At 72.4% G+C, this 56554-nt stretch carries 53 protein-coding genes (2 of these 53 only partly in view); 30 read left to right on the top strand and 23 right to left on the bottom strand.

Annotated elements, in window-relative coordinates:
- Positions 1–585 carry the 3' end of a glycine--tRNA ligase gene (locus tag IF188_RS10980; RefSeq protein WP_191171846.1) on the top strand. The gene continues 801 nt to the left of window position 1, outside the view, so 585 of the gene's 1386 nt are visible here — the last part of the coding sequence; its start codon lies off the left edge, out of view; its stop codon occupies positions 583–585.
- Between the two features lie 17 nt (positions 586–602).
- Positions 603–1232 carry a DUF4870 domain-containing protein gene (locus tag IF188_RS20390; RefSeq protein ID WP_191171845.1) on the top strand — a complete coding sequence of 210 codons (630 nt, stop codon included), beginning with the start codon at positions 603–605 and terminating at the stop codon, positions 1230–1232.
- A 96-nt stretch (positions 1233–1328) separates the two neighbouring features.
- On the opposite strand, the gene IF188_RS10970 is transcribed toward IF188_RS20390, so the two are convergent.
- The 9 genes from IF188_RS10970 to IF188_RS10930 form a co-directional block, all read right to left on the bottom strand.
- A complete protein-coding gene (locus IF188_RS10970; RefSeq protein ID WP_191171844.1) occupies positions 1329–2843 on the bottom strand; it encodes a flotillin family protein in 1515 nt (504 codons plus the stop codon).
- 36 nt (positions 2844–2879) lie between these two features.
- Entirely contained in the window at positions 2880–3347 is a 468-nt protein-coding gene (locus IF188_RS10965; RefSeq protein ID WP_191171843.1) for an NfeD family protein, read from the bottom strand.
- 89 nt (positions 3348–3436) lie between these two features.
- Positions 3437–3844: a hypothetical protein gene (locus IF188_RS10960; protein WP_191171842.1), complete on the bottom strand. Its 408-nt coding sequence runs from the start codon at positions 3842–3844 to the stop codon at positions 3437–3439.
- Positions 3813–7859, bottom strand: coding sequence for a type VII secretion protein EccCa (gene eccCa / locus IF188_RS10955; protein WP_191171841.1), 4047 nt, complete (start codon positions 7857–7859; stop codon positions 3813–3815). Before eccCa ends, IF188_RS10960 begins: the two co-directional genes overlap by 32 nt.
- Positions 7856–8659 carry a hypothetical protein gene (locus IF188_RS20550; protein ID WP_191171840.1) on the bottom strand — a complete coding sequence of 268 codons (804 nt, stop codon included), beginning with the start codon at positions 8657–8659 and terminating at the stop codon, positions 7856–7858. Before IF188_RS20550 ends, eccCa begins: the two co-directional genes overlap by 4 nt.
- Positions 8656–10029, bottom strand: a complete 1374-nt coding sequence (locus IF188_RS10945) for an EsaB/YukD family protein (protein ID WP_191171839.1) — start codon at positions 10027–10029, stop codon at positions 8656–8658. The genes IF188_RS20550 and IF188_RS10945 overlap by 4 nt, the downstream gene beginning before the upstream one ends.
- On the bottom strand, positions 10026–10292 hold the full coding sequence (locus tag IF188_RS10940) for a hypothetical protein (RefSeq protein WP_191171838.1): 267 nt from the start codon (positions 10290–10292) through the stop codon (positions 10026–10028). Before IF188_RS10940 ends, IF188_RS10945 begins: the two co-directional genes overlap by 4 nt.
- Complete coding sequence (locus IF188_RS10935) at positions 10285–11421, bottom strand: DUF6177 family protein (protein ID WP_191171837.1); 1137 nt, start codon at positions 11419–11421, stop codon at positions 10285–10287. Before IF188_RS10935 ends, IF188_RS10940 begins: the two co-directional genes overlap by 8 nt.
- A complete protein-coding gene (locus IF188_RS10930; protein ID WP_191171836.1) occupies positions 11418–12200 on the bottom strand; it encodes an FHA domain-containing protein in 783 nt (260 codons plus the stop codon). The genes IF188_RS10935 and IF188_RS10930 overlap by 4 nt, the downstream gene beginning before the upstream one ends.
- Positions 12201–12482: 282 nt before the next feature.
- Between IF188_RS10930 and IF188_RS10925 the strand changes: the two genes are divergently transcribed.
- The 9 genes from IF188_RS10925 to IF188_RS10885 all read left to right on the top strand — a co-directional run bounded on the left by IF188_RS10925 (position 12483) and on the right by IF188_RS10885 (position 20409).
- Positions 12483–12809, top strand: coding sequence for a hypothetical protein (locus IF188_RS10925; RefSeq protein WP_224751732.1), 327 nt, complete (start codon positions 12483–12485; stop codon positions 12807–12809).
- Between the two features lie 16 nt (positions 12810–12825).
- On the top strand, positions 12826–13137 hold the full coding sequence (locus IF188_RS10920) for a pore-forming ESAT-6 family protein (RefSeq protein ID WP_191171834.1): 312 nt from the start codon (positions 12826–12828) through the stop codon (positions 13135–13137).
- A gap of 5 nt (positions 13138–13142) precedes the next feature.
- Complete coding sequence (locus IF188_RS10915) at positions 13143–13490, top strand: DUF6507 family protein (RefSeq protein ID WP_191171833.1); 348 nt, start codon at positions 13143–13145, stop codon at positions 13488–13490.
- The gene (locus tag IF188_RS10910) at positions 13490–16153 is read left to right on the top strand and encodes a hypothetical protein (protein WP_191171832.1); all 2664 of its coding nucleotides are present in this window, start codon (positions 13490–13492) and stop codon (positions 16151–16153) included. Before IF188_RS10915 ends, IF188_RS10910 begins: the two co-directional genes overlap by 1 nt.
- Positions 16154–16170: 17 nt before the next feature.
- Positions 16171–16626 carry a hypothetical protein gene (locus tag IF188_RS10905; RefSeq protein ID WP_191171831.1) on the top strand — a complete coding sequence of 152 codons (456 nt, stop codon included), beginning with the start codon at positions 16171–16173 and terminating at the stop codon, positions 16624–16626.
- Positions 16596–17486, top strand: coding sequence for a hypothetical protein (locus IF188_RS10900; protein ID WP_191171830.1), 891 nt, complete (start codon positions 16596–16598; stop codon positions 17484–17486). The genes IF188_RS10905 and IF188_RS10900 overlap by 31 nt, the downstream gene beginning before the upstream one ends.
- A gap of 239 nt (positions 17487–17725) precedes the next feature.
- Positions 17726–18160: a hypothetical protein gene (locus IF188_RS10895; RefSeq protein WP_191171829.1), complete on the top strand. Its 435-nt coding sequence runs from the start codon at positions 17726–17728 to the stop codon at positions 18158–18160.
- Between the two features lie 414 nt (positions 18161–18574).
- Positions 18575–19591: an ATP-binding cassette domain-containing protein gene (locus tag IF188_RS10890; RefSeq protein ID WP_191171828.1), complete on the top strand. Its 1017-nt coding sequence runs from the start codon at positions 18575–18577 to the stop codon at positions 19589–19591.
- Positions 19588–20409 carry an ABC transporter permease gene (locus IF188_RS10885; protein WP_191171827.1) on the top strand — a complete coding sequence of 274 codons (822 nt, stop codon included), beginning with the start codon at positions 19588–19590 and terminating at the stop codon, positions 20407–20409. The genes IF188_RS10890 and IF188_RS10885 overlap by 4 nt, the downstream gene beginning before the upstream one ends.
- Positions 20410–20613: 204 nt before the next feature.
- Here IF188_RS10885 and IF188_RS10880 read toward each other — a convergent pair whose 3' ends face one another.
- On the bottom strand, positions 20614–21336 hold the full coding sequence (locus IF188_RS10880; RefSeq protein WP_191171826.1) for a hypothetical protein: 723 nt from the start codon (positions 21334–21336) through the stop codon (positions 20614–20616).
- Positions 21337–21493: 157 nt separating this feature from the next.
- Between IF188_RS10880 and IF188_RS10875 the strand changes: the two genes are divergently transcribed.
- Together IF188_RS10875 and IF188_RS10870 are read left to right on the top strand one after the other, a co-directional pair.
- On the top strand, positions 21494–23035 hold the full coding sequence (locus tag IF188_RS10875) for an HNH endonuclease signature motif containing protein (protein WP_318152860.1): 1542 nt from the start codon (positions 21494–21496) through the stop codon (positions 23033–23035).
- A gap of 201 nt (positions 23036–23236) precedes the next feature.
- A complete protein-coding gene (locus IF188_RS10870; protein ID WP_224751731.1) occupies positions 23237–23692 on the top strand; it encodes a DUF6176 family protein in 456 nt (151 codons plus the stop codon).
- Here the strand turns inward: IF188_RS10870 and IF188_RS10865 are convergent.
- From IF188_RS10865 to IF188_RS10855, 3 genes are read right to left on the bottom strand one after another with little or no spacing between them, the layout of a single operon-like run.
- On the bottom strand, positions 23675–26695 hold the full coding sequence (locus IF188_RS10865; RefSeq protein ID WP_318152859.1) for an ATP-binding protein: 3021 nt from the start codon (positions 26693–26695) through the stop codon (positions 23675–23677). The two genes, IF188_RS10870 and IF188_RS10865, sit on opposite strands and share 18 nt — an antisense overlap.
- A 57-nt stretch (positions 26696–26752) precedes the next feature.
- Positions 26753–27172, bottom strand: coding sequence for a DUF1801 domain-containing protein (locus IF188_RS10860; RefSeq protein ID WP_191171824.1), 420 nt, complete (start codon positions 27170–27172; stop codon positions 26753–26755).
- Entirely contained in the window at positions 27169–27846 is a 678-nt protein-coding gene (locus tag IF188_RS10855; protein WP_224751730.1) for an HhH-GPD-type base excision DNA repair protein, read from the bottom strand. Before IF188_RS10855 ends, IF188_RS10860 begins: the two co-directional genes overlap by 4 nt.
- Positions 27847–27914: 68 nt before the next feature.
- Here IF188_RS10855 and IF188_RS10850 point away from each other — a divergent pair, with 68 nt between their 5' ends.
- The 11 genes from IF188_RS10850 (at position 27915) to IF188_RS10800 (ending at position 40735) form a co-directional block, all read left to right on the top strand.
- Complete coding sequence (locus IF188_RS10850; protein WP_191171823.1) at positions 27915–30389, top strand: FtsX-like permease family protein; 2475 nt, start codon at positions 27915–27917, stop codon at positions 30387–30389.
- Positions 30386–33133 (top strand): ABC transporter permease, encoded by a 2748-nt coding sequence (locus IF188_RS10845; RefSeq protein WP_191171822.1) that lies wholly within the window; start codon positions 30386–30388, stop codon positions 33131–33133. The genes IF188_RS10850 and IF188_RS10845 overlap by 4 nt, the downstream gene beginning before the upstream one ends.
- Positions 33134–33137: 4 nt before the next feature.
- Positions 33138–34160: an ABC transporter ATP-binding protein gene (locus IF188_RS10840; RefSeq protein ID WP_224751729.1), complete on the top strand. Its 1023-nt coding sequence runs from the start codon at positions 33138–33140 to the stop codon at positions 34158–34160.
- Positions 34157–34957 carry an ABC transporter ATP-binding protein gene (locus IF188_RS10835; protein ID WP_224751728.1) on the top strand — a complete coding sequence of 267 codons (801 nt, stop codon included), beginning with the start codon at positions 34157–34159 and terminating at the stop codon, positions 34955–34957. The genes IF188_RS10840 and IF188_RS10835 overlap by 4 nt, the downstream gene beginning before the upstream one ends.
- A gap of 330 nt (positions 34958–35287) precedes the next feature.
- The gene (locus tag IF188_RS10830) at positions 35288–36829 is read left to right on the top strand and encodes a protoporphyrinogen/coproporphyrinogen oxidase (RefSeq protein ID WP_191171821.1); all 1542 of its coding nucleotides are present in this window, start codon (positions 35288–35290) and stop codon (positions 36827–36829) included.
- 87 nt (positions 36830–36916) lie between these two features.
- On the top strand, positions 36917–37300 hold the full coding sequence (locus IF188_RS10825) for a hypothetical protein (RefSeq protein WP_191171820.1): 384 nt from the start codon (positions 36917–36919) through the stop codon (positions 37298–37300).
- 1 nt (position 37301) lies between these two features.
- The gene (locus tag IF188_RS10820; RefSeq protein WP_191171819.1) at positions 37302–37706 is read left to right on the top strand and encodes a phage holin family protein; all 405 of its coding nucleotides are present in this window, start codon (positions 37302–37304) and stop codon (positions 37704–37706) included.
- Positions 37696–37974 carry a hypothetical protein gene (locus IF188_RS10815; protein ID WP_191171818.1) on the top strand — a complete coding sequence of 93 codons (279 nt, stop codon included), beginning with the start codon at positions 37696–37698 and terminating at the stop codon, positions 37972–37974. The genes IF188_RS10820 and IF188_RS10815 overlap by 11 nt, the downstream gene beginning before the upstream one ends.
- 182 nt (positions 37975–38156) lie before the next feature.
- Entirely contained in the window at positions 38157–39002 is an 846-nt protein-coding gene (locus IF188_RS10810) for a uroporphyrinogen-III synthase (protein ID WP_191171817.1), read from the top strand.
- A gap of 6 nt (positions 39003–39008) precedes the next feature.
- Positions 39009–39992 carry a 2-phospho-L-lactate transferase gene (gene cofD / locus IF188_RS10805; protein ID WP_191171816.1) on the top strand — a complete coding sequence of 328 codons (984 nt, stop codon included), beginning with the start codon at positions 39009–39011 and terminating at the stop codon, positions 39990–39992.
- A complete protein-coding gene (locus IF188_RS10800) occupies positions 39992–40735 on the top strand; it encodes a sulfite exporter TauE/SafE family protein (RefSeq protein ID WP_191171815.1) in 744 nt (247 codons plus the stop codon). Before cofD ends, IF188_RS10800 begins: the two co-directional genes overlap by 1 nt.
- Before the next feature lie 379 nt (positions 40736–41114).
- Here the strand turns inward: IF188_RS10800 and IF188_RS10795 are convergent, their stop codons facing one another.
- From IF188_RS10795 to IF188_RS10785, 3 genes are read right to left on the bottom strand one after another with little or no spacing between them, the layout of a single operon-like run.
- Positions 41115–41378: a hypothetical protein gene (locus IF188_RS10795; RefSeq protein WP_191171814.1), complete on the bottom strand. Its 264-nt coding sequence runs from the start codon at positions 41376–41378 to the stop codon at positions 41115–41117.
- Positions 41375–42019, bottom strand: coding sequence for a class I SAM-dependent methyltransferase (locus tag IF188_RS10790; protein ID WP_191171813.1), 645 nt, complete (start codon positions 42017–42019; stop codon positions 41375–41377). The genes IF188_RS10795 and IF188_RS10790 overlap by 4 nt, the downstream gene beginning before the upstream one ends.
- Positions 42010–42441, bottom strand: a complete 432-nt coding sequence (locus tag IF188_RS10785) for a cupin domain-containing protein (protein ID WP_191171812.1) — start codon at positions 42439–42441, stop codon at positions 42010–42012. The genes IF188_RS10790 and IF188_RS10785 overlap by 10 nt, the downstream gene beginning before the upstream one ends.
- Positions 42442–42533: 92 nt before the next feature.
- Between IF188_RS10785 and IF188_RS10780 the strand changes: the two genes are divergently transcribed.
- The gene (locus IF188_RS10780; protein ID WP_191171811.1) at positions 42534–43001 is read left to right on the top strand and encodes a hypothetical protein; all 468 of its coding nucleotides are present in this window, start codon (positions 42534–42536) and stop codon (positions 42999–43001) included.
- A gap of 170 nt (positions 43002–43171) precedes the next feature.
- Here the strand turns inward: IF188_RS10780 and cofC are convergent, their stop codons facing one another.
- The 4 genes from cofC to cofG are packed head-to-tail and all read right to left on the bottom strand — an operon-like array spanning position 43172 to position 48937.
- Entirely contained in the window at positions 43172–43909 is a 738-nt protein-coding gene (gene cofC, locus IF188_RS10775) for a 2-phospho-L-lactate guanylyltransferase (RefSeq protein WP_191171810.1), read from the bottom strand.
- Positions 43906–44916: a glucose-6-phosphate dehydrogenase (coenzyme-F420) gene (gene fgd, locus IF188_RS10770; protein WP_191171809.1), complete on the bottom strand. Its 1011-nt coding sequence runs from the start codon at positions 44914–44916 to the stop codon at positions 43906–43908. Before fgd ends, cofC begins: the two co-directional genes overlap by 4 nt.
- Positions 44913–46421 carry a flavin-containing monooxygenase gene (locus tag IF188_RS10765; RefSeq protein ID WP_191171808.1) on the bottom strand — a complete coding sequence of 503 codons (1509 nt, stop codon included), beginning with the start codon at positions 46419–46421 and terminating at the stop codon, positions 44913–44915. Before IF188_RS10765 ends, fgd begins: the two co-directional genes overlap by 4 nt.
- On the bottom strand, positions 46418–48937 hold the full coding sequence (gene cofG, locus IF188_RS10760; RefSeq protein WP_191171807.1) for a 7,8-didemethyl-8-hydroxy-5-deazariboflavin synthase CofG: 2520 nt from the start codon (positions 48935–48937) through the stop codon (positions 46418–46420). Before cofG ends, IF188_RS10765 begins: the two co-directional genes overlap by 4 nt.
- A gap of 104 nt (positions 48938–49041) precedes the next feature.
- Between cofG and IF188_RS10755 the strand changes: the two genes are divergently transcribed.
- Entirely contained in the window at positions 49042–49503 is a 462-nt protein-coding gene (locus IF188_RS10755; protein ID WP_191171806.1) for a hypothetical protein, read from the top strand.
- A 49-nt stretch (positions 49504–49552) separates the two neighbouring features.
- Here the strand turns inward: IF188_RS10755 and IF188_RS10750 are convergent, their stop codons facing one another.
- Positions 49553–50383, bottom strand: a complete 831-nt coding sequence (locus IF188_RS10750) for an ABC-2 transporter permease (RefSeq protein WP_191171805.1) — start codon at positions 50381–50383, stop codon at positions 49553–49555.
- Entirely contained in the window at positions 50380–52284 is a 1905-nt protein-coding gene (locus tag IF188_RS10745; RefSeq protein ID WP_191171804.1) for an ATP-binding cassette domain-containing protein, read from the bottom strand. Before IF188_RS10745 ends, IF188_RS10750 begins: the two co-directional genes overlap by 4 nt.
- A 116-nt stretch (positions 52285–52400) precedes the next feature.
- Here IF188_RS10745 and IF188_RS10740 point away from each other — a divergent pair, with 116 nt between their 5' ends.
- From IF188_RS10740 to IF188_RS10725, 4 genes are all read left to right on the top strand, one after another.
- Positions 52401–53468, top strand: a complete 1068-nt coding sequence (locus IF188_RS10740) for an enoyl-CoA hydratase/isomerase family protein (protein WP_191171803.1) — start codon at positions 52401–52403, stop codon at positions 53466–53468.
- Between the two features lie 12 nt (positions 53469–53480).
- Positions 53481–54335, top strand: a complete 855-nt coding sequence (locus tag IF188_RS10735; protein ID WP_191171802.1) for an LssY C-terminal domain-containing protein — start codon at positions 53481–53483, stop codon at positions 54333–54335.
- Positions 54328–54876, top strand: coding sequence for a hypothetical protein (locus IF188_RS10730; RefSeq protein WP_191171801.1), 549 nt, complete (start codon positions 54328–54330; stop codon positions 54874–54876). Before IF188_RS10735 ends, IF188_RS10730 begins: the two co-directional genes overlap by 8 nt.
- Positions 54877–55028: 152 nt before the next feature.
- Positions 55029–55967: a J domain-containing protein gene (locus IF188_RS10725; RefSeq protein WP_191171800.1), complete on the top strand. Its 939-nt coding sequence runs from the start codon at positions 55029–55031 to the stop codon at positions 55965–55967.
- Positions 55968–55972: 5 nt separating this feature from the next.
- On the opposite strand, the gene IF188_RS10720 is transcribed toward IF188_RS10725, so the two are convergent.
- Positions 55973–56554 carry the 3' portion of a FadR/GntR family transcriptional regulator gene (locus IF188_RS10720; RefSeq protein WP_191171799.1) on the bottom strand. Its footprint extends 99 nt past the window's final position, so 582 of the gene's 681 nt are visible here — the last part of the coding sequence; its start codon lies beyond the right edge, outside the window — the gene reads right to left on this strand; its stop codon occupies positions 55973–55975.

Raw genomic sequence — 56554 nt, 5'->3', positions numbered from 1 at the left:
GACGTCGAGTACCGCTTCGGCTTCGCCGGCAAGGAGTGGGGCGAGCTGATGGGCGTCGCCAACCGCACCGACTACGACCTCGGCTCGCACACCGAGGCCTCGGGGGCGAAGCTGCAGTACTTCGACCAGGCATCGGGCTCGACGTACACGCCGTACGTCATCGAGCCGTCGTTCGGTCTCACGCGCGCCATGATGGCGTTCCTCGTCGACGCGTACCACGAAGAAGAGGCGCCGAACGCGAAGGGCGGCACCGACACCCGCACCGTGCTGAAGCTCGACCCGCGCCTGGCGCCCGTCAAGGCGGCCGTGCTGCCGCTCAGCCGCAACGAGCAGCTGTCGCCGATCGCCCGCGAGGTGGCCGAGAGCCTGCGCGGCGACTGGAACATCGACTTCGACGACGCCGGCGCCATCGGCCGCCGCTACCGCCGTCAGGACGAGATCGGCACGCCGTTCTGCATCACGGTCGACTTCGACTCGCTCGACGACCGCGCGGTGACCGTGCGCGACCGCGACACCATGGGGCAGGAGCGCGTGCCGCTCGAGGGCCTGCACGCGTATCTGGCCGAGCGCCTGCGCGGAGCCTGACACAGAGGACGCGAACGATGACGGACCCCACCCGCCCGAACGCCCAGCCTCCGGTGCCTCCGGCGCAGCCTCCGGTTCCTCCGGCGCAGCCTCCGGAGTACGCCGCGCCGCCGCCCGCCTACCCGGCGCCCCAGCCGGGCCCGTACGCCCAGCCGGGCCCGTACGCCCAGCCGGGTCCGTACGCCCAGCCGGGCCCGTACGCCCAGCCGGGTCCGTACGCCCAGCCCGCGCCGTATCCGTACGCCCCCGCGAAGCCGAAGACGGGCGTGCTGCCGTGGGCGCTCGGGTTCCTGGTGTTCATCCCCATCCCGTTCGTCGGCGCGATCGCGGCCGCGATCGCGATGCCCGCGGCGTACTCGTCGACCGCCCGCCACGGCGGAGTCGCGGCCGAGAACGCCCGCTCGGCCGCGAACTGGGGCATCACGTACGGCATCGTCAGCACGGTGCTGATCGTGATGCACTTCCTGCTGCTGGGCGTGCTCTTCGGCGGCGGTGGGAGTGCGGGCTTCTACCCGTTCGGCACCATCATCACGCTGTACTTCGCGGTGGGTCTGCTGCACGTCGTGCTGGTGATCGTCGGCACCGTCCGTGCCGCGCAGGGCAAGATCATGCGGGTGCCGTTCGCGATCCCCTTCATCCGCGCCTGATCCCACCGCTCCCTGACCCCACCGGTCCCTGGGCCTGACGAGAGGATGCCGCCACCCGGCCGGGTGGCGGCATCCTCTGTCTTCAGCGTGTCGGCCTCAGCGTACGGCGTCGGCCACGGAGGCCGCGGCCTTGGCGCCCGCACCTGCGGCGGTGTTCAGCGCCGCCGCCGCGTCGGAACCCGCGCTCTTGATCGCGTACGCCTGCAGGATCGTGTTGAGGTCGAGGCCGGTGAGACCCTTCACCACCTCGGTGCCCTCGCTGAGGACCTTCCCGACCGTCTTCGTGACCTCGGACGCGCCGTCGGTCGAGACGACCGTGAGCTTGTCGATCGACGCGATCGGCTCGGCGGCAGCGCGCACGATGTCGGGCAGGCGCGAGATGATCTCCTGCGCGAGCGCCGCCTCGCCGTACTTCTGCAGCGCGAGCGCCTTGGCGTCGGTCGCGGCAGCTTCGGCCAGACCCTCTGCCTGAATCGCGGACGCTCGGGCCTCACCCTCGGCCTTGATGCCGGCGGCCAGTGCGACCTGCTTGTCGCGCTCGGCCTCACCGGCGACGCGCACCGCCGTGGCCGAGGCCTCGGCGTCCTGCACGGCGGCGACCTTGTTGGCCTCGGCGATCTTGGTGCGCTTGAAGGCGTCCGCCTCGGTGGCGGCGTTCGCCGCGTCGCGCTGCGCGGTCGCGCGCTGCACCTCGGCGTAGGCCTGCGCCTCGGCGGGCTTGCGGATCTCGATGTCGAGACGCTCCTGCGTCACGAGCGCCTGCTCGGTGAGCGCCTCGCGCTCCTGCACGGCGACCAGCTTGTCCTGCTCGGCGGTCGCGAGCTGACCGGCGGCCTGCGCCTCGGCATTGGCGCGGTCGGTCTCGGCCTTGATGCCGGCCTGCTTGAGGGCGAGTGCCTTCTGGCGCTCGGCGATCTGCTCGGCCGCCTCGATGCGGGCGAACTCGCTGGCTCGGGATGCCTCGGCCTCGCTGATCTCGGCGACCTGACGTGCGCGCGCGGCCTCGGCGCGACCGAGGTTCGCGAGGTAGTCGCTGCCCGGCGTCGAGATGTCGCTGATGTTCAGCAGGTCGACCTGCAGGCCCTGCTCGACGAGGTCGGTCTTGGTCTCGGCGACGACGCGGTCGGACAGGCTCTTGCGGTCGGAGATGATCTGCTCGATCGTCATGTCGCCGACGATGGAGCGCAGCGACCCCTCCAGAGACTCCTTGATGATGTCGGTCAGCGCCTCCTGCTGCGACAGGAACCGCTGCGCGGCACGGCGCACGCCCTCTTCGGTGCCCGACACCTTGAAGTTGATCGACGCCTTGATGGCGATCTTGATGCGGTTCTTGTCGACGCCTTCGACCGTGATCCCGATCTGGCGCTGCTCGAGCGAGATCGCGAAGCCCTGCTGCAGGATCGGCCACACGAAGGTGCGGCCGCCGATGACGACGCGCTGACCGGTGCCGGACTCGCCGGGCGCAGGCTTGCCGGCGCCGCGGCCGACGATCACGAGCGCCTCGTTCGGGGGCACTCGGCGGATGCGCCGCGCGATGAACGTGATGAGGCCGAGCACCGCGACGACGAGCGCGATGACGGCGATGACCTGGATGAGGGTCGAGTCGAGCATGGGTTCCTTCGGTGCGGGGTGGATGGGACGGGGCGCCTATTCGGCGATGACCTTGACGCGTGTGCCGGAGTGCTCGATCACGCGGACGCGCACGCCCTCGGGGATCGGCGCGTCCGAGTAGGCGAGGCGGCGCTCGACCTCGGCGGGCCCGTCCAGGCTGACCTCGCCGCCGGCGGGCGTGATGTCGGAGCGCGAGACGCCCGACAGGCCCACGGCCGACGTGGGCACGCCGTCCGAGCTCTTGGTCAGGCGCTTCACGAGCACCACGGCGACGAGGTAGGCGAGCACGGCCAGCACGGCGGCGAGCACATAGGCCCACACCGTGTCGAGGCCCGAGGTGTACGTGATCGCCCCCGACGCGCCGAACACGACGGCGGCGATGCCGAGCGCGGTGCCCGAGATCGCGCCGTCGCCGATGTCGAAGTGGTCGAAGATGTCGCCGATCAGCAGCGAGATCAGCAGGACGGCGAGGCCGACGCCTCCGACGATCAGGAAGGGCAGCATGGAGTCTCCGTGGCAGGGGAGGCGGGCGGGTCCCCCCACCATATCGGCCCTGCCGCAACCGCTCGCGGCGGGTGTGGAGAACCCGGCCGCTACCGGCTGCCCGCGGCCCCCGCGTGCGGACCTGCCGCCGGCGGGATCCCCTGGTGCACGACGAGAGCAGAGGATGCCGCAGCCGCCGCGTCGAGGATCGCCATGCCGATGGCGCCCTCGGGTCGCCACGGCGTGTAGGCCTCGGCCCACCAGCGCGTCGCCGTCGGCGCGTCGACGCCCGGGAGCAGCCGCGCGACCTCGTCGAGACCCGGCAGCAGGCGGGGGCGGAGCAGCGAGAGCACCACGACGTGCTGCACCAGCACCTGCAGCACGGCGTCGTCGTCCATCGTCCGCAGCTCGAACTCCCCGGCGTCGTGCGCGGGCGCGAAGACGGGGGTGCGCAGCGCCGCGGCGACGGCGTCGCGGTCGATCGGCTCAGGACTCAGGACGATGCTGCTGCGCGGCATCCACTCTCCTCTCGGCGCGGGTGTGCGTGGATTCGTCCGGCTTCTCGGCAGTGCCGGTCGCCGGCACCGCCGCCGCAGGCGACGGAGCGAAATGCGCGATCTGCACGAGTGCGGGGCGCGTGGCGCGCCGCACCAAGCGTCCGCGCCCGGCGATCATGGGCTCGGCGTAGACCTTCGGCAGAAGCTGGCCCTCGGACCGGTCGCCGGACATGATCAGCGCGGTGCCGCCGGTGTCGCGCAGTGCCTGCAGCGTCACGTCGAACATCGCGCGCGAGGCGCCGCCCACGGGCCGCGCCGCGACCACGTTGAGCCGAAGATCGCGCGCCGAGGCCAGGTACGGCAGCAGCGGCCGCAGCGGTTCGGCGCCACCGGCCGCGAGCACGTCCAGATCGTCCGCGACGACGAGGATGCGCGGGCCGGAGTCGCGGTCGGCCTGCCGCTTCTCGAGCTCGATCGCGATCGACTCGGCGAGCGCGCGAGCCTGGCGTCCGGACGTGGCGTGCCCGCCGAGGTAGGCGTCGGGGATGTCGGAGGCCAGTCCGCCGCGCGTGTCCATCAGCCCGATGACGAGCTCTTCGGGCGAATGACGGTCGAGAGCGCCCTGAACGATGCCGCGCAGCAGCGTCGTCTTGCCGCAGCCGCTGTCGCCGAAGACGATGAGGTGCGAGTCGCGGCCCACGAGGTCGAGCATCTCGGGCTGCATCGAGTCCTGCCGCAGGCCGATCGGGACGGCGTCAGGCTCGTCGAGCGCGTCGGGTAGAGCGGCCGGCGACAGCTCTTCGGGCAGCAGCCGGATCGGCGCCGCCTCGGGACCGCTCCACCGCTGGGCGGTGGCGCGCGCCAGCTCTTCGAGCGCGTCGCCGATGTCGGCGCCGTCGACCTCTTCGAGCAGCGGCAGCGCGATCTGGGCGAACAGCTTCTCATCGGTGAGCACCCGGCCCGGCTCGTCGGCACGCAGCGTGGCCGAGAGCTTGCGGGCGATCTGCGAGTCGCCGGCGTCGTTCAGCTTCAGCTCGAGCCGCGTGCCGATGAGGCTCTGCAGATTCATCCGCAGCTCGTTCCAGCGCGTGACGGTGGCGACGACGTGGATGCCGAACCCGCCGCCGCGCTCCAGCAGCTGGGCGAGCGGTTCGTCGAGCTCTTCGAAGTCGCCGCGGACGGCGCCGTAGCCGTCGACGAGCAGCACCACGTCCGCCGAGGGGAGCGTGGGAAGACGCCCCTCGGCGTGCTGGCGGCGCATGTCGGCGAGCGAATCCAGGCCGTGGCTGCGGAACGCGGCCTCGCGGGCGGCGAGCATTCCGCTCAGCTCTTCGAGCAGCCGTCGCAGGCGCTCGCGGTGGCCTCGCGTGGCGACGCCGCCGACGTGCGGGAACGGCTCGATGCGCGCCAGGCCCCCGCCGGTGAGGTCCATGCCGTAGATGCTGACCTCGCGGGGCGTGTGGGTGAACGCCAGCGATGCCGCGAGCGTCCGCAGGAATGTCGACCGGCCCGACTGCGGCGCTCCCATGACCGTGATGTGGCCGCCCGAGCGCGTGAGGTCGAGCAGCCACGGCTCCTGCCGCTGGCGCGCGGGATCGTCCAGCAGGCCGATCGGCGGACGCAGCGCGGTGCGCCGGTCGGTGTGCTCCGAGCTCGGCAGCACGCCGCCGAGCGTGATGGCGGTCGGCAGCGGCGGAAGCCAGACCGGACGCGTGCGCCCGGCCCCCTGGGTCAGCCGGTCGACGGCGGTCTGCACGAGCGTGCGCCCGGTCGCCGGGCGCGGCGGCTCCGCGAGTGCGAGGACGGGCTCCTCGTCGTCGGCGCCGACCGACGCCGGCAGGTCGTAGGGCTGCAGTTCGACCACGGTCGGTGCGTCCACGATGCGGATCTCGTCCGAGGTCTCGGGCAGCGGGCCCGACACGTAGCCCGCGCGGAAGCGCGTGTAGACCGACGTGTCCACCTTGAGGTACCCGTACCCGGGGATCGCCGGAAGGTGGAAGGCGTCGGGCGAGTCGAGCACGACCGCCGATTCCGCCTCCGAGAACGTGCGCAGGCCGATGCGGTACGAGAGGTAGGTGTCGAGGCCGCGCAGCCGGCCCCCCTCGATGCGCTGGCTCGACAGCAGCAGGTGCACGCCGATCGAGCGGCCGATGCGCCCGATCGTGAGCAGCAGCTCGACGAAGTCCGGTTCCGCGGTCAGCAGCTCGCCGAACTCGTCGATCACGAGGAACAGGTGCGGCATCGGCGGCAGCTCCGGCCGCTCCTGGCGCAGCTGGCGATAGTGCCCGATCGAGGCCGAGTTGTCGGCATCCTTCAGCATCCGCTGCCTGCGCACGACCTCGCCGTTGATGCTCGCGCGTGCGCGCTCGGTCAGCTGGGGGTCGTCGGCGAGGTTGTCGATGATGCCGGCGACGTGCGGCAGCCTCGCGAACGGCGCGAAGGCGGCGCCGCCCTTGTAGTCGACGAGGATCATGCTCAGGTCTTCGGGCGAGTGGGTCATCGCGAGGCCGAGGATGAGCGTGCGCAGCAGCTCGGACTTGCCTGATCCGGTGGCGCCGATGCAGATCCCGTGCGGGCCCATGCCGAGCTGCGCGGACTCCTTGAGGTCGAGCAGCACGGCCGAGCCCTGGTCGTCGATGCCGATCGGCACGCGCAGGAAGTCGCCCGGCGTCCGCGGACGCCACGCGTCGCGCGGATCGAGCAGGTCGACGGCGCCCATCCCGAGCAGCTCGGTGACGTCGGGGGCCGGCGCCGTCTGCGCGTCGACCGCGCTGGTGCGGGTGAGCCGCAGCGGAGCGAGCGGACGGGCGACGGTCTCGAAGAGGGCAGGGTCGACGTCGTCGAGATGGATGCCGCCGACCGCGGCCTCTCCGCTGCCCGGGTTCTCGACCACGGCGTCGAACCGCGGCGCGGCGCCGGCTTCGGCGTGCCGCGTCACGGTGACGCGGGCGGAGACGGCGGACGGCTCCTTCAGCCGGTCGTCGACGACGTGGACGACCGTGATGCCGAGGTCCGCGAGGTCCAGCGACGAGTCCAGCCGGGGCAGCGAGGTCGCCGTGCCGTCGCCCTCGTCGATGAAGATCACCAGGCGTCCCGGTGTCGTCTTGCGCCCGGCCCGGCGTGCGGCCGACGTCGACGCCACGCGGTCGCGCAGCTCCGGGCCGATCACGGTCATGAGCTCGGGCAGCGACGGCGCGATGCGGCGCGCGGTGGCGGCGCCCGGTGCGAGCGTCGTCGACGACGCATGCGGCAGCAGATCGAATCCGCGCCAGTCGCGGAGCGCTGCGGCGGGCACGACGGCCGCCAGCTGCACGTCGTCGGGGGAGTGCAGCGCGGCCAGCTGGGCGGCGATCGCCCGCGCCGCGGTGAGCGCGCCCTCGCGGTCCCCGACGATCGACACGTGGCCGCCGCGCGAGAGGTCCACGGTCGCGGGGATGTCGGCCGCGACGCCCGACAGGCGCACGAGCCGTTCCGCGGCGGTGCGCATGATGGGGTCGAACGGCTGCACCGGATTCTGCTCGGGAGGCAGCGTCACGGGCAGCGCGCGCACGGCCGCCGTGCCGACCCGCACCCGCAGGAAGTCGGCGTCGCCCTGCCGACGCTCCCAGCGCCGTGCGGGGCTCTGTCCCACTTCGAGCAGCGTCGACGGGTCGGGATGCTGCGCACGCACGGCGTCGCGGTACGCGTCGGTGCGTGCGCGCAGCTCGCCGCGGGTCTTCTCGAGGTAGTCGAGGTAGCGCTCGCGCTGCGAACGCCGCTGCCGCGCCGCGTTGCCTCGCTGGGTGAACGCCATGCCGATCCCGCCGACCAGAGCCACCACGAGGATCACGGCGCCCACGACCACCATGACCGGGTTGCTGCGCAGCAGCACGATCATCGTGATCGACGAGAGGCTTCCCACGATCGGCAGCAGCGACTGCAGCGGGAATCCGCTGCTGTGCTCGCCGATCGCGGGAGGCGGCGCGAGGACGTGCTCCTCGAGTGCGCCCGTCGGCTCGGTCACGCGGGCGGGACGATGGACGATGCGCTGGGTCACGGCAGCACTCCGTCCGCGGACGGGTCGACGAGGACGGCAGTCAGCTGGAGCAGTGCGGTGCGCGCGGCCAGTGACAGCGCCCCGCCCGACTGCGTCTCCCAGCGCCGCTCGAACGGGACGCGCACCACGGGCACGCCGGCGTGCCCGCTGACGGCGTCGGCGGCCGCCGGCCCCTGGCGGGTGAGATCGACGAGCGCGAGCACCACGTCCGGAGCTTCGGGGAGCGCCCGGATCGCCGCGGCCAGAGACACCGACTGCTCGGCGGCGCCGCGATCGGCGAGCGAGACCAGGCACACGGCGTCGCACAGTGCGGCGGCGGGGGCGAGGTCGGCGGCGGGATGCCGCACGCCGAGGTCGGTGACGGTGACGTCGAAGAACCGCGTGATCGGTGCCGCGTCGCTCAGCCACGAGGCGATGCCGTCGCCGGGCGCCGGACGCAGGACGCGCAGCCCGCCCGCCGCCGTGGCGAGGCCGGTCATCGCCTCGGCGCTCGTGCGGGCCCCTGCGCGGGTCGCGTTCGCGGCCGTCGCCGGCACGCCGAGTCGTGCTCCGAGGCCCGTGCCTCCGGACGAGACGTCGACCGCGAGCACCGGAAGGGCGCGCCGGGCCGCGAGCACGCGCGCTGTCGCCACGGCGAGGGCCGTCGCGCCAACGCCGTGCGCGACATGCGCGAACCCGATCCGGCGCCCGGTGGCCGGACGCGCGCGGATCGCGGCATCCCATCCCGCATATCGCTCCCGCAGTCCCGCGCCCGCGCCGAACAGCGCACGGGGCACGCCGGCCAGATCGATGACGGTCACGAGAACATCCCGAGCAGCTCGTCATAGACGCCCAGCGCGCCGAGCAGCAGCGGCAGCAGCGAGACCGCGGCGAGCGTCTCCAGGACGTTGCCGATGCCGCGCAGCCGCGCGCGTGCCGCCGGGCGCGGGTCGACGAGTGCGGCGACGCCGAGCAGGACGGCCGCTCCCGCGCAGATCCAGACGCCGGTCGCCTGACCGGCGAACCAGACGACCATCGCGACCGCGGCAGGCGCCGCCACCGCCGCCCACAGCAGGCGGACCTGGACGCGCAGCGGGAACGACCGGGTGCGCAGCGCCGCCGTCAGCGCGAAGGCGAGGGCCAGCAGCGACGGCCAGGGCTGCCGGGTCGCCACGAGCACGATCCCGGCGGCGGCGAGCAGGGTCGCGACCGCGGCGACGCTCCAGGTGAGAGCACGGTATGCCTCGTCGATCGAACCGGCCGCGGTCGCGCGGTCCACGCGGTCACCGTCCGACACCCGCTGGTCGAGCACGGTGAGCTGCGCCGACGACAGCGCCGCCCAGGGCAGCAGTCCGGTCGCGAACGCGGCGACGGTGCCGGCGATCGCGGCCGCCGCGACGGAGCCGACGCCCGTCCACAGCAGCACGAGCAGCAGCCCCCACAGGACGACGCCGATGACGCCGCCGGCGACGGCCCCCGCTCGGCGCAGCGCCCAGCCGGCCGCGAGGACGACGAGTGCCGCCCCGAGCGCGGCGGCGCTCACCCCGAGCAGGACGGCAGTGCCAGGCAGCGGCTCGGCGGCCAGCGCGGCCGCGTCGACGCCGATCGGAACGACCAGCCCCGCCGCGGCGGCTGTGGCGCACAGTGCGAGGCGCCGCGGGACTCCGACGGCCTCGGGGGCGGTGCCGGCGCGCGAGAGCGGCCGTGCGGACCGCCGGCCGATCGGGACGGCGAGCGCCAGCAGCAGCACGAGCGCGCCGACCAGCCACCAGAGCGCCCCGCCGGGTGCGGTGCGCGGCAGCAGCAGCCCGCCGAGCGCGGTCGCGAGGCCGAGACCGACGGCACCGGTCGCCAGTCGGGCGTCCGCGGACCAGCGGTCGGCGCGCGCGGCGTAGGCTTCTGCGGCCGCGTCCGTCACGTCGATCACGACCGGCGGCGGCGGCGCCGCGTCCAGGCGCACCAGCCGCAGGGACGTGCCGTCGAGCAGGTCCGAGCCGCGTGCCGACCTCGCCAGGTCGACCGGCTCGCCGTCGGCGTGGACCAGCGCGAGGGGGCGGTCGACCGTGCCGGTGGGCTCGCCCAGCAGCCGCAGCAGGCTGGGCAGGATCGTGCCGACGGGTTCGTCGCTGGGGACCACGATGTCGGTGCGACGCGACGTGCCCGTCACGCTCAGGCGGGTGAAGTCGGTCACGATGCCTCCTGCCGGCCCGTCGCGGGCGCGGATCCGACGGACGATGACTGCGCTGCCTGGTCGGCGAGCACCTTCGAGACGTACGACACCCCGACGCAGCCGGCGCAGACGATCGCGGCGACGATGAGCGACCCCATCAGCCGGCGCATGTTGTCGTTGACGGTCCTGCGTTCATCGATGCGTCCGAACAGCAGCGCTGCGGCCAGCCGCATGCGCTGGATCCGAGCGCCTTCGACGAGGACGCGATCCTGCTCTTCAGCCATTCGATCCTCCTTCGTCGAGGTGGCCGCCTGCCGCCGGATCCCGCCGCAGCTGCGCGCCGACGGGCCGCGACAGCGCGAGCAGCTCGCGCATCCGGTCGACGCCGAGCCGGGTGATCAGGGTCTGCAGGCGCTCCCATCCGCCGCCGGCCGGCGATCCGAGGGCCACCAGCGCGCTGGGGAGCCGAGGGCTGCCCACGAGCGCGGCGCCGAACTCGTCCGCCCATGCGGCGGGAGCCATCCCGCTCGCCCGCACGGCCGGCGGGCCGACGAGCAGAGCGAGCGGCTCGGGCGGCACCGGCATCAGCGGGCCACGGGTCAGGTCGGGGGTGCCGATGTGCGCCATCGCGAGTGCGAGCAGCGGCATCCCGCTCCCCGCGATCGACGACAGGATGCCGCGCGCCCGGGTCGCGATGCCGGCGCTGGATCCGCTCGCCGGGCCCCCGACGTCGGCCCACATCCGCGTGGTCTCTTCGAGGCCCTCGCTGGTGCGCGCCACGTCGATGGTGCCGATCAGCGAGGCCGGAGCGGAGGCGCCGACGCGTGCGCCGACGAAGCTCCACATGCTGTCGGCGGGCATCCGGCGCTGCGACCGTGCCGTGAGGTCGGCGCGATCCCACCCCGCGGTGAGGGGCTCGGTCGCACCCCAGGCCGCCGGCGGGGCGTCGGTCATCGCGAGCGCGACCGCCTCGGCCGATCCTCCGAGCAGCACCGGGCGCGACACCCGATGACGCGACGACGCGGTGACGACGAGCTGCAGCCGGGTCGTGAGCGGCCGTCGCAGGAACGCCGGGTGCGGGCCGTCGTCGCCGATCCGGGGCGCCTGCAGTGCGTCGGCAGCGCCGGCGAGACGTGCTCCGCCGGCTGCGTCGTAGAAGCCGTCGTCGGTGCGGACGACCCACCCGCCGCGGACGGCCTGCAGCGCGTGCCACATCGGCTGCGTCATCCGGCTGTGCGGGCCGGTGACCACGACCGTGCGGATGCCGGCGGTCGCGGTGCGGTGCAGCAGATCCGCCATCCCTGTCGTCAGCGCCACGACGGGCGCGCGGGTCTCGGTGGCGACCCAACCCGGGCCCGCGCCGTCGATGAGCGGGTGGTCCGCGGTGCGGGGTGCGCTGGCGTCGCCGGTCACGACGTCGTCCTCACGGTCAGGTGGCGGTCGCCGAGGCGCAGGCGCGTGCCGTCGGGGAGCGGGGTGCGCTGGAACGGGATCAGCGGGTGCTCCGCACCGGCGCGCACGACGGCGGTGCCGTTCGTCGAGCCGAGGTCGACCACCCATGCCTGCTGTCCATCCCACTCCAGGCGGGCGTGCGACTTCGACAGAGTGCGCGAGAGGTCCGACCAGCGATGCACGGCGGCGGGCGCGTCGGCGGGCGCGACGGGGTCGCGTCCGAGGATGAGGGATGCCGCAAGCTGAAGCCGTTCGCCCGTGTCGAGCTCCACGACGGCGGGCCTTGTGAAGCCGTAATGCGGCACGGTCGTCTTGGCCGGCGCGAGCGCCTCCGGCGGGAACGAATAGGGAGCGAGCGCGGCCGAGATCGGATCGCGGCCGCGTACGAGGTCGAAGGTGCGAAGGCGTCCGGTCAGGGCATCGGCGAGCAGGCGGCGTCCCGCCGGCGCGGCGGACTCCAGCGCGACCGTGCGGGTCCCCGCGGCGAGGCGTCCCGGGGTGCGTCCGGTGCGCGCCAGCGCGACCGTGAGCGCGATGGCGGCCACTGCGGCGCCGGCCGCCAGCATCCAGCCGAACGCCGTCGCGCCCGCGACGAAGGCGACGACGGCCGCGAGCCCCGGGATCAGGACGATGGCGGCGTCGATGGCCAGCGCGGCGACGTGCTGGCCCGGACGAGCCGAAGCGGTGAGGACGAGGACGTCGACCGTCACCGTCCGCCCGGCTTGCGCGTGCGATGTCATGTCGTCTCCGGAACCGTGTCGGGCATGGCAAGTGTATCCGGGTGCGATCGCCGGCTCCGTGTCCCCCTTTCGGGGGACACGCTCGCGCGACAGGCTGGGAACCCGCTCCGGAATCACCTCCCGATGTGGTGTTTCCGCGTTCGGCGGATAGCGTGGTCACGGCTCGACCGACACGGTCGGCCGTCGCGAGGATGGGTCATTGTCCCCATTGCGTCGGCCCGCCTTTTCGGGTGTTGTAGTCGACAGTCCTGTTCATTCCGGAGGTGCCGTATGAAGTTTGCGATGGGTGCAGACACGCTGGGCGTGCTGACCAAGTCGACGTCGGGTTCGAACGAAGACATGTCCGTTCTCGTCCGACGACTGTTCGAGGCGGCCGAACCGCTCGAGGGGCGCTTCCAGGGCGCCGCGCGCGCGCAGTTCGACCGGTTCAAGGGTCGCACCGACGAGATCTCGGCCGAGCTCAACGCTTCGCTCGCGGCCGTGCTCGGCGGCATCACGGGGATGAACCGTGCGTTCCTCGAGGGTGAGAGCGAGATGTCCGATTCGACCACGTCGCTGGAGTCGGGATCGGCGTTCGACGCCGCCCGTTTCGGCGGACGTCAGGCCTGAGAGAGGAAGACCGACCATGGCGAACCAGAGTGACCGTCGCGATTACGACGTCGCGGCCTCGCAGTCCGCGCAGGACAACTTCAACCAGGTGGCCGCGCAGCTCGAAGCGCTCATCGACCAGCACGACCGCGACGTGAACCAGGCGATGTCCGACTACGCCGCCGACGGCGTGTCGGAGGAGTACCGGGCCAAAGAGACCCGCTGGAAGAACGCCGCGGGCGAGGTGCGCACGATCATCACGACGCTGCGCTCGTCGCTGGCCGCCAACGACGAGACCGCGCACGCCACGCTGCGCAAGGCGAAGTCCGCGGTCGACGCCGTCGGCTGACGCCGATGACGTCGTGGAGCATCGACCCCACGGGGGTCGCGCGCGTGCTCACGGACGTGAGCCCGTACTCCGAGGCGCTGGGCGCGTCGTTGAACAGCCTGTCGGGTGTGATCTCTGCCGCGGTGAACGCGACGCAGTCGCCCGCCATCTCTGAGGCGGTCTCGGGCTACTTCGAAGTGCTCGAGGGGCCGCGCATCCAGTCGATGAGCACGCGCATCCAATCCGCCGTCGGCGGTGTGCTGTCGGCGACCGAGGCGTATATCCAGGGGGATCTCGAAATGGCCGCGACGCAGCAGCAGGCGAACATCGCCGCGGTGTATCCGTCGATGCCGGGCGTCGAGGGCGGGTACTGATGACTTCGGCGATTGATCCGGGTGCCATTCCCGGCAAGGGGATCGATCCGGACGAGATCGAGCGGCAGGCGAAGTCGATCTCGTCGATCGGCGGGTCGGTCGCCGACAACGGGCTGCAGGTGCAGTCGCGCTGGCAGGGGATGGCCGGCGTGTACTCCGCACCGGAGTCGGGGACGCTGCTGGGGCTGATGCAGCCGGTGAGCGAGGCGGCGTCGTCGACCGGCGAGAACCTCGGCGTGGTGGCATCCGCTCTGTCCGCCTTCGCCGAGGACGTGCGGCCGATCAAGCAGCGCCTGGACGCGCTGCGCGTCGAGGCGCAGACGTTCGTCGACACGACGGTCGCGAACGGCGTCTATGTCGAGGAGCTCAATCCCGCGTGGGTGTCGATGTACGGCTATGGCTACGGCTACGGCGGCTACGGTTCTTACGGCTACAGCTCCTACGGCTACGGATCCTCGTCCGGTGCGTCGGACTCCGAGCCGGACAAGTACCGGACGGTGCATCGGGAGTGGCATGAGGATCAGGATGCTGTCGATCGCAACAACGATCTGATCTCGCAGGTGAACGCGCAGCAGGTGCTGCTGTGGGAGGCGGAGCGCACCTGCGCGAACAAGATCCGGGCGATCGCGTGCATGGCGCCGCTGCACTCCGGGTATGAGTCCGAGACGGATGCCCTCGGGTACGGCGTCGACGAGATCCCCGACGGCACCGACATGCCCTGGGGTGCCGAGGTGGAGCGCACGGAGGGCTGCGGCGAGGCCGCCGTGAACTTCGTGTTCAAGGACTTCCTGTGGGAGGGCATCGCCGTCGGCGGTGTCTGGGGGACGATCCAGGGTCTGGGCACGCTGGTCCTGGGCTATGACCAGACCACGGGCGAATGGTTCCAGGGCGATGCGTACGGGGCCGCCTGGGGCGGTCTGGGGATGCTGGTGGCAGGTCTTGCCACTCTCGGGCCCGTGACGATCGCCGACAACATCGTCGAGGGGGTGACCGGGGGTGAAGGGTTCATCACCGGTCCGGTCGGCGACTTCGTCGATTCCGCCGAAGAGGCGCTGCTGAACACGGGCAAGTCGCTCATCGCCTGGGATCAGTGGCAGGACGATCCGGGTACGGCGGCGGGGTCGGCGCTGTTCAACATCGGCACGATCTTCATCCCCGCAGGTGCGGCGGTGTCGGGCGTCAAGGGTGCGTCGCTGGCGGCCCGAGTGGCGTCGAAGGCCGCGACGGTGGTGGACCTGGTCGATCCGGCGTCGCTGGCGTTCCGCGGTGTGGCCGGTGCGGGCCGCTTGGGACTGAGCAGCATCGACAACCTGCTGGGCCGGTTGGACGATCTGTCGCGGTTCGAGACGCCGCGCATCGAGACGCACGCGGCGACGGATGCGGCATCCGCTCTGAACAAGCTCGACGAGTGGGGCGTGGACCTGAACGACGTCACCACGCGGGTGAACGCGGACGGGTCGGGGGTGTTCTCGTTCCCGGGTGGTGAGATCGAGGTTCCCGGCGGCACGTTCGACGTGCCCGGCGGTTCGGCCGACGTTCCGGCGCCGGTGCGAGAGCCGGAGCTGGTGCTCGCCGGCGGGGGTCGTGCAGAGACCGCGACGCCGGGTGTGGTGGACTCGATCGTCCACGACAGCCCGGTCCGCACCGACACGGCCGGGACGGGCGAGTCCACGGTCGTGCGCGAGCCGGAAACGGGGACCACGACGGGCTCGGGCGGTGCGGGCCACGGCGGCGGAGACGCCGGCACCGGCGGCGGTGCTTACGCAGGTGGTGACGCAGACACGGCCGGGGGGAGCGGCACAAGCCGTGACGCCGGCGCGGGCGACGGTGCGGGCACGGGTTCTGGTGATACGGGCGGGACCGGCTCGGCCGGCTCCGCTGCCGCAGGTTCCGGGGCGCAGCCTCCGGCTTCGGTCACCCTGCCGGATGGCTCGTCCTACTCGCCGTGGACCTCGCGGTATCACCTCGCGCAGGTTGCGGATTCCGAGCCGATCATCACGCAGGTCGCTGCCGAACACGGCCTGACGGTGTCGGACGTGCACGGGATGATCCGTAGGCACGAGACGGGCGCCCCGCTGGACATGCACGAGACGCAGGTCCTCCTCGACATCCGCGAGAGCATTCCGATGCCGCAGCAGGGCGAGATCATGCAGAAGGTGGTGAGCGCAGACACCTGGCAGCGGTACCTGCAGCAGCGCTGGGACACGGTGCAGGGCTTCGTCGGCCGTGGCGCTGACAGTCAGAAGCTGATCACATCGGACGACTACTATCACGGGTTCGGGTTGGACTACGGGCCGAACCGGTCGACCCCTGAGTTCCTCGACGCGCACGGGGACGTCGGCGAGCTGTACGCGATCCGGTTCGCGAACGACGGCACGATGGACCTCCACGTCCCCGCGGCCGATGCCGGCGCCGATGCCGGGTACCTGTTCGACGCGAACGGCGAACCGTACTACCATCCTCACGGGATGGGCTCGCTCGGGTCGGACAATCCGTACCATGGCAACGGGTTCGTGGGGACAGGAGACAAGGAACTCATCCCTGAGTACCATCTCGCTTCTCCGGCGAAGATCGGTGATAACGCCGAAGTGTGGAAGATCACACCGACCGGTGAAGAAGTGCTGGTTGCGGTCCGTCTGCGGGGGAGGTGGGTCGGACTGTGACGCTGTCGCCTGCGGTGATGGTGCGCAACGAGGGCTGGTGGGTGCTTAGCCGGTTCGGGTGGCATTCCTCGCCTCACCGCCCTGACGATCCGGAATCGTATCTGGGGTGGCCGTCTTTCGCTGTGGACGACAGCCGCGGTGGCGAGATCACGTTGACGCCGGCGGATGTGGTGGCGAGTGAGTACGTCGCGACGCGGGTGGTGGTGGAGGACGTGGTGTTCTCGGGCGGGTTGATCGTGACGGAGGACGGCACGCCGGTGCGGGAGGCGGTGTCGTCGTCGCGGTGTGATCGCTGGTTGGAGTTGTGGTACTGGGGCCGGGGTGAGCGTGAGGTGGCGGCGCGGTTCCCGGATGCGGTCCGTTTCGATGATCGCGCGAGCAACGGTGGCGTGTTGCTGCGTCGGCGTTTGTGTGATCTGCCGAGTTATGAAGAAGTCGTGCAGTGGCGGACGGGGACGGCGTCGTGGTCGTGATCATGCAGAAGATCGTGCTGCCGGCGCGAGAGCGCAGCTGGGCGCAGTTCGATGATGACCTGCTTGTCGGCTTCGTGGTGCGGGCGGCGGATGTGGCGTGGGCGCGTACTGCGGGAGAACTGTTCGATGCGATGGGTGTCGGGTTCCCGGGCTCGCCGTTGCGACGAGACGCGCCGTTCATCGACGTGTTGCGGTTCCCGGCGACCCCGTATCTGCGTCTGGTGCCTGCCGTGGGCCGTGAGTTGGACCCGGTGAACGGGTTCGTCGATCGCCCGCCGTTCACGGGCACGGGGTTCGCGGCGACTCCCGCGACGACCGATCCGGTCCCGTTGTGGTGGCTGGATCCGTGTCGGGTGCCGGCCGGGTCGGAGTTGTGGCGGGTGCATGCGGATGGGCGCGAGGAAGTTCTGGCGCACTATGACCACGTCGCGTCCGGATGGTTGCCTCGGCCTGCGGGCCGGATCGGTTCCTCCGACGTCGTCGGGGTGTTCGCGACGTGGAATGGACAGCAGGTATTGGCCGATGCTCTCCCGAATGGACGGGTCGTGGTCGCGTCTGAGAGCCCATGGGATGCGTTGCGGCAGACCGAGCGGGGAGTGTGGGCCGGCGTCGTCGAGCCGAGCGACGTGGCTGATCTCCATGCGCTCGTGGTCACCGGGACGTGGCGGGGTCTGGCCTTCCAGATCGTCCGGCGGTATCTCGAGGGCGACACGATGACCGCGCGTGCGGTGTATCTCGGTCGCGATGCCGACGAGGCAGAGCGTGCTGGGCTGGAGAAGACCGATGCGGGCGTGTACGAGCTGTCCGCACCGTTCGCGGACTTCGAAGACGTCGTCGCACGCCAGCTCCTCGCAGTCTGAACTGAGGCAGACAGACGACGCCTGCCCGTTGGGGGACGTGCACGGATCGGATCGATGGTGACCAATCTTGGCTGAGGTGATGGATGCGCAGACTGCGCAGCAGACGACATCCTCCCCGAGTACCGTGCGTCCAGAGTCGCGATGCGCGAGGGCGCCGAGGTATGGGAAGTGCTCGATGACGGCACCCAGCGGCTCTATGCAGTGCTTCGCAATAACGAGTGGTTTCCACAGGGCAATTGATGACCGAGATTCAGACCTTCGCGACGTTCCTGGAGTATCGGGGAGGCAGGCTTCGCTACCGTTCCGGGGGCGACACCTGGGTGCGCGTGGACGTCGACGGGGAACCCACGCTCGAGCGGTTCCCCGACGCACTGGAGATGGGTTCCGATCCGGGCGATCCGTGGGTGATGCTGCCGAAGTCCGTGTTCGATGCGGTGTATCGGCGGGAGGTGTTCGGACGATGGAATGGAGTTCGTGTGGCTGTGGAATCGATCGTGCGGCGCGGCTTGCGGCGGGGGTCGGCCGTCATCCGCTATGAGGGCATTCTGCCGGCTGAGGCGATCGCTGCGGGGCTGACCGGCAGCCAGAACGACGGGTGGACTGCGCTCGTGGATCCATCTGAAGTCGAGGACGTCACGGTGACCGAGACGATGTTCCCGATGGCGCGATCGTGACTCGAGTCGTTCTGCAGAAGCTGCTTCATGCCGGGATGTCTCAGGTCGTGCGGGAGCGCGGCTACGACCAAGTCGGCGGGTATGTGACGGAGGCGGCCGCCGCGGCGGAGTTGCGGATTCCGCAAGCTCTGCGTGCTGCGTATGGGTTCGCAGATGACGGCGTGCCTGCCGCCACGATGGCGGAAGCGGGCGACACCGCGTAGCCGTCCCACGCGTAGCTCGCATCGGCGAAGTCCCGTCGAGCGTCGACGCGTCCTCGCCCGTGAGCGGCGGCCTCGGGTGGGGCGGCCTCGAATCGGTGCACGTCGTGGGTTTCGGGTCCGCGGCATGCTGACAGGGCCGTGACAGTGCGTCGACAGCGACCGTGACGCCGCGACAGCGGTGCGACAGCGACCCCGGAGCACTGTGGATGCCATGACCAACACCAGTTCCGCATCCCGCACCCCCGCGGTCCGCGCCGAGGGGCTCGTGAAGACCTTCGGCAGCAATCGCGCGGTCGACGGCGTCGATCTGACCGTCGAGGCCGGCACCGTCTACGGCGTGCTCGGGCCCAACGGCGCGGGCAAGACCACCACCATCAGCATGCTGTCGACGCTGCTGCGTCCCGACGCCGGCCGGGCCGAGATCTTCGGCTACGACGTCGCGCGCGAACCGCAGATCGTGCGCCAGCTGATCGGCCTCACCGGACAGTTCGCGTCCGTCGATGAGACGCTGTCCGCTACCGAGAACCTCGTCATCTTCGCCCGTCTGCTGGGCCTCTCGCGCACCGACGCGAAGCGCAAGGCGGCTGAGCTGCTCGAGGAGTTCTCGCTCACCGAGGCCGCCACTCGGCCGCTCGCGAAGTTCTCGGGCGGCATGCGCCGTCGCCTCGACCTCGCGGCATCCCTCATCGCCCAGCCTCCGCTCATCTTCCTCGACGAGCCGACGACGGGCCTCGACCCCCGCACGCGAGGGCAGATGTGGAACACCATCCGCAGACTCGTCGCGACCGGCTCGACGGTCGTGCTGACGACCCAGTACCTCGACGAGGCCGACCAGCTCGCCGACCGCATCGCCGTCATCGACCGCGGCACCGTCGTCGCCGAGGGCACCGCCCTCGAGCTCAAGGCGTCGGTCGGCCAGGCGTCGCTGCTGCTGCGGCTGCGCGCGGGCTCCGACATCGTCGAGGCGCAGCGCGAGATCGCCCGAGTGCTGGGCGTCACCGCGATCGTCTCGCCCGAGGCTGCGCGCCTCACCGTCCCGATGAGCGATCCCGACCGGGTGGCCGACCTGCTGGTCGCGTTCCGTGCGGCCGACCTGCACCTCGAAGAGCTGAGCGTCCAGCAGCCGACTCTCGACGAGGTGTTCCTCGCCCTGACCGGCAAGGGCGTTCCCGAAGACGACGAGGCCGCCCACGCGACGGCCGACGAACTGGAAGGAGTCCGCGCATGACCGCTGTCGCGACCCCCATCACGCCGGTCGCCGACCGGCAGCTGTCCAACCGCACGAGCTTGTCGCTCACGGTGCAGAACACCCTCACCATGGCCTGGCGCGGCATCCTCAAGATCCGTCGCACGCCCGAGCAGCTCGTCGACGTGACCGTCCAGCCGATCATCTTCACGCTGATGTTCACGTACATCTTCGGCGGTGCGATCGCGGGCGATGTCGCGAGCTACCTGCCGATCATCATCCCCGGCATCCTCGTGCAGACCGTCATCACGACCTCGGTGGTCACCGGCACGCAGCTGCGCGAAGACATGGACAAGGGCGTGTTCGACCGCTTCCGCTCGCTGCCGATCGCGCGCATCGCACCGCTGTCGGGAGCGCTCCTGGCCGACACGCTGCGCTACACGATCGCCACGACCATCACGTTCGCGATGGGCTTCCTCATGGGCTACCGTCCGGGCGGCGGGTTCGGCGGCGTGGTCGTGGCCGGCCTGCTGGTGATCGCGTGCTCGTGGGCGATGAGCTGGATCTTCGCGTTCTTCGGCGTCATCGCACGCACGGCGTCGAGCGTGCAGGGCATCTCGATGCTGATCCTGTTCCCGCTGACGTTCCTCTCGAACGCCTTCGTGCCCGCCGACACCATGCCCGACTGGCTGCAGTGGTTCGTGAACATCAACCCGGTCTCGCATCTGGTGACGGCGGTGCGCTCCATCGTGAACGACGGCGTGGTGACCGGCGACGCGTTCGTCGCCCTGCTGGGCGCGGCCGTCATCGTCGCGGTGTTCGCGCCGCTCACGGTGCGCGCGTACATGCGCAAGGCGTGAGTGGATGCCGCCACGCGCGGCACGTGCGAAGGGCCGAGGTCGATTCCGATCGAGCTCGGCCCTTCGGCGTGCGCATGAGGTCGCGCGCGGGGCGGTTGAGCGGCCGGCACGTCGGCGAGAAGGTCTGACGCCTTGCCCGAGAACGCGGGGCCCCGCGATGGCAGGGGCCGCCGGCATCCGTCCTCCCGCTGGACGAACGGCGACTCAGCCCGACGCGGGCGGCGCGACGACGGTGGCCAGCGCGAGGCGGACGTACGGCAGATCGTGGCGCGGGATGACCACGGTCGCGATGCGGTCGGGCGCGAGGCGGGCGCCGATCGCGTAGACGAAGGGGTCGGTGTCGATCTCGGATGCTGTCAGCTCGGCGCCGTCGACGACGAGCGTGACCGTCGGGTTGACAGCGGAGGGGGTGGCCCGCCAGTCGCCTCCGAACGGGTCGTAGCCTGGGGGCGGCGGTCCGCTGGGCAGGCCGAGCTCTTCGCGGAAGCAGTTCATCAGGATGTGGTTGACGTGGTCCACGAGGTGATGGGCGAGCGTCGTGTACTCGGAGGCGTCGCGGTCCCACGTGGTCCGCACCACCTCGATGAGGTGCGGGTACCGCAGTCGCTGAGCGGACTCGATCAGCCAGGCCGGGCGGGGCCAGGGCGGAATCATGTCGAGTGCGGCCCGCGTGGCGTCGTCGAGCTCGGCGAGGTTGACCGGGTCGTCGCGGTCGTCGGGGTTGCGCCACAGCATGTAGGTCACGCTGACGGTGATGCTCGAGGTTCCGCCCGGGCCGCCACCCTCGGCGAGGCCGAACCCGCCGAAGTCCTCGATCGAGGGCTGCGCGACCAGACCCATCACCGGGAACGGCAGCGCGTGGACGCGGTCGCGCAGCCCGTCCATCGGGTTCGGGGCATCGGGCGGCAGGACTCCGGCGATCCTCATATCGTGAGCCTGGCGGCTCGGGGGATCAACGGCAAGACCAGCCGAGATCTTCCTTGCCAGTGTCGTAGTTGTGTTCTATGCTGGGGTGAGATCGAACTCGTGCCCACGTTTCGTTTGATCCTTCGTCGCGTTGACGCGCGTTTCGATGGGAGACAGGGTGGGGCACCAGATCGGCACCGGCGGGAGCACCTGGGGTGCGCTGGAGCGTGTGGTCTCGGGGGTGCAGGCGACGCGCGAGCGGATCGCACGGTTGCAGGCGGAAGAGGCTCGGCTGCTGGCGGATGCCGCCGATATCGTGCGTGCCCGCGAAGGCGAACGGCGTGTGATGGGGCGCAGTGTCGTGCATGATCTGGCGTTGCGGGAGGTGTCGAGCGAGCTGGGTGCCGCGATGCGGCTGAGCGACCGGTCGGTGCAGGCGCGGATGTCGGCCTCCAGTCGTCTGGTCGGCGGGTTCGCTGAGACGCATCGGGCGTTCGCTGAGGGGCGGATCGATCAGGCGCATGCGGCGGCGATCGTGGAGTGTGGGACGGGGTTGCTCGACGATGCGGTCCGCGCCGAGTATGAGCGGATCCTGCTTGAGGCGGCCGTGTTCGAGACACCGCCGCGGCTGCGGGCGATCGCCCGCGTGGTGGCGGCGCGTATCGACCCCGAGATGGCGGCCGAACTGCAGCAGCGTGCTGCGGGGGAGCGCAGGGTCCGCGTGGTCGATCTGGGGGATGGCATGGCGCGGCTGCTCGCCGACCTGCCCGCTGTGCTTGCGTACGCGATCTTCGATCGGCTGACGCAGATGGCGCAGATCGAGCAGGCCGCCCAGCGCGACGCTACCGCGGAGCAAGAACCGGTGGATGCCGCGGCGAAGGGTGAGCCCGGGACCGGAGCCGGAGCCGGAGCCGGGACCGGGGCCGGCGCCGGAGCCGGGGCCGCGGCCGAAAGGGCTGCCGCTGACGGTGCTGCCGGGGGCGGCGACGCTGCCGCTGCTGACCGCGCAGCTGCTGCTGACGACGTTGCTGACGGTTCGGCCGGTTCCGGCATCCCACGGCCTGATCTGTCGACCGGGCCGTGCGGGGAGCAGCGATCGCTCGATGAGCTGCGGGCCGACCTGTTCGCCGACCTCGTGCTCACCGGCGCGCCGGCCGCGCACGGCGACGGCGACACGCTCGCCGCGATCCGCGCACAGGTGCAGATCACGATCCCCGTGCTCACCGCCGCCCGCGTGGGCGACGAGCCCGCCCTGCTCGCCGGGCACGGTCCCATCGACGCGGAGACCGCGCGCAGGCTCGCGGCGGACGCGCCCGGATGGGACCGGGTGATGTACCACCCGTACTCGGGGCTGCCGCTCGCAGTGGACCGGTACCGCCCGACCGCGCACCTTCAGAGATTTCTTCGAGCACGCGATGAACGGTGCCGCTTCCCGGGCTGCACGCGTTCGCCGATCCGCTGCGACATCGACCATACGCACGACCACGCGAAAGGCGGCCGCACCGAGGACGGAAACCTGGCTCACTTCTGTCCCCGACACCACACCCTCAAGCACGCCTCCGCGTGGCGCGTCCGCCAACGCGGCAGCGGAGTACTCGAGTGGACCAGCCCCACCCGCCGCCACTACCTCGACAAACCGCCCGCGACAGTCCAGTTCGTGCCCTCATCGGTGTTCACCCGGCTGCTCTCGGTGCGCTACGCCGGTGATGCCCCCTTCTGACCCGTGACCCGGCTTGCGAGCTGCGCAGCGGAACCACGAAGGACGCGATGTGAGGTCGAGATTCTTCGCCGCCCCGGATGCCGCTGCTTTCGCGGTGCGGCAAGCCAGCCCGCGGGTCGATGCCGCGTTTCGCGGCCGCGCCCATAGCTGCGGCCGCGGCCGTCTTGTGGTTGTTCCGCGCCGGCGTGGCAAGGTGTGCGCATGGCCGAAGATGAGGTTCCGCAGATCCCGTTCCGTCCTGTCCCGCGTGATTTCGCGGGCTTCCCCATGCCGCCGACGGTTCCGCCCGGGTTGCGGCTCGAGCTGAGCCGCGCGCGCGTCCTCGCCGGCCACGAGAACGAGCTCACCGAGTGGATGACGATGCTCACCGAGCGTTACGACGAGTGCGTGGCCACGCTGCCCGCGGAACGGGCGGTGTTCGAGGCCACGTTCCGGCATCGAGAGGCAGATGGTTCGCTGTGGATCTACCACCTCGCGCTGATGGGTGAGGGCGGTGCCGGGCTCGACGAGTCGAACCCGGTGGACGCTGCCCATGCCGCCTACAGCCGACGTGTGAAGGAGCCCGGGTGGGAAGAGCTGGAGCCGATGTTCATGCTCGCGCCGGCGCACCTGCGCGCGGCCATGCAGCACTGGGGAGCGTCAGGCACCGAGGGGTGAGCCGAGCAGGGCGCTGAGCGCCGCGACCTCGCGCTCCGCTTCGGCGGTCGCGTCCTCGGCACGTGACGCGCCGTCGGGCCGCGCCACGGATTCTCCGGGATCGGACATCGCGCCAGGTGGGGCGGCTGCGGTCGGGTCGAGCGCGTCGGTGCCCAGGCGCTCGCGCAGCACGCGCAGGAACGGCTCCTGCGCATCGACGCCGCCGCGGATGCGGGCGGCCGCGGTGAGGGCGCGCGCGGCATCGGCATCGCGCCGCTCTGCGGCCAGCCACCCGGCGATCGAGACCGCCACGTCCGACACGATCGGGTGGTCGCCGCTGCCGATGGCCGCCGGCAGCGCGGCCCTCAGCGCGGCCGCCGCGTCGTCGTTGCGGCCCAGCAGCACCAGCGCCTGCGCGCGCTTCGACCGCGCCCACGCGACGAGCTGGTCGGGGAACGACGGCATCGCGCCGACATCCACCTCATCCAGGTGACGGAGGGCGGCATCGCCGTCCCCGACGGCGATCTCGATGGTCGCGGCGCTCATCGCGGCCTGTGCGATGCCCTGCGGCGACTCCTTCTCGCGGGCGAGCTCTGCCGTCTGGACGAGGCGCTCGCGCGCCTCGTCGATGCGCCCGAGCCGCAGCAGCAGCCCGATGCTCTGCGCCCGCTGCTGCACGAGGTCGGCCGTCGACGTGAGTCCCGTGAGGGCTTCGGTGGAGGTATCGGCCACCTCGAGCGCCTCGTCGAGCCTGCCGGCCAGCTGCAGCCATTCCGAGCGCATCTGGCTCGCGAAGGCTGTGCCCCACACGTCGCCGAGCCGCAGGAAGCTCGCGAGCGACTTCTCGCTCTCGATGCCGAGGGTCGCCGTGTCGCCGCTGTTCTGCGCGATCGCCGACCGCATCATGCTGACGAAAGCCCGCGACCACTCCGGTGCGTCCGCGAGGCCGGTGTCGTCGATGACGGTGGTCCGCGGCCACGGACGCCCGGGCGGGGTGTCGCGCGCTGTCATCGCCACGCCGCGCAGCAGTGGACCGATCACCGCCGACAGCTCGCTGCGATGCACCGCGGCGGCCGCGATCACCGCGGGCGACTCCCGCTCCAGCAGATCCAGTGCGGCACTCGGCGCGGCAGTGTCGGCGACCAGGCCGCTGCGCGACTCGGCCGGTGGCACGGCCTCTCGTCGGTCGCTCTCTCGGCGGCTGATGTCGAAGGCGCGCGCCAGCAGCCCGACGCCGCGCACGACCACCGCGGGCTCGGAGTCGAGCGCGCCCGCCGTGTCGAAGAAGCGGGTGATGCCGGCCGCGAGCTCCTCGAACCGCTCCCGCATGAGCCATGTCCACAGGTTCGCGCGCACCAGGCGCACGCCCACCTCGGCCAGGTCGGGCTGCTCGGCGCAGGTGCGCAGCGCGGCGCTGAGGTTCTCGTCGTCGGCGTCGAACCACGCGAGTCCCTCGCGGACGCCCGGCCCGCGCAGCCGCGCGTCCTCCCGCGCCGCGAGGTCCGCCATGGCGTGAGCCTGGATGCCGCGGAACTCGGCTTCGCGTCCCTCTCTGCGCAGGCGATCGATGCCGTACTCGCGCACCGTCTCGAGCATGCGCAGCCGGCGCTCGGAGCGGTGCAGCAGCGACTTGTCGACGAGAGCGTCGAACGACGCGGCATCCACGTCGAAAGCTCGCGCGACCACGGCGACGTCCCGCGCACCGATGCCGTCGGGGAACACGGCAGCGGCGAGCAGGGACGCGCGCTCGGCCTCGGTCAGGGTCTCCCAGCTCCAGTCGATCAGCGCGCGCAGCGTCTGATGCCGCGCCTCGATCGCGCGCGGGCCGGTGGCCAGCAGGGCGAAGCGGTCGTCGAGTCCCGAGTCGATCTCGCCGATCGTGAGGGTTCGGGCCTTGGCCGCCGCGAGCTCCAGCGCAAGCGGCAGACCGTCCAGCCGGGTCACGATGCGCGCGACGGCGTCGGTGTCCTCGAGCGAAGGCGAGGTGCCGCGCGCGGCCCGCACCCGGCGGGAGAAGAGCTCGCGCGCGTCGTCGTCCGGCAGCGGACCGAGGTCGACGAACGCCTCGCCCGCGAGCCCGAGCGGCTCGCGACTGGTCGCGAGGATGCGCGTGCCGGGAGCGCCGCGCAGCAGGTCCAGAGCGACCGCGGCGGCCTCGGCCGACACGTGCTCGCAGTTGTCGAGCACGATCAGAGCGGTCCGGCCGGTCAGCGCCTCGAGCACTCGGTCTCGGGCGCTCGTCGACACCAGCTCGCCGACGCGGATGCTGCGCCCCACCGCGCCCGCGACGGCCGCCCACACCTCGCCGGGCGCTGCCGGGGCGAGTTCGACGACGACGGCACCCGGGCGTCGGCGCGCGGTCTCGAACGCCAGCGTGGTCTTGCCGGCACCGCCGGGGCCGATGAGCGTGACGAGCCGTTCGGCCCTGAGCTGCTCGTCGATGAGCGCGAGCTCGTCCTGCCGGCCGATGAGCGGCGTGAGTGCGGCGGGGATCGGCGCGGCGTCGGTCGCCGACGGGTCGGCGGCCGCGAGGCCGACCGCGGACGGGGGAGCCGGCGATGCCAGCCGCTCGGCGTGTGCGCGATCCTCCAGCAGATCGCGCACGACCCAGTCGAAGCCCCCGCCGGGCGTCCACGGGTCGCCGATCCACAGGGCGAGAGCGGCGCGCGCGTCGGCGGCGGCGGCCGAGGGATCCTCGGACCGGCGCGCACGCTCGACCAGGTCGGTGAAGCGGACGACGTCGACATCTGCGCGGTCGATGCCCAGGCGGTATCCGCCGGGGACGGCCTCCAGCGTGCCGGGCGGCAGCTCACGGCGCAGGCGCGAGGCGAGAGACTGCAGCGAGGCCCGCGGATCCTCCGGCGGGTCGTCGGGCCAGACGTCCTCGGCGAGCGCCCGGTAGGCGACCGTGGTGCCGGCGTCGAGGGCGAGGCGGAAGAGCAGCGCCTGCTGCCCGCGCCCGCGGACGTCGAGGGCCCGGTCGCCGTCGGCGATCGAGAGGCCGCCGAAGAACCGCAGTCGCACGGGCTCCACCTTAGGGCGCGCCCCGCCTCAGGGCCCGTTGCGGGGCGGCCCGGCCGGTCAGTCCGCGGCCTCGCGGGCGCGCTGACCGAACGTCCCCGCCGTGAGCGTCTCGTACGAGCGGCGCACCACGGCCTCGAGCACCTCGAGGTCGATGCCGTCGAGGCTCTTGAGGTAGAGGCATCCCACCCCCGTCGTATGCGGGCCGAGCCGAGACAGCGCGTCGGCGTGGGCCGCCGTCCCGTCGGACAGGTACACGACGGTCGCGCTCTTGCGCGGCGCGAACCCCGCCGCAGCCGAGTCGCCGGACCGCCCCGACGCGTACTCGTAGTGGTACTGCCCGAACGCGACGATGCCCGGATGCTGCAGCACCGGCTCCTGGCCGGTGGCGCGGCGCATCAGGTCGACGAGCGCGTGCGCGTCGCGCTGCCGTACCGCGGGCGTGACCCCTGCGAGGAACTCGTCGACCTCGGCGCTCATGGGTTCAGCCCTTCGCCTGGGTTTCGACACGGCTCGTCCCTCGCCTGCTCAACCTTGCCCCGGGACGCGTCAACGCTCCTTCGTCGCATTGCCCCTCCCGCGGCAACCTTCATCGCGCGCTTGTGCTCGCGCACCTTCGCGAGCGAGTCGGGCGAGACGATGTCGGCCACGCTGCGGAAGGATCCGTCCTCGCCGTAGGGAGCGGATGCCTCACGCCAGCCTTCGCCCGTGTACCCGTACTGCTTGCCGAGCAGAGCGAGGAAGATCTTCGCCTTCTGCTCGCCGAAGCCCGGCAGCGCCTTCAGGCGCGTGAGGACGGTCGCCCCGTCCGGCGCTTCGGCACCCCCGGCGGCCGGCGTCGTCCAGATCGCGGCCGCGTCGTCGTTCCAGTCCTGCTGGACGGCGGCGCACAGCGCCTGGACGCGTGCCGCCATCGAGCCCGGGAACCGGTGCACCGCCGGCGTCGCCTTGAACAGCTCGGCGAACGCGTCGGGGTCGAAGGTCGCGATGGCCGCGGCATCCAGCGTCCCGGCGCGTTCCGAGATCTTGAGCGGGCCGGCGAACGCGGTCTCCATCGCCACCTGCTGGTCGAGCAGCATGCCGATGAGCAGGGCCAGCGGGTCGTCGGTGAGCAGCGTGTCGGCGGCGGTGTCTCCGGTGATGTGAAGGGCCATGCGCCCAGTCTTCCACCACCGTCTTCCACAGGGGACGGGCAGGATGTCGCCGAGCGCGTTAGGTTGGCATGACCTGCGCCATTCCGGCGGCGCAACCCCACGTGAACAACGACGTCGTCACGTCGAACGACCCGACCCGCGGAGGACCGAGCCTGATGCCCGATCGTCGCGTGCCGAGTGCGCCCGCTGCGGCGTCCGCGGCGCGGCTGCTGCTGCGGCGCTCGTCGGCGCGGACCGGTCTGCTGGCGAGTGCCGCCGCCACCGTGGCAGTCGCGGTCGCGACGGTATGCCTCGTGCTGGCCTGGCTCTCGCGAGCGGTCTCGGTCGCGGGCGACCCGCCGCCGCCCGGCGTCGACCCCGACGAGGTCGCCGACCAGGTCGCCGCGGGCGCGGCGGCGCTCGCCTCGGCCTCGCCTGCCCTCGTCGTGCTCGTCGCGCTGCTCGCCGGCACCGCCGTGGCGCAGCTGGCCCGCCTGGTGGCCGCGGCGCGCGAGCACGAGACCGCCACCGTCCGGGCCCGTGGCTTCTCACGCGCACAGGCGTGGACGACCGATGTCGCTGAGGGTGCTGTCGTCGCGCTCGCCGGCACCGTGGTCGGGCTGGTCGTCGCCGCCGGCGCATCCGCGGTCGCCGGAGCGGGAGCGCTCGCGGGGCTCGCCCCCTGGCCGTGGGCACTCGCGCTCGCCGTGCTGCTGACCGTCGTGTTCGCCGTCGCGCTGCGCCGAGGCGAAGGGCGCCGCTCCTCGGCGCGCACCACGCGCGCGACGACCGCTGCCGTCGTCGGAGTGCTGCTGCTCGCGACAGGTCTTGTCGTGTGGCAGCTGCCGCTCTCGCGCAGTGAGGGCTTCGATCCGATCGTCGCGGCGGCGCCGGCCGTCGTGCTGTCCGCGGGCGCGGTCGTCGCGCTCGCGGTCTTCGGAGCCGTGGCCGTCGCGTGGGCACGGCCGGCGGCATCCGCTCCGGGGCTGGAACCCGGCTACCCTGCCCGGCAGGTCGCGCGCCGCATCCCGATCTTCGCCGTAGCCGTGCTGCTGGTCGCGCTCACCGTCGCGCAGAGCGTGTTCACCGCCGCATACGGCGCCACCTGGACGGCGATGACCACCGATTCGGCCGCCGTGCGCGCGGGGGCCGACCTGCGCGTCGACCTGACGCCGCAGACCGCGACCACCGCACTCGTCGCCGAGGCCGCAGCCGTGCCCGGCATCGACGCGGCGACCGGCGCGCTCGTGACCGGCGTCGAGATCGGCGAGCTCGACGCGCAGCTCGTCGCCGTGCCCGAGACCGCGCTCGACACCGTCGTGACGACGGCGGGCGGGCTCGTCGATCCCGACGCGCTCGCCGCGGACGCCGACGGCGCTGTCGCCTCAGAGCCGGTGGAACTCGGGGATGCCGCCACCGCCGTCCGTGTGACGGTCGAGATCGCGGGGCAGAACGGGACGAACGCGATCCCGGTGCTGCTGTCGGCCGTGCTGCTCGACGCCACCGGCACGCCCGCGGTCGTCACGCTGACGGGCGAAGCCCCACCCACGGGCCAGGGGCTCGTGTCGTACACCGCGCAGGGCGAGCTGCCGGACGGCACCGCACCGTGGCGTCTGCTCGCGCTGCTGCTCGGCACGCCGCTCACCCCGGTGCCGCCGCAGGTCTCGGTGTCGATCGTGTCGGCCGAGGCCGTCGGCGGCGACGCGCTCGAACTCGAGGGCACGGCGTCGCTGACCAATCAGACCCGCGAGGCGGTGCTGTGGCTTGCGGACGGCGGCGAAGCCGGCGCGGGCGAGGATGCGCCACCGGTCGCCGCGGCCGTGACGACCGCGCTCGCCGCACGCCTGGGCATCGGTCTCGGCGACCAGCTCGAGTTCCGGTACGAGGGTGTGGGTCGTCGCGGCACCGCCACGATCGCCTCGCTCGTCGATGCCGTACCGGGAACGGCGGCCACCCTCGCGCTGTTCGTCCCGATGCAGACGCTGCTGACGTCGCAGCTGCAGCGGGGCACGTCGATCGTGGTGCCGGACTCGGTCTGGGCCGCGGGCGACACCGCCTCTGCCGACGGCTTCAGCGCCGCGCTCGGCGACCGTCCGGTCGCCACCGCCGCGCCCGGGGTCACCGCGAGCATCGTCGGGGCCCTCGTGCCCGGCTGGTGGATCGCCACCGCGGGGTCGGCCCTGCTGTCGCTGGTCGCCGCGCTCGCGATCGTGCAGACCCTCGCCCTCGCCCGCCGCCGCGAACTGGGAGTGCTGCGTGCTGCCGGAGTGACCGCCGGCCGCCAGGCGCGCATGCGCGCCGCCGAGCTCGCCGTCGTGTTCGGCGCCGCCGTCGTGCTGGGCGGCGCCGCCGGCGTGCTGGTGTCGGTGCTGATCGTGCCGTCGCTCGTGCGGGCCGTGACGCCCGGCATCCTCCCCCTCGCGGGCGGCGTCGAGATCTCGTGGCCGCCCCTGGGCATCGCTGTCGTCGGGCTCGTCGTCGGCCTCGCCGCCATCGTCGGCGTCGCGGCGGCGGGCGTGCACCGCGCCGCCCGCACCGCCACCGTCGGGGAGGAGTCGCGATGACCCGTCGTGTGACGACCCGCGCGCTCGTCGCCCACCACCTGCGTTCGCGCGCGGGCGGATCGGGCATCGTCGCGGCGCTCGTGCTGGTGCTGACGGTGCTCGCGACGGCCGCGCCGATCGCGCTGGGGATCGTGGCGGACGCTGCACTGCGCGATCGCCTCGACGCGCTGCCCGCGACCGCCCGCGACGTGGTGTCGCAGAACCCCGGCGGATTCCCGCAGCTGCCGAGTGAGCTCACCCGGGGGAACTCCGCGGGGCCGTTCACCACCGAAGAGGTGTGGGGCCCGTTCGAGTCGGCTGTGGAGTCGATCCGTGCCGGTGCGGACGCGCCCTTGCCGGACGTGCTGGGTGCAGCGCGCATGGTGACCACCAACACCGACAATCCGGTGATGGATGCCGCAGCCGAGCAGGCGGTCACCGTCGCCTACGATCCCGACTACGAACGTGAGGTCGAGATCGTCGAGGGGCGGATGCCGGCGGCCGCGCCGGCGTACGAGCCCCCGCCGTCGACTCCGGTCGGGGAGGACGAGCCGGTGCTGCTGAGCCGCATCGAGGTCGTGCTGTCGCAAGACACTGCGGCCGAGATGGAGTGGGAGGTCGGCCAGACGCGCACGGTCGGCACGCGGCAGCAGCCGGTCGAGCTCGTGCTGGTGGGGCTCTTCGCACCCGTGGACCCCGACGGCGCCTATTGGCAGTATGCGACGTCGGTGCTCACGCCGAAGATCTTCGACGACGGCAACCGTCCGCGGAAGGTGACGGGCACGGCGTACGCCCACCCGGCATCGTTGGTCGCACAAGGACTGATCGGGCGCTACAGCACATTGGTCTGGTACCCGACCGACACCGATGGCATCGACGGCGGCAATGCCGAGCAGACCGTCGCGGCCCTGAACAAGCTCACCGCGGTGTCGCACCCCATCTCATCCAGCAGCGACGGCATCGGCATCCTGAGCGTCTCTTTCGACGCCGACATCACGGGCGAGATCGAACTCGCCGTCGCCCAGCAGCGATCGACCGCCGCCGTTCTCGTGATGCTCGTCGCGGGGCCCGTGGGGGTCGCGGTCGCAGTGCTCGTGCTCGGCTGCCGGCTCATCCTCGAAGGACGCCGACCGAGCCTGCGCCTGCTGTCGGCCCGCGGTGCCTCGACCGGCCAGCTGCGTGGCCTGCTCGCCATCGAGGGCGCCATCGCCGGTGCGGTGCCGGCCATCGTCGGTGCGATCGCAGTGACCGTCGCCGGTGGGCTGCTGTTCGGCGCGACGCCGACGGCGCTCGGCATCGTGGCGGCTCTGCTGCTCGCCCTCGCCCCCATCGTCATCCTCATCGTGCTGGCGCCCTCCGCGGCGGAACGCCAGACGCGCGCCGACCTCGGCGCGAGAGGATCGCGACTGCGTCTGATCGTCGAAGGCGTGATCGCCGGGCTCGCCGCTGTCGCCCTCGCGCTGCTGTTCATCCGGGGGTACAGCGACGGCGTGGATCTCCTGATCGCAGCGACGCCGCTGCTGCTCGCCCTCGTCGCCTGCCTGGTGACGCTGCGCGCCTACCCGCTGCCGCTGCGTGCGGTGCTCGCACGGGCACGTGCGTCGGCCGGTTCCGACGCGTTCCTCGGCGCGGCCCGGGCGCTGCGCGAGCCGTCGATCGGTCTCACTCCCGTGCTCGCCCTCGTCGTGGGGGTCTCCGTGGCGGTGTCGTCGGGCATCCTGCTTTCGGCGCTGCAGAGCGGTATCGCCGACAGCGCCCAGGCGCAGGTGGGCGGCGATGTGCGGATCACGGGCGGCACGTTCACCCGTGAGCAGCTCGACCAGCTCGGCGGCGTCGAGGGCGTGGCCGCGGCGACGGGCATCTCGGGCGCCGACCCGGCGACCATCGACATCGACGGCGTGAAGCGTGCGACCTCGGTCTACGTCGTCGATGCGGCCGAGCTGAGTGCGGTGCAGGGCGATGGCCTCGGGATGCTGCCACCCGGCGTCTCGCTCGAGCCCGCCGACGGCAGGATGCCGATCGTGGTGGCGGGCGCCACGGCCGACATGATCGGCGACACCGAGAAGATCGACGTGGGCGGAGTGGATGCCGTCGTCGTGGGTGTCACGCGCGGGCCGGTGCCGACCGGGGTCCGCGAGAACTGGGTGGCGCTGGACTCGACGTACGCCGAGGATGTGCTGGGGCGCGATCCGAGCGACCGCACGGTGCTGGTGCGGCTTGACGAAGGCGTCGTGCTCGCCGACGTGCGGGACGATCTCACCGCGGTGCTCGGGGACGCGGTGACGTTCGCGACGCCCGGCCAGATCGCGGCCGACATCCAGTCCGGCCCGGCGGTGCAGGGCGTGCGGTGGGCGCTGCTGGCAGCGACCGCGATCGCCGCGCTGCTCAGCGCTCTCGCGATCGTCATGACGCTCGCGCTCGCGGCGGGTCCGCGCGCCCGGGTGCTGGCGCTGCTGCGCACGCTGGGTGCCCCGCGTCGTGCGGCCACCTCGCTCGCCCTCTGGGAGATCGGACCGCCCGCCGTCGCGGCGGTCGTCGCCGGCACCCTGTTCGGACTGGTCGTGCCGCTCGTCGTGCTGGCGGCCGTCGACCTGCGACCGTTCACCGGATCGTCCGTGGCGCCGGCCTACCAGGTCGACCCCGGCATCCTGCTGCTCACCCTCGGCGGGTTCCTCGCGCTCGCCGTGCTGCTCACCGCGATCGCGCTGTTCGTGTCTCGGCGCATCCGGGCCGCGGGCGCCCTGCGCACCGTGGAGGAAGGATAGGACCATGGCGGCCAAGCAGGCATCCGCCCCCGCGCGGGGCGACTCAGCGACCACGGCGCGCGTCGGCGCTCCCACCCGCATCGGCGCGCCGGATGCCGACATCCTCTGCGTCGACCTCGTGCGCATCTTCAAGGTCGCCTCAGCAGGCGGGCCGGGAGTCGAGGTGCAGGCGCTGCAGGGCCTGAACCTGCGGATCGACCCGGGCGAGCTGGTCGCCGTCGTCGGCGCCTCGGGGTCGGGCAAGTCCACCCTGCTGTCGATCCTGTCGAGCCTCGATCAGCCCACCGCCGGTGTGGCGTGGGTCGCCGGCCACGACCTGCTCACGATGACCGAGAAGGAGCGGGTGGTCTTCCGCCGTCACAGCGTTGGCTTCGTGTGGCAGCAGACCTCGCGCAACCTCCTGCCGTACCTGTCGGCGAGCGAGAACGTGGCCGCTGCCCTGGCGATCCCCGGCCGCGTGCGCGGCGCCGGAGCCCGACAGGCACGCGTGGCCGAGCTGCTGGATCTGCTCGAGGTGTCGCACTGCGCCGAGCGCCGTCCGGGCGAGATGTCGGGCGGTGAGCAGCAGCGGGTCGCGATCGCCGTCGGCATCGCGAACGAGCCGCGCGTGCTGCTGGCCGACGAGCCCACCGGCGAGCTCGACGACACCGCCAGCGCGCACGTGCTCGAGGCGATGCGATCCGTCAACCGCGAGCTGGGTGTGACGACGCTCATCGTGACGCACGACCCCGCCGTGTCGGAGCATGTCGCCCGCACGGTGCAGATCCGCGACGGTCGCACCTCGACCGAGGTGCTGCGTTCGACGCGGCTCGACGAGCACGGCGCCGAGCAGCACGTCGCCGAGGAGTACGCCGTGCTCGACCGCGTGGGCCGGCTGCAGCTGCCCGACGAGTTCGTCACTGCGCTCGATCTGCGAGACCGCGTGCGGCTCGCCCTCGAGCCCGACCACGTCGGCGTGTGGCCCGGGCAGCAGGCGCGGGCTGCGGCATCCACCACTCCCGCCGAAGACTCGGAGGACCCGTCATGACCCTCGCGCTGCGCGGCGAGAAGCTCAGCCGCACGTTCTCGTCGGCGGCGGGCGACGTGCACGCGTGCGTCGACATCGACATCGAGGTCGCCGCGGGCGAGCTCGTCGTGGTGCGCGGCGCGTCCGGCGCCGGGAAGACCACGCTGCTGAACCTGCTGGGCGGTCTCGACACCCCGACGTCGGGCAAGGTCTGGCTCGGCGACATCGAGGCCACCGCCCTCGACGAGGACGCCCTCGCCGCGCTGCGGCGCGAGCGGCTGGGCTTCGTGTTCCAGTCGTTCGGGCTCATCCCCATCCTGTCGGCGGCCGAGAACGTCGAGCTGCCGCTGCGCATCGCGAAGACCCCGCCCGCCGAGCGCGACGCCCGCGTGGCCGAGGCGCTGAAGCTCGTGGGCCTCGCCGACCACGCCGCGCAGCGGCCCACCGAGCTGTCGGGCGGACAGCAGCAGCGCGTCGGCATCGCCCGCGCGATCGCCGCGCGCCCGCACGTGCTGATCGCCGACGAGCCGACCGGCCAGCTCGACTCGCGCACCGCCGCGACCGTCATGGACCTCATCGGCGACCTCGTGCACTCCCAGGGCCTCGCCGCCGTCGTCTCGACCCACGACCCGCTGCTCGTGCAGCGCGCCGACCGGGTCATCGAGCTGCACGACGGCCGCGTCACCTCGGTGACGGAGAAGTCGATGGATGCCTCGGCCCCGGTCTCCAGGACCTCCGAGGCGGAGGAGCCCGTCCCCGAGGAGCCGCACGCGCCACGCACGCGCGCCGAGGCCCGCGAGCAGCGCGAGGGTCACTGAGGCAGAGCGGTCTCGGCTCGATGACCGGAACCCCGCCACCCGTTCGTTGAGCGAGCGCCAGCGAGACGAAACGCCGCGAGCCGCCGATTGGACCCGGCCCCCTCGGGACGGTTGCGGGGTGCGGGCTTCTCGAGAGCGGCCCACCGCGTTTCGTCTTCGCTCGTTCCTCGCTCCGCTCAACGAGCGGGAACTCCGCCACCCGCTCGTTGAGCGAGCGCCAGCGAGACGAAACGCCGCGAGCCGCCCTTCGGACCCGGCCAGCCCCACGACGGTTGCGCGGTGCTTCGTTCTCGAGAGCGAGCGGGGGACCGGCTCCACGGCGATGCGAGGATGGATGCCGTGACCGAACCGCTCCAGGAACTCGTCGCCCACGCCCGGGACACCCGTGTGGTCGTGATCGGCGGCGGCATCGCGGGGCTCGTGGCGGCCTGGGAGTGCGCCAAGGTCGGCATGGCGGTCACGGTGGTGGAGGCATCCACCCGTCTCGGCGGCGTGATCGGCACGGCCGAGGCCTCGGGCCTGAGGCTGGATGTCGGCGCGACCTGCTGGTCCACGCGGGGCGGAGCGGTGCGGCGGCTCGTGGACGAGGTGCTGCCGGACGCCGTCATCGTGCGCCCGCGGGACGACAGTGCCTGGATCGCCGGCCTGCCCAAGGGTGCGGCGGCGCCGCTCCCGCCCGAGACGTTCCTGGGCATCCCGGCCAACCCGTGGGACGAGGGCGTCCGCCGCATCATCGGGTGGGGCGGCACGTGGCGCGCGTACCTCGACCGGCTGCGCCCGCCGCTCACGATCGGCTCCGAACGGAGTCTGGGGCGCCTGGTCGCGGGCCGCATGGGCCCGACCGTGCGCGACCGCCTGGTCGCGCCGCTCAGCGTCGACCGCTTCGGCCTCGACCCCGACGACGTCGACGTCGAGGTCGTCGCGCCGGCCCTCAACCCGGCCCTCACGCGCACCGGCTCGCTCGGCGGCGCCGTCGCCGAGCTTGTCGCGGATGCTCCCGGTCCGTCGGTCGAAGGACTCGACGGCGGGATGCCGCAGCTCATCGCCGCGCTGCACGCGCGTCTCGCCGATCGCGCGGCTGTGGTGCACACCGGCGCGCGGGCGACCGGTCTCGTCCGCGACGGGAAGCGGTGGACGGTCGTGCTCGCGAGCGCTCCGGAAGGCGTCGGCACCGAGGTCCCGGTCGTTGAGCGAGCGGAGCGAGACGAAACGCCTGTGCCGACGGCCGACTCCGAGCCCTTCCCTGCCGAGCTGACCGCCGATGCCGTGATCGTCGCGACCGACGAGGACACCGCTCGCGCGCTCCTCAGATCGGCGGTCGACGACCCTGCGTTCGCCTCGACCGAGCCCGCCGGCATCGCGCGCGAGGTCGTCACGCTCGTCGTCGACGCCCCCGCGCTCGACGGGGCGCCGCGCGGAGCGCACGTGCACGCCGTCCCGGGTTCGGGCACGGCGACCGGACTCGTGCACGAGACGGCGCGGTGGGAGTGGCTCGCGCGGGACGCGGGTCCCGGCCGCCATGTGCTCCGGGTCGCGTTCGGCGCACCGGGCGCCCAGCCTGCCACCGCCGGGCTCGATGACACCGCGGCCTTCACGATGGCGGCGCGTGAGGCATCCACTCTTCTCGGCGTGCCTGTCGAGCGCATCGTGGCCGCACACCGCGACCGGTTCACCCTCGTGCCGCCGGCGTCGGCGACCGGTCAGCGCGAGCGCGCGACGACGGCGCGGGCCGCCGTCGCGAAAGCGCACGGCCTCGCCGCCGTCGGGGCATGGCTGGCGGGGAGCGGGCTCGCGCAGGTCGTCGCCGATGCGCAGACCGAGGCCGATCGCATGCGCCGAGGGGCGCTGTGGGGTGAAGATCCCCACGCGTGACGCCCATTGTCAAGTGGATGCCGGAATCGGCATACAGGGCTACCCTGGGGAGGGTCGTCAGGTGCACACCGAGTGTGAGGAGACCCCATGAGGGGCAAGGCTGGACTCGTCATCGGACTCGCCATCGGGTACGTCCTGGGCACTCGCGCGGGGCGCGAGCGCTATGAGCAGATCAAAGCGCAGTGGCTGAAGGTGTGGAACCTGGACCCGGTGCAGGAGCAGGTCGGCAAGGTCAAGGACTTCGCGAAGTCGCAGGCGATGGCGCTGCCGTCGACGCTGTGGGATGCCGGCGTCAAGGTCGTGCAGGCGGCCGGCTCGAAGGGCACGCCCGGGCAGAAGCTCGACGCGGCCATCAAGGTGGGCAAGGACTCGCAGGATGATGTCGGACGCGCCGCGCAGACGTCTGCCCGCGCTGTGAAGGATGCCGTCGACGACGCGATCGACGACGCCACCGGCCAGGGCGGGGCCTGACGTGGAGACGCGCAGACGCGGATTCCGCGACCGCGCGGACGACAGCCTGCTGACTCTTCTCGGCGAGGTTCCGGAGCTCGTCCGCAACCTGGTCGTCGCCGAGATCGACGCCGCCAAGGCGTGGCTGGCGCGCACGGCCAAGGACGGCGGATGGGGCGCGCTGTGGGTCTTCGCGGCGCTGTTCGTGCTGTTCTGGTCGGTGCCCGTGCTCGGCACGTTCATCATCGCGGGGCTCTCGTCGTGGTGGCCGGTGTGGCTGTCGGCCCTCGTCGTGTTCTTCGCGATGCTGATCGTGACCGCGGTGCTGGCTCTTCTCGGCATCCTGCGTTTCCGCAAGATCGGCGCGCGGCAGAATCCGGTCCAATCGATCGCCCAGGACGTGAAGGAGGTGCGCGATGAGCTCTGACGCGCCCGTCCCCCTGCCCCGCACCGCGGTGCCGCTCGGCATCACCGACCCCGTGGAACAGGCTCGCGCCGAACTCAAGGCCGCGCTCGCGGCGATCGAAGAGAAGGCGAACGTTCCGCGCCGCGTCGGTCGCGTCGTGGACGAGCGCGTCGCCCAGGCCCGGGCATTCAACCGGCGCAACCCGGCGATGGCCGCGGTCGTCGTGGTCGTGAGTGCTGTGGCGATCGGCGCCGCAGTGTGGGGAGCAGTCCGGCTCTACACCCGCTGACGCCTTCAGCACCCTCGCCGCGAACGGGGTCCGTCCGTTCAGGAACGAGGGGTATGCTCGGAGGTCGAGGCAGTGCAATGGTGCGTATGCTGCCGCTCGCGCGAACCCGATTCCAATCGCGCGTCGGCTGCTCGAACGTCATGGGCGGCCGACTGAGCACCAGCGAGAGTCGACCCCCCTTTATGAACACAGCCGCAGCATCGCACCAGCCCGTCAAGCCCCTGACCGGTTGGCGCGTCCTCGTGCCCCGAGGGGGCCCCTGGGGCGACGGTGTGGCAGCGAACCTGCGACGGCAGGGCGCGACCCCGGTCATCGCCCCCCTGATCAACTTCGCGCCGACGAACGACCAGGCCGCGCTCGAGCAGTCGCTCGCCGACCTCGCCGCCGGCGCTTTCGATTGGCTCACCGTCACCAGTGCCACGACGGTCGACGTGCTCTACGCGTATCGGGCCGTCGTGCCGGCGACCACGAAGGTCGCCGCCGTCGGCGAGACCACGGCAGCCGCTCTTCTCGCGGTCGGCTACCGTGTCGACCTCGTTCCTGAGAAGGACAACTCCGCGGCAGGAATGGCCGAGCAGCTCATCGGGCTCGAGCCCGAGGCCCGCGACATCCTCACGCTCCGCAGCGAGATCGCCAAGCCGGTGCTCACCCGCATGCTGACCGAGGCCGGTCACCGCGTGCGCAGCGTGGTCGCGTACCGCACCGTCGGCGTCCCGGTCACCGACCGCATCGCCGAGGACGTCCACTCCGGCCGCATCAACGCCATCCTCGTGACCAGCGGCTCTGTCGCTCAGCAGGTGCACGAGCAGTTCCCCGACCTTCCCGATACCACCCTCGTCGCCGCCATCGGCCCGCGCACTGCGAAGGACGCGCGTCGCGCCGGCCTCGATGTCGACATCGTCGCCGAGGCCCAGACCGTCGACGCGCTGATCGATGCGGTCGCGAAGTTCCCGCTGCCGCACGCGACCGATGAGTTCGCTCCCAAGACGGGCGTCCTCCCGCAGCTGCACGCCAAGCACCAGGGCTGACGGCACGTGACGCGCGCGCCTCGCATCGTCGTGCTCGCGGGCGGCGTCGGCGGCTCCCGGTTCGTGCTCGGTGTGCGCGGCGCCCTCCGCGCGCGGGGCCTCGATGACACCGCGTCGGCGCTCACCGTCGTCGTCAACACCGGCGACGACCTGTGGCTGTCGGGCGTGCGCCTGCAGCCCGACGTCGACTCGATCACCTACGCGCTCGCGGGCGTCAACGACACCGAGCGCGGCTGGGGTCGCCAGGGAGACACCGAGCGCGTCAACCACGAGCTGCAGGAGTGGGGCGCGGGCTGGCCGTGGTTCACGCTCGGCGACCTCGACCTCGGCACCCACCTCGCCCGCACCGGCTGGCTGCGCGAAGGCCTCACGCCGACGCAGGTGCTGGAGCGCATGTCGCACCGCTGGCCGCTCGGCGCCCGTCTGCTGCCGATGACCGACACCGAGGTCGACACCATCGTCGTGCTGCACGACGGCAGCCGCCTGCACTTCCAGGAGTGGTGGACCCGTCACCGCGCGACGCTCGCGCCCGCGGCCTTCGAGAATCCCGGGGTGGCGGCATCCACTCCCGCACCCGGCGTCGTCGAGGCCATCGCCGACGCGGACGTCGTGCTGCTGGCGCCCTCGAACCCCGTCGTCTCGATCGGACCGATCCTCGCCGTGCCGGGGATGCGCGTGGCGCTGCGCGACAGCGCCGCACGCGTGGTCGGTGTCTCACCGGTCATCGGCGGCAAGGTCGTGCGCGGCATGGCCGACGTGTGCCTCATCGCGATCGGTGTCGAGACCTCGGCCGCCGCCGTCGCCGGTCTCTACGGCGCGCGCGCGGACGGTGGGCTGCTCGACGCCTGGCTCATCGCTGAGGAGGATGAGCACCTGGCGTCCGAGGTGGCCGGTCGCGGCATCCCTGCGCTCGTCCGCCCGCTGTGGATGACGGATGCCGCCCGCTCCACCGCGCTCGCCGAAGCGGCTCTCGCCGCGGCAGACGTCTGATGCTGCCCGAGCTGGCCTGGTGGGCGTGGGCTCTGCTCGGCGTCGCCGCCGTCGTGGTCGGGTTGTCGAAGACCGCGGTGCCCGGCGCGGGGACGATCGCCGTCGCGATCTTCGCCGCGGTGCTGCCGGCCAAGCAGTCGACGGGCGTGCTCCTGCTGCTGCTCATCGTCGCCGATGTCTTCGCCGTCACGATGTACCGGCGGCACGCGGACTGGAAGACGCTGCTGCGCCTGGCGCCCGCGGTCGTCGCGGGCGTCCTGGTGGGTGTCGTCTTCCTGTGGTTCGCCGACGACCTCTGGGTGAAGCGCACGATCGGCGTCATCCTGCTCGCGGTGATCGCCCTGACGCTGTGGCGGCGGCGAGTCAGCGGGACCGTCGCCGGCGGATCGCACCGGGTGGCGGCAGCGACCTACGGCACGCTCGGCGGGTTCACCACGATGGTCGCCAACGCCGCGGGACCCGTGATGTCGATGTACTTCCTCGCCGCGCGGTTCGAGGTGAAGGCCTTCCTCGGCACCGCGGCATGGTTCTTCGCGATCGTCAACCTGTTCAAGGTGCCGTTCTCGATCGGCATCGGGATCATCACCGCGCCCGGCCTGCTGATCGACCTGGTGCTCGTGCCCCTCGTCGTCGTCGCCGCGTTCGCAGGCCGCTGGCTCGCCGACCGCATGCCGCAGTCCGTGTTCGAGAAGCTCGTGATCGCGTTCACGATCGTCGGCGCGGTGTACCTGCTGGTGGTCTGAGCGGCGGCGCTGGGGTCGTCGGGTGAGACGCCACAGTCGCGCACGAGACGCCGCACGGTGGGCGCCGGAATGTGGCGTCTCGCGTCCGAGTGTGGCGGTTCACGTCTGGCATGCCGTTCCGGATGGGTGATCCCGCTGCTTCTGGCGCCACTGGTGTTCTTCGCATGCGGTTCCGCCTCATCGGCGCTCGCGAACGGCACGGACCCCGGCGCGGACGTCGCGGTCGGTATGGCGTTGGCGGTGCTGGGGCTCATCGCCGCAGCGTTCGTCGGGCCCGTCGTGCTCCTCATCGTCGCGATCGTTCAGGGGCGAGGCCGGCCTCTTGGAACACCCCAGTCTCCGTGCAGTCGATCCGGTGCGTCCTCGGTGACCGCGCGCATCAGCGACGGCGGCCGCGCCTCGCACTGAACCACCACGCGAAGCCCGCGAGCACGACGACAGCGCCGAGCCACAGCCACAGACTCGTGTCGAGGCCGACCAGGGATCGCAAGGTCGTCACACAGTACGACGCGTCCGCCGTGGGCGCATCCGCACAGAACCCGCCGAAGCTGAGCGGGGCGAACAGCACCGACGCGACGACGACCGCGCCCGCGATCCACGCCGCCCGGCGCAGCGGGGACGAGGTGTGCTCTCGATCCGTCATCCGCTTCTCCGGTACGGGTGAGGGGATGCCGGGGTCCGCGCGATCGCCGTGATCCACCGCTCGACCGACTCGGGGCGGGTCGACTCGAAAACGTGCTCGGGGACCCAGCCGGCGGTCGTGAGCGCGGCGGTCAGGCCGTCCTCGTCCCAGTAGGTGAAGTGACGCGGGTCGTCGAGGTACGCCTGCGTCCAGGCTTCGCCGTCGCCTTTCTTGAAGCTCGCGACGAGCACGCCGCCGGGCCGGCAGGCGCGCAGCGCGGTGGCGAGCACGCCGGGCAGGTCCGCACGCGGCACGTGCAGGAGCACGGCGTTGGCGAAGACGGCGTCGTACGGTCCGCCGAAGTCGTCGGCGCGCACGTCGAGCACGCGGGCCTCGTGGCCCGCCGCATGCAGAGCGTCCACGAACGCCGCCGCCCCGTCGGTGCGATCGACGGTGAGGCCGGCGGATTCGAGGGCCGCGGCATCCCTTCCCGGTCCACTGCCGAGCTCGAGGACGCGGGCGCCGCGGGTCACCCTGGTGACGAGATCGCCGACCTGCGGCGACGGCGTGCCGGCGTTGCGCTCGGCGTACTCACGCGCGCCGTGCTCGTACGCGGCGAGGGTCGCGTCCTGCGGGTTCGCGCCCTCGTCGTTCACGACCACGGCGACGGGCGTTCGGGTGCGCGCCGGCTGTCGTCGGGGAACTCCGGAAGCTCCTGGCCCCCGGCGCGCAGACACAGCCAGCGCAGCTGCTCGGGGCTGTCGGGGAGTGCGCGCCACGTGCGGAACACACCCTGCCCGACCCGCACGACGGTGCCGGGGCCGACCTCGACGATGTGGTCGTCGAGCGCCATCTGGCCGCGCCCGGCGAGGAACACGTAGACCTCTTCGATGCGCTCGTGCACGTGCCAGTACCCGGCCTCTTCGCCGGGCTCGAAGGCGTTGGCCGTCATGCCGATGTACTGCATCGTCAGCTCATGGTCGACGACGCGCCTGCCGTCGCGCGACTTCTCGGGCGTGAACCCGCCGTAGTGCCCACGCCACTCGTCGAGGCCGCCCATCTCCAGCACCTGGTAGTCGCTCATCGGGCCAGGCTATCGGCGCGTGGTGCGGCCCTGTCTGTGGAACGTGCACAAAGAATCCGCGCACACGAAGAGGCCGCCGCTAACCTCGCGGGATGTCGTCCACACCCGGTACGAACCAGACGATGTCGCCCACGGTCGCGACGCCGACGGTCGCTGCCACGCAGCCCGGCTGGCGCTTCTGGGCGGCACTGGGCGCCTGGGCCGCGGTCGTCGCCGGCTTCGCCGCCGGGCTCATGAACTTCTGGCATCTGCTCGCCTTGGCGCTGGGGCAGGCTCTCGGCGGGTCGCCGTCCATCGACGAGCAGGTCGGGGTGTGGGGGACCTTCGTCGGCCTCGCGGTCGGACTCACGGTCACCGCCGTCGTGGCCGCCGTCGCCCGCCGCTGGGTCGCCCTCGTGCTCGCGGTGCTCATCGCCGCGGCGTGCGCCTTCTTCGCCGTCGGGCTCTTCCCGAACGTGCGATCAGTGGTGGCTCCGATCACCCCGGCCGAACAGGTCGACCCCGGTCCGCCGCCGTGCGCCTGCTACAGCGGCAGCGAATGCGACTGCCCCGGCGGCTGACCCGGCTCATTGGCCTCCGCGCGCGACCTTCAGGTGGCGCGCAATGCTGTGACGCGGGGGCCGATGCGGCCGTTTGCGCCACCTGAGCGCGGCGCACGATCGTTCGGGTGGCGCGCAATGCTGTGACGCGGGGGTCGAAGCGGCCGTTTCCGCCACCTGAGCGCGGCTGCTCAGACCGCCGACGCTGCCAGCAGGGCGGCCGTGCGGGGGCCGAGACCCCGGGCGCGGGCGGCCTCGAGCTGCTCGGCGGTGTCGACGTCGCGGCGCAGGGTCGAGGCATCCGGGATCTCCAACGCCTCGCAGCCCAGCGCGACGTGACGCGCGAACGAGCCGTCGCCGAACGACGATGCCCACTCCGCACCGGCGCCGGCGGTCACGAGGGTCGAGCCGGTTCCCTCGGCGTCGGACACCACGGCGCGGGGGAGGGATGCCGCAGCCTCAAGTGCCTCGCCCAGATCGCCCGGCCGCAACGAGGGGAGGTCGCCCAGGAGCGCGGCGCGCGGCATCCGTCCGCCCGGGTCGATGGCGGCCATGCCAACCGCCACCGCGGCGTCGAGCCCGCCAGCGTCGCCCTCGGGAACGAACCGCAGCGCCGGAATCACAGCCGCCTCACGCGCGAGCGCGGGGTCGTCGGTGACCACGACGACCTGGGCGACGGCGTCGCACGCGGTCGCGGCCTCGAGGGTGTCCAGGGCGATCGCGCGGGCGAGGTCCTTGCGGGCGACGCCGGGCACGTCGAGCCGGGACTTGCCGTGCGCCGACGGCTTGACCGGCACCACGACGATCCACCGCGGTGTTCGCAATTCAGTCTGCGCGTCGGCTGTGGCCGGCGACGACTGAATGCTGCGCGGCGCCACCGGTGCGGGCTCCGGGGACTCACGGCCGCGGCGCCGGAACAGCGGGCTCACGCGCCGTACTTCGCGCGCAGGCGCGGGAGGATCTCTTCGCCGTACATGCGCAGGAACGCGCCCTGGTCGTGGCCGGGGTCGTGGAACACCAGGTGGCGGAAGCCGAGATCGATGTACCAGCCGATGCGCTCGACGTGCTCGTCGGGGTCGTCCGACACGATGAAGCGCGACGCGGTGCGCTCGATCGGCAGCTCCTCGCCGAGGCGCTGCATCTCGATCGGGTCGTCGACGCCCATCTTCTCCTCCGGCGTGAGCGCCAGCGGTGCCCAGAACCGCGTCTTCTCGCGCGCCTCGTCGATGGTGGGCGCCAGCGAGACCTTCACCTCGATGAGCGTGTCGATGGCATCGGCGGGCCGTCCGGCCTTCTCGAGCCCCTCGTGCAGCGCGGGCAGCAGCGTGTCGGTGTAGAGCTCGCGCTTCTTGCCCGACGTGGTGATGAAGCCGTCGGCGATGCGTCCGGCCAGGCGGGTCGCGGCGGGACCGGCGGCGCCGATGTAGATCGGCACCTGCTCGGGCAGCTTGTCGTAGATCGTGACGTTGTGCGCGTGGTAATACGTGCCGTCGAAGGTCACCCGGTCTTCGGACCACAGGCGGCGGATGAGGCCGATCGCCTCTTTGAGCCGCTGGAACCGCTCCGGCGGGTCGGGCCACGTGATGCCGAGGTTGGCCTCGTTGAGCGCCTCGCCCGTGCCGACGCCCAGGATCACGCGCCCCGGGTACAGCACGCCGAGCGTCGCGAAGTCCTGCGCGACCACGGTCGGGTTGTAGCGGAACGTCGGGGTCAGCACGGACGTGCCGATCAGCACGCGCGACGTGCGGGCGCCGAGCGCGCCGAGCCAGGGGATGGATGCCGGAGCGTGCCCGCCCTCGTGCAGCCAGGGCTGCAGGTGGTCCGAGATGAAGACCGAGTCGAACCCGGCCTCCTCGGCCTGGACGGCATAGTCCAGCAGCTCTCCCGGGCCGAACTGCTCGGCCGACGCCTTGTAACCGAAACGCAGCGGGATCATGCGGGTCTCCCCTCGAGGGTGGATGTGAGTGCGGGTTCGGGCAGGAACTCCGTCCCGTCGGCGCGGGCGAGCCGGGCTCGGAACGCGTCGACGGTGCCGGGCCACAGCAGGGTGAGCTGCCCCGAGCGCTCATCGACGTACCAGTTGCGGCACCCTCCCGTCATCCAGCGGGTGGATGCCGCGGCCGCCGCGATCTCGTCGGTGTAGGCCCGCTCGGCGTCGGGGTCCAGGCGCAGCACCCGTCCGGCGCGCTGACGCAGGACGCGGGCGGCATAGCCGGCCTGCTCCTCGATCATGAGCACCGACGACGAGTGGCCGAGCGACGCGTTGGGGCCGTTGAGGACGAAGAGGTTGGGGAACCCGGCGACGACGGTCGAGGCGAACGAGGTCATGCCGCCGGACCAGTGCTCGGCGAGGGTCTGCTCCTCGCCCACGACGAGGTCGGCGTAGGGCTGACGGGTCGACGCGAACCCGGTCGCCAGCACGAGCGCGTCGAGCTCATGCCGCGAACCGTCGGCGGCGACGATCGCCGAGCCCTCGACCCGCTCCAGCGGCGAGGGCACGAGGGTGACGGCGTCGGAGGCGACCGCGGGGTAGAAGTCGTCGGAGAGCAGCACGCGCTTGCACCCGAACGCGTAGTCGGGGGTGAGCAGGGCGCGCAGCGCCGGGTCGGCGACCTGGGACTCCAGGTGCGCCCGGGCGATCGCCTCCGCCTCGGCCGCGGCCGTCGAGTCGCCCGAGCGCGAGGCGAAGCGGGCCTCGCCCTCGGCGTACAGGTCGGCGCGCAGCGCTTCGAGGGCTTCGGGATCGGCGGCGAAGCGGTCGCGATCGGAATCGGAGTACGCGTCGCCGCCTCGCGGCACGATCCAGGCCGGGGTCCGCTGGAACAGCGTCACGTGGGCGGCGGTGCGTGCGAGTTCGGGCACGATCTGCACCGCGCTGGCACCGGTGCCGACGACCCCCACCCGGCGTCCGGCGAGCGGGGCGTCGTGGTCCCATCGCGCCGAGTGGAACATCGGGCCCGTGAAGGTCTCGAGGCCCGGAAGCTGGGGGATCGCGGGCTCGGTCAGTCGCCCGCAGGCCAGCACGAGGGCCGCGGCCGTGATCTGTTCCGACGCCGTGCCGAGGACCGGGTCGCTGCTCGTCGTCGTGTCGAGGCGCCACACCCCGTGCCCGGCATCCCAGTGCGCGCCCTGCATCGTCGTGCGCAGACGGATCCGGTCGCGGAGGCCCTCGGCGTCGACGACGTGCTCCAGGTACTCGTGGATCTCGTGCCCGCGCGCGTAGGTCCCCGACCACGACGGGTTGGGGTGCGCCGCGAACCCGTACAGGTGCGAGGGCACATCGCACGCGATGCCGGGGTACGTGTTGTCGCGCCACGTGCCGCCGACGGAGGCGGCCCGCTCCAGCAGCACGAACTCGTCGATGCCGGCGCGCCGCAGCGCCATCGCCATGCCGATCCCGGCGAACCCGGCGCCGACGATCGCGACCTCGACACGGGTCATGTGTCGACCTGCCCGTAGTCCGTCGTGCGCAGCCGGAACGGCCGGAACAGCCGCGCCACCATGGCGGCGGCATCCTTCACCGGCAGCTCCTGGCCGAACTCGATGCCCGCCTCGGGCTTCACGCGCCCGTCGAGCAGCGTGCCGCCGAGGTCGTCGCCGCCGGACTGCAGCAGCACGACCGAGGCCTCGCGGCCGACGCGGGTCCACGGGATCTGCACGTGCGGAATGCTGCCCGACAGCAGCAGACGCGACACCGCCACCATGGCCCGGTGCTCGTCGAGGGGCATGCGGCCGGGCACGAGCGGCGCACCGCCTACGGGGCCGGGCAGCGGGATCGGAACGAACTCCGAGAACCCGCCCGTCTCTTGCTGGATCCGCCGCAGCTGCCGCAGGTGCGCGATGCGCTCGGCGGCGGTCTCGACGTGACCGTAGAACAGCACGCTCGTCGAGCGGAAGCCGGCGCGGTGCGCCGCAGAGATCCCCTCGACCCAGCGGTCGATCTCCAGATCGCCCGGTGCGACGAGCCCGCGCACGCGCTCGCTCAGCACCTTGACGCCGGTTCCCGGCACGGTGTCGACTCCCGCGTCGCGCAGCGCCGCGAGCGCGCCGTCGAGTCCCAGCCCGCCGCGGTCGGCGAGGTCCCAGACGTCCTGCGGACGATACGCGTGAAGGTGGATGCCTCGTCCCGTTCCTCGCTCCGCACGAGTGCCGGCGGCGCCGGCCTTCACGGCACGGGCGAGGTCGACATAGCCCGACGGGTCGGCCTCGGGCGGCAGCATCCCCTGCACGCAGATCTCGCTCGCACCGAGCTCCGCCGCGTCGGCCGCGATGGCCGCGGCGTCGTCGAGGGTGAAGACCGTGCCGAGCCCGGACGACGTGAGGTTGCGGTTCACCACGAGCGTGACCGCCTCGCCGACGGTGTAACGGCGCACGTCGTCGGCCGTCGCCGCGAGCGCGTCGAGGTCGTCGCCGGTCGCTTCGAGCAGCGCGACCCATTCGGCGTCGTCGAGCGCGAGCGGGTCGGCCGCGGCGGCCTTCGCCAGGCGTCGCACCTCCGCGCCGGCGGGCAGTCGCCCCCTCTGTTCCGCAGTCACGTTCTCCGCTGCGCCGGTGGCGCCAAGCACCGAAAGTGACTGCGGAGCAGAGTCGACCCCTGGTTCCGCAGTCACTTCCTGCGTGCGCCCAGGGGCGGAATCCGCGGGTTGTGACTGCGGAGCAGAGATGGCGAGGGTGGATGCTGCAGGCGCAAGCGCCGCGAGGCCCGTCTCGGGATCGGCCAGCGCGGCGACTGCGGGCTGCAGCGCGGGGTCGATCCACGTCGCCGCGTCCTGCACGAACTCGGGCTGGGCCGTCAGGCGCTCGCGCAGCTCGAAGCCGAGCTCGGCGGTCATGCGGTCGAGGTCCGACAGGTGCGGCCACGGGCGCTCGGGGTTGACGTGGTCGGCGGTGAGCGGCGAGACGCCGCCCCAGTCGTCGGCGCCGGCGCGCACGAGCAGGCCGAACTCGGCGGAATCCGACAGGTTCGGCGGAACCTGGATGCGCATCCGCGGGCCCATCACCAGCCGTGCGACGGCGACCGCCGCGACGTACTCGAGCAGGTCGGCGTCGGGCGCGCCCTGCATCGCGGTGCGCGGCTTGGCGCGGAAGTTCTGGACGATGACCTCCTGCACGTGGCCCTGCTTCTGGTCCGGGGAGGGCCCGTCGACCTGATGCCGCTCGTGCGCGTCGCGGATCGCGACGAGCGACTCGGCGCGATCGCGCACGGTCTCGCCGATGCCGACGAGGATGCCCGTCGTGAACGGGATGCGCTGACGCCCGGCATCCTCGATCACAGCCAGGCGCACGGCCGGATCCTTGTCGGGCGAGCCGAAGTGCACCTGCCCGGGCTCCTCGTACAGCCGTCGCGACGTCGTCTCGAGCATCATGCCCATCGACGGCGCGACCGGGCGCAGCAGCGCGAGCTCGTCGGCCGACATGACGCCCGGATTCGCGTGAGCGAGCAGCCCGGTCTCGGCGGTGACGAGACGTGCGACGTGCGCGACGTACTCGATCGTCGACGCGAAGCCGTGCTCGTCGAGCCACGCGCGGGCCTCGGGCCACCGCTCCTCGGGCCGGTCGCCGAGGGTGAGCAGCACCTCCTTGCAGCCGAGCGCCTGGCCCTGCCGCACGACCGCGAGCACCTGCTCGGGCGACATGTAGGCGGGCTTGTGCTTCTTCAGCAGCTGCCCGGGAGTGTCGACGAACACGCAGTAGTGGCAGCGGTCGCGGCACAGCGTCGTGAGCGGGACGAAGACCTTGCGCGAGTACGTGATCACCCCGGGACGACCGGATGCCGCAAGCCCGGCATCCCTCATCTCCGAAGCCAGCGCGAGCAGGCGTTCGAACTGCTCGCCCGTCGCGCCGAGCAGGATCTCGGCGTCGGCGGCGTCCACGCGCGCGCCCGCGGCGGCGCGCTCGAGCACGAGGTCGACCTCGGCGGCCGACGGGGAGACGACGATGGGGGACGCGACGGTCACTGATCCAGTCTCGCACCCGGTCCGGGGGTCGTGGCCCGGGATCGTTGCTCTCCCGTAAGCAAAATCAGCCCGGATCACGGGGGAGGCGCTGGCAGACTAGGCACATGGTGACACTGCTGCTCGACTCGACGCAGCTCGAGGTCGTGCTGTCGGTGTCGGAGCGCGCCCTGTCATTCCGCAAGGGGAATGTCGTCATCGATCGCTCGACGATCACGAAGGTGCAGCTCACCGACGACGCCTGGACGTGGCTGCGCGGCATCCCGAGCCCGGGTACGCACGTGCGCGGCGTCATCGCGATGGGCACGTGGCGCTCCGCCGGCGGCGAGGACTTCGCCGTCATCCGGCGGCACCGCCCGAGCGTCGTGATCGACCTCGACGGTCACGCCGAGTTCCAGCGGGTGATCCTCACGACCCGGCACGGGCTGGCGCTTGTTCAGGCGCTGCGCGTCGAGGTCGCCGAAGAGCCCGTGGACGTCGTCGAGATCGCGGCCGAGACCGGCAGCACGCCGGTGCCCGAGAAGAAGCCGCGCAAGCGCAAGGCGCCCGCCGCGGCGCCGGCGGTCTGACCCTTCGACAGGCTCAGGGACCGGCCCTTCGACAGGCTCAGGGACCCGGTCAGCTGATGTCGCGGCGCCAGCTGACGAGGTGCCCGAGCACGACGAACACGATGGCGTAGCCCAGCAGCACGAGACCGCCCGCCCACCACTCGAGCGCGTCCGAGGACCCGCTGCCGGTCGCGGCGATCGTGAAGACGCTCGATCCCACCAGGGCGTCGCTCGCCGCTCCGGGCAGGAACCGCGTCGCATCCGAGAGCCCGTCCACGAACGCGGCGGCCGTGCGGCCGATGGGCTCGAGGAACTGCGTGAACACCAGCACCCCGACGATCGCGCCCACCTGGTTGCGCACGAGCGCCCCGACCCCGATGCCGATGAGCGCCCAGAGCACGTAGGCCAGCAGCATCCGTCCGACCATCGCCCACGTGTCGGACGACGCGAGCTGCGTGTCGAGCCCGAACCCGGCGAGGATCGCCGCCGACACCCCGACCGACGCCAGCACGCCGATCACGCCCAGCAGCGCGCCGAGCACGATGCCGACCGCCAGCTTCGCGACGAGCACACGACCGCGCCGCGGCGTCGCGAGGAACGTCGGCGTCAGCGTCTTGTGGCGGAACTCCGCAGTCACCATGAGCGTGCCCATCAGCAGCGGGAACACGTACCCGACGGCGGTGGCGGTGCTGTAGAGCGTCGCCGGCAGCACGTCTTCGGGCAGCGCCGGAGCGCCGGTGGCCTCGCCCGGCAGCCCGCCGGTCGCCGACAGCGCGAACACGAATCCGAGCACCCCCGCGGTGAACGCGATGTATGCGAACAGCACGATCGCGAGGATCCACCAGATGCTCGTCGAGAACAGCTTCGTCGTCTCGGCGCGGGTCGCCGCGGTGAGGCTCATCGTCCGCCCCCTTCGTCGGCGCGGTCAGCGGGAGGGGTGGATGCCGCAGCCCCCGGTTCTTCGTCGGGGCCGGGGTCGTCCGGACCGGGGTCGGTCGTCTCGTCAGGGCGTTTCATGTCGCTCCGCTCGCTCAACGACCCGGCGGTGTCTTCTTCTTCTCCTGGTCGTTGAGCGGAGGGCGCTCCGGTGCCCGAGGACGAAACGTCTGTGCTGTCGGCCGGCCCAGGACCGGTCGGCTCGTGTTCCGGTTCGGAGCCGTCACCGGACTCGCCGGTGTCGAACGACGAGAAGAACGCGTCGGCCTCGACATCGGCCTCGGTCTTCACGTAGTTCTCCCACGGGCGGTCGTCGTCCGCGTCGGGAGGCTCGGGAGCCGACAGCTCGTCGTCGATCGTGCCGAGCTCTTCGACATCGGGGTCGGAGTCCTCGGGGGCATCCGTGGCCGCTTGGTCGGGGGGCACCGCCTCTGCCGCAGCCGGCGGGACGATGTCGATCACACCCGTGCTCGCCACCGCGAACCCCGCGCCGGTCGTCACCGCCGGCTCGGATGCCGCGTCGGACGCTGTGGGCTCGGCAGGCTCGGCGGGCTCGGCGATGGTTTCGGCGTCGTCGGGATCCTCCGGCTCTGCGTCGCGCTCGGCGGCCCAGGTGGCTCCGGCGGCGGCGCCCAGGGCCGCCGCGGCACCGGGTGCGCCGGTGGCTTCGGCGTCGAGCTCGGCAGCGGAGAGGGCGGACTCGCCGGCTTCACGGTCGTCGGCCTCCTGATCCTCTGCCTCGGCATGCGGCTCGGCGTCGTCGTCCTGGAGGGGGACCGTACCGCCTGCGGCGAGCGCCACTCCCGCCGCAGCGGGCGCGGCCTCCGCGGCGAGGGCCTCGGCATGCGGCTGCTCGTCAGACTCGTCGGCCTCGACGGAGGGATCAGGTGCGTCGGCGGCATCCATCGGCTCTTCGTCCGTCGTGACGACAGGCGCCATCGCGACCACCCCGCCGGCGGCGGAGGCGTGCACGCGCGTGCCGTTCACCAGGTCGAGGAACACCTCTTCGAGCGCGGGCCCGCGGCGCTGCAGCGACGACAGCGCGACGCCGGCGGCAGCCGCGGCGGCGCCGACGGCGACAGGATCGGCGCCGCGGACGGTGAGGCCCGAGCGGAGCACCTCGAACGGCAGCTCGGCGGCGGTGAGCGCGGCGGTGAGGGCGTCCCGGTCGGGTGCGTCGACGACGGTCGCGAACTCGGACGGGTCGGCGAGGTCGTCGATCGACCCCTCGAACACGAGCCGGCCGCGAGAGAGGATGAGCAGCGCGTCGACGGTCTGCTGCACCTCGGCGAGCAGGTGCGACGAGATGAGCACGGTGCGTCCCTCGGCGGCGAGCTGTCGCAGGAATCCGCGCATCCAGCGGATGCCCTCGGGATCCAGGCCGTTCGCCGGCTCGTCGAGCACCAGCACGCCCGGGTCGCCCAGCAGCGCGTAGGCCAGGCCCAGACGCTGCCGCATGCCCAGCGAGTACCCGGCGACCTTGCGGCCGCCGGCATCCCCCAGTCCCACCAGCCCGAGAACCTCGTCGACGCGCCCGCGCGGGATCCCGGCCGCCTGCGCGTAGATCGTCAGGTGAGCGGCGCCGGTGCGACCCGGGTGGAAGCTGGATGCCTCCAGCACCGCTCCGACCGTCTGCAGCGGCCGATCGAGCTCGGCGTAGCGCCGCCCGCCGATCGTCGCGTGACCGCCCGACGCGCGGACGAGCCCGAGCAGGATGCGCAGCGTCGTGGTCTTGCCGGCGCCGTTGGGCCCGAGGAATCCGGTGACGCGGCCTGGCTCGACGCGGGCGGAGAGATCCGCCACCGCGGTGACCGCGCCGAAGCGCTTGGTGACACCTGAGAACTCCAGCGACTGGCCGTCTGGCATGCCGAACCCTCTCGTCGTGTGGGCGCGAGGCCGCCGCATCGCGGCACTCCGTCCCATCCTGGCGGAAATCCGGCGTCACCGTGAGGGAAGTTGTGGCGCCCGGTAACGTTGCGCTCGTGACCGACCCCGCTGCCGCCGCCGAGCCCACCGTCCTCGTCCGTGCCCGCGCGGGCCTGGGCCGGCTGACGCTCAATCGACCGCGCGCCATCAACGCGCTCGACCTCGGCATGGTGCAGCGGATGCACCGCGCGCTGGACGCGTGGGAGCACGACCCCGACGTCGACGCGGTGCTGCTGGACGGCGCCGGCGAGCGCGGACTGTGCGCGGGCGGTGACGTGCGCGGCCTCGCCGAACAGGTCACGAGCGGGCGCGCCGAGGACGCCGGCGTGTTCTTCCGGGAGGAGTACGCGCTCAACGCGCGGATCGCCGAATACCCCAAGCCGTTCGTCGCCTTCGCCGACGGCATCACCATGGGCGGCGGCATCGGCGTCGCCGGGCACGCGTCGATCCGCGTCGTGACCGAGCGCTCGCAGCTCGCCATGCCCGAGACGCGCATCGGCTTCACCCCCGACGTCGGCGGCACGTGGCTGCTCGCCCACGCGCCCGGCCGTCTCGGCGAGTACCTCGGTCTCACCGGTGCCGTCATGGACGCGGCCGACGCGATCTACGCCGGGTTCGCCGACCACTTCGTTCCGCACGAGAATCTCGACGGCTTCCGCGATGCGCTCGAGACGCGCGCCGACCCCTCGCTGGCCGAGCTCGTGTTCCTGTTCGACGAGACCCCGCCCCGCTCGAAGCTCGAAGACGCCCGCGCGTGGATCGACGACGCATTCGACGCCGACACCGTGCCGGAGATCGTGGAGCGGCTGCGGGCCCGCCCCGAGCCCGAGGCCGCCGCCACCGCCGAGCTGCTCGGCGAGCTCTCGCCCACGGGCCTGGCCGTCACGCTCGCCGCCGTCCGCAGCGCGCGCGAGCTGCCCGGCCTCCGCGCGGCGCTGGAGCAGGAGTACGGGCTCGTGATGTGGTTCGCCACCAGCCAGCCCGACCTGGCGGAGGGCATCCGCGCGCAGGTGATCGACAAGGACCGCAGCCCTCGCTGGACCCCGCCGACCCTGGCGGACCTGCCGCCGGAGCTCGCGGCATCCGCTCTCCGCTACCGCCCCGCGATCCCCCTCTGGGGCTGACGGGGGACGATCGTGACCAGCCGGCGCCGCACGTACTCGATCGGGGTCGCCGTCGACTGGTTCTTCTTCGTCTTCGCGGGCGCCGCGGCACTGTGGCTGGCGTACCTGAGCCTCACCGAGACCTTCCACGTGGGGTGGTGGGGCATCCCGTTCTTCATCGCGTTCTGGGCGCTGCTGGCGTACCTGGTGCTGCCGCGGCTGCATCGGATCCTCACCACGATCTACGTGCCCGACTACTTCATCGGCCGCACGCGCACCAGCGACGGGCTGCTGGGCGATCCCGTCAACCTCGCGTTCCTCGGCACCGGCGAGCAGATCCAGGCCGCGCTCGCCGCGGCCGGATGGACGCGCGCCGACCCGGTGACGCTCGGCTCGTCGTGGCGGATCATCGCGTCCACGCTCACCCGCCGCAGTTACGACGAGGCCCCGGTGAGCCCGCTGTTCCTGTTCGGCCGGCAGCAGGACTTCGCCTACCAGCAGGAGGTCGCCGGCAACCCTGCGCAACGGCATCACGTGCGATTCTGGCGCTGCCCCGACGGCTGGCTGCTGCCCGGCGGGCGACGCGTCGACTGGCTCGCGGCCGGCACCTTCGACACGCGGGTCGGGCTGTCGCTGTTCACCCTGCAGGTCACCCACAAGATCGACGCCGACACCGATGTCGAGCGCGACCACATCGTGAGCACCGTGCGGACCGCCGACCCGCGCGTCGACGTCGACGTCATCGCCGACTTCGCCACGGGGTACCACGCCCGAAACGGCGGCGGCGACAGCATCCGCACCGACGGCGACCTGCCGATCGTCGACGTGCGCGCGGTGCCCGCGGGCGACGTGGACGCGGGAGCCGCGGACGGGGCGCGGCATGAGTGAGGAGAGGATGCCGGCGGCCGGGGCCGAGCCGCAGAAGCGCCCGGCGTACGAGCCGGCGGCGAGGCTGCTGCGACCGGTGCCGCACGACCCCGGCATGAAGCGCCCGGCGTCGACCGTCGCGGGAGCGGTGCTCGTGCTGTTGCGGGCGATGGCGGGGCTCCTCGTCGGCGGTGCGATCGCGGTCGCGTGGCAGGAGATCCTCGGCGACCCCGACGTGGAGCTCGCCCTCGACGGGGTCGACGTCGGCAGCGCCGATGCGCGACAGATCGCGCTGTGGATCGTGCTCGGCATCGCCGGCCTGTCGATCCTGCTCGACGTCGTCTTCGCCGTGTTCGTGCTGCGCGGCAGCAACGCGGCCCGCATCGCGGTGATGGTCATCTCGGTGCTGTCGATCTCGGCCGCGTTCTTCGCGTGGTGGGTGCAAGGGCAGGAGATCCGCGTGGACGAGACGTTCGCGTCGCTCGCGCTCGACATCCTGGTGCTGCTCGCGCTGTCGAGCCGCAGCGCCTCCGCGTACGCGCGGCGCAACGAGGCGCGCTGAGCCGCGGGCATGCAGGCTCCGCAGTCAGGCTTCGCGGGTCCCGAGCCCGGCGCGCGCGGATTGTGACTGCGGAGCGAGGCGCACGCCGGACGGGTGACGTAGCCTGAGACGGCCGCGGATGAGGTGCGGTCAGGAGGTCCGGGGGAGGATCCGTGTTCGACAGTCCGCTCTCGGCGTCTGCCTACGAGGTGCTCATCGTCGACCCCGGTGCCGATGACGAGACGCTGCGCAAGGCGTATCGGCTGCGTCTGCGCCAGACCCACCCCGACACCGGCGGCGACGCGGCGGTGTTCATCCAGGTGCAGCGCGCGTGGGAACTCGTGGGAACCCCCGAGGCTCGCGCCGCGTACGACCGCGGGCACGGCTTCGGCGAGACGGCCGCGCCGGACTACTCGGCCGGTTCGGGGGCGGGCTGGCGCCCGCCCGCGGCCCGCACCGACACGCGCCCACGGGCCCGGTCGCTCGGGCAGCCCGGCGGCTGGCGGCGCGAGCGGTACCTCGCGCTGATCCGGGAGTGGGCGGGCCGCGGCGTCACCCTCGACGACCCCTACGATCCCGCGCTGGTGCGCTCGGCGCCGGTGGCGCTGCGGCGGCTCCTGGCCGACGCGCTCGCCGAAGAGGCGACCGCGCGCATCGTCGCCGACCTCGGCATGGGGTACACCGTGTGGCACGACGTCGCCGCCGGCGGCCGCGGCGGTTCCGACGCGAAGATCGACCACATCGTGCTCGGCCCGAGCGGTCTCTACGGCGTGCTGTCGGAGGACTTCGGCGGCCCGGTGCGCCTGCGCCGAGGCGAGTTCACCGGCGACGGTGTGCCCGGCGCCCCGATCGCCGAGCTGCTCGCCAATATGCGCACGATCGCCCGGGCGGCCGGCGTGCGGTTCAGCGGCGCGATCGTCGTGCTGCCCGACGAGGACGTGCTGCAGCCGATCGACGAGATCGGCAAGGTGCGCGGCCTGCGCGTCGCGGTCGTGTCTCGCAGCGCACTCGCGACCGTGCTGCGCCGCGGCGTCACCGGCGCACGCGACATCGGCGGCAACGAGGTCTTCGACGTGCGGACGCGCCTGCAGCAGACCGTGCGCTTCGCGTAGCCGGGTCAGGCGCGGTCGCGGGCCTGTCGCAGCCAGCGCTCGATGCCCGAGATGTGCACCTGCGCGGCGGCGGTCGCGAGTTCGACGTCATGGTCGGCGATCGCATCGAGGATCGCCTGATGCTCGGCGAGCGTGCGCTCGGTCGCCCCGGCCTGCGTCAGTCCGCGCCACGCCCGCGCCCGCACCGTCTGGCTGGTGAGGCTCTCGAGCAGGCCGGCGAGGTAGCCGTTGCCGCCGAGGCGCGCGATCGCGGCGTGGAATCGCACGTCATGCGCGACGAGCGCGTCGATGTCGGTCTCGAGCGCGGCCGTCGTGAGTTCGGCCTCGAGAGCCGCCACGTCGGCGAGCTCGGCTCGCTGGGCGGCGAGCCCGGTCGCGTGCGACTCGAGCACGCGGCGGACGGCGAAGATCTCCAGCAGCGAGTCGTCGTCGTGCAGATCGACGACGAACGAGATCGCCTCGAGCAGCAGCTTCGGCTCCAGGCTGGTGACATAGGTGCCGTCACCGCGGCGCACGTCGAGCACGCGGATCACTTCGAGGGCCTTGACGGCCTCGCGCATCGAGCTGCGCGAGAGCCCGAGGCGTTC

This window comes from Microbacterium helvum (assembly GCF_014779795.1).
GTDB classification, from domain to species: Bacteria; Actinomycetota; Actinomycetes; order Actinomycetales; family Microbacteriaceae; genus Microbacterium; species Microbacterium helvum.
This window is presented reverse-complemented; position numbering and strand designations above follow the sequence as displayed.

What these genes read in the sequence shown, in the direction of transcription:
- IF188_RS20390 (WP_191171845.1), top strand. Translation starts at nt 603, where the DNA reads ATGACGGACCCCACCCGCCCGAACGCCCAGCCTCCGGTGCCTCCGGCG.
- IF188_RS10970 (WP_191171844.1), bottom strand. Translation starts at nt 2,843, where the DNA reads ATGCTCGACTCGACCCTCATCCAGGTCATCGCCGTCATCGCGCTCGTC.
- IF188_RS10965 (WP_191171843.1), bottom strand. Translation starts at nt 3,347, where the DNA reads ATGCTGCCCTTCCTGATCGTCGGAGGCGTCGGCCTCGCCGTCCTGCTG.
- IF188_RS10960 (WP_191171842.1), bottom strand. Translation starts at nt 3,844, where the DNA reads ATGCCGCGCAGCAGCATCGTCCTGAGTCCTGAGCCGATCGACCGCGAC.
- IF188_RS10940 (WP_191171838.1), bottom strand. Translation starts at nt 10,292, where the DNA reads ATGGCTGAAGAGCAGGATCGCGTCCTCGTCGAAGGCGCTCGGATCCAG.
- IF188_RS10930 (WP_191171836.1), bottom strand. Translation starts at nt 12,200, where the DNA reads ATGACATCGCACGCGCAAGCCGGGCGGACGGTGACGGTCGACGTCCTC.
- IF188_RS10925 (WP_224751732.1), top strand. Translation starts at nt 12,483, where the DNA reads ATGGGTGCAGACACGCTGGGCGTGCTGACCAAGTCGACGTCGGGTTCG.
- IF188_RS10920 (WP_191171834.1), top strand. Translation starts at nt 12,826, where the DNA reads ATGGCGAACCAGAGTGACCGTCGCGATTACGACGTCGCGGCCTCGCAG.
- IF188_RS10915 (WP_191171833.1), top strand. Translation starts at nt 13,143, where the DNA reads ATGACGTCGTGGAGCATCGACCCCACGGGGGTCGCGCGCGTGCTCACG.
- IF188_RS10910 (WP_191171832.1), top strand. Translation starts at nt 13,490, where the DNA reads ATGACTTCGGCGATTGATCCGGGTGCCATTCCCGGCAAGGGGATCGAT.
- IF188_RS10905 (WP_191171831.1), top strand. Translation starts at nt 16,171, where the DNA reads ATGGTGCGCAACGAGGGCTGGTGGGTGCTTAGCCGGTTCGGGTGGCAT.
- IF188_RS10895 (WP_191171829.1), top strand. Translation starts at nt 17,726, where the DNA reads ATGACCGAGATTCAGACCTTCGCGACGTTCCTGGAGTATCGGGGAGGC.
- IF188_RS10890 (WP_191171828.1), top strand. Translation starts at nt 18,575, where the DNA reads ATGACCAACACCAGTTCCGCATCCCGCACCCCCGCGGTCCGCGCCGAG.
- IF188_RS10885 (WP_191171827.1), top strand. Translation starts at nt 19,588, where the DNA reads ATGACCGCTGTCGCGACCCCCATCACGCCGGTCGCCGACCGGCAGCTG.
- IF188_RS10880 (WP_191171826.1), bottom strand. Translation starts at nt 21,336, where the DNA reads ATGAGGATCGCCGGAGTCCTGCCGCCCGATGCCCCGAACCCGATGGAC.
- IF188_RS10870 (WP_224751731.1), top strand. Translation starts at nt 23,237, where the DNA reads ATGGCCGAAGATGAGGTTCCGCAGATCCCGTTCCGTCCTGTCCCGCGT.
- IF188_RS10860 (WP_191171824.1), bottom strand. Translation starts at nt 27,172, where the DNA reads ATGAGCGCCGAGGTCGACGAGTTCCTCGCAGGGGTCACGCCCGCGGTA.
- IF188_RS10855 (WP_224751730.1), bottom strand. Translation starts at nt 27,846, where the DNA reads ATGGCCCTTCACATCACCGGAGACACCGCCGCCGACACGCTGCTCACC.
- IF188_RS10850 (WP_191171823.1), top strand. Translation starts at nt 27,915, where the DNA reads ATGACCTGCGCCATTCCGGCGGCGCAACCCCACGTGAACAACGACGTC.
- IF188_RS10845 (WP_191171822.1), top strand. Translation starts at nt 30,386, where the DNA reads ATGACCCGTCGTGTGACGACCCGCGCGCTCGTCGCCCACCACCTGCGT.
- IF188_RS10840 (WP_224751729.1), top strand. Translation starts at nt 33,138, where the DNA reads ATGGCGGCCAAGCAGGCATCCGCCCCCGCGCGGGGCGACTCAGCGACC.
- IF188_RS10835 (WP_224751728.1), top strand. Translation starts at nt 34,157, where the DNA reads ATGACCCTCGCGCTGCGCGGCGAGAAGCTCAGCCGCACGTTCTCGTCG.
- IF188_RS10830 (WP_191171821.1), top strand. Translation starts at nt 35,288, where the DNA reads ATGGATGCCGTGACCGAACCGCTCCAGGAACTCGTCGCCCACGCCCGG.
- IF188_RS10825 (WP_191171820.1), top strand. Translation starts at nt 36,917, where the DNA reads ATGAGGGGCAAGGCTGGACTCGTCATCGGACTCGCCATCGGGTACGTC.
- IF188_RS10815 (WP_191171818.1), top strand. Translation starts at nt 37,696, where the DNA reads ATGAGCTCTGACGCGCCCGTCCCCCTGCCCCGCACCGCGGTGCCGCTC.
- IF188_RS10810 (WP_191171817.1), top strand. Translation starts at nt 38,157, where the DNA reads ATGAACACAGCCGCAGCATCGCACCAGCCCGTCAAGCCCCTGACCGGT.
- IF188_RS10800 (WP_191171815.1), top strand. Translation starts at nt 39,992, where the DNA reads ATGCTGCCCGAGCTGGCCTGGTGGGCGTGGGCTCTGCTCGGCGTCGCC.
- IF188_RS10795 (WP_191171814.1), bottom strand. Translation starts at nt 41,378, where the DNA reads ATGACGGATCGAGAGCACACCTCGTCCCCGCTGCGCCGGGCGGCGTGG.
- IF188_RS10785 (WP_191171812.1), bottom strand. Translation starts at nt 42,441, where the DNA reads ATGAGCGACTACCAGGTGCTGGAGATGGGCGGCCTCGACGAGTGGCGT.
- IF188_RS10780 (WP_191171811.1), top strand. Translation starts at nt 42,534, where the DNA reads ATGTCGTCCACACCCGGTACGAACCAGACGATGTCGCCCACGGTCGCG.
- fgd (WP_191171809.1), bottom strand. Translation starts at nt 44,916, where the DNA reads ATGATCCCGCTGCGTTTCGGTTACAAGGCGTCGGCCGAGCAGTTCGGC.
- IF188_RS10765 (WP_191171808.1), bottom strand. Translation starts at nt 46,421, where the DNA reads ATGACCCGTGTCGAGGTCGCGATCGTCGGCGCCGGGTTCGCCGGGATC.
- IF188_RS10755 (WP_191171806.1), top strand. Translation starts at nt 49,042, where the DNA reads ATGGTGACACTGCTGCTCGACTCGACGCAGCTCGAGGTCGTGCTGTCG.
- IF188_RS10750 (WP_191171805.1), bottom strand. Translation starts at nt 50,383, where the DNA reads ATGAGCCTCACCGCGGCGACCCGCGCCGAGACGACGAAGCTGTTCTCG.
- IF188_RS10745 (WP_191171804.1), bottom strand. Translation starts at nt 52,284, where the DNA reads ATGCCAGACGGCCAGTCGCTGGAGTTCTCAGGTGTCACCAAGCGCTTC.
- IF188_RS10730 (WP_191171801.1), top strand. Translation starts at nt 54,328, where the DNA reads ATGAGTGAGGAGAGGATGCCGGCGGCCGGGGCCGAGCCGCAGAAGCGC.